This is a genomic window from Candidatus Nitrosopumilus sp., assembly GCF_965263415.1.
Lineage (GTDB): Archaea > Thermoproteota > Nitrososphaeria > Nitrososphaerales > Nitrosopumilaceae > Nitrosopumilus.
In genome coordinates, this window is sequence record NZ_OZ253671.1 from 339,663 (window position 1) to 397,333 (window position 57,671).

The window sequence follows — 57,671 nt, forward strand, 5'->3', positions numbered from 1 at the left end:
AAAATCCTAATTATATAGGCAGTATTAGTGAAATAGAATTTTTTTATGAATTATGGAAAGAAAAAGATTTTAAAAAATTTAATCAAACAATACCAAAAAAAAAATATGAATATGTTCATCCACTTGTAGGAGATTATGAAAAAAAAATAAAATTTCTTTATGATTTTGGAAAATTTGAATATTTGTACGCGATTTATAGAACTAAATATTTGAAAAAATCAATGGTTAAGAGAAATTTTCTTACTTGGGAATTACCAATAATTCTTAAGATGTTAAAATATGGAGATTTGAATGTTGAAGAGGAGATATTGATGTACAAATACATGGGAGGTAAAACAAATACAAACTTCTACAAGAAATTATTCAGTACAACTAAAAATTATTGGAAATTCGGAATTTTAAACAGTCTTTTTCCTTTTGTTCCAGTTACATTAAATATATTAACAGTTGTCGGTCCTAAGATTTTTTTTAAACATTTATTGAAGCGTTATGTCAAGGATAACTATAGGGCACAAAGATTAGTAATTCTTGAAATTTTTTCAAGAGATAATTAATTCAAAGAGGTAAGAAATATTATGATTAGATTAATTTTTAAAACAAAAATTGCAAAGAAATTTTATTAATTTACTAGGGAAATACTATGAAATATAATTATTCTAATCAAGATTTGCTTAAAAATCCAGAAAAATATAGTTTTTCAAAATTTGGAGGGTACGAATTTTTAGAATCATATTTCTTATCTAGAAAAGAATGGATTCAAAAAATTGAATATTTACTCAAAGATAATTTGTCATTAAGTGATATAATACATTATTTTTGTGATATAGAAATTGATAAAAATGAAGAAGAAATCATACTAGAAAATTTTTTGGCAAAACTCCTATGTAAAAAAATTAATGAAAATAAAATAAATTTGAAAATTGATAATTTTATAAAAAAATTTGAGATTAAAAAGAAATTGTTTACAACATATGATTTGAGTTTAATAGAAAAAAGTAAAGATCATAAAAATTTAAGAAATTATTTGTTACTTACTTTTTTGTGTTTGAACAAATATGATGAAACTAATAATCTAAAATATCTTAACACATCACTTAAGATAAATGATCTTTCAATTTCTCAAATTAAAAATATTAATGAACAAATGGATCTCTTTTTATTAAAAACCAATTTGGAAAATGAATTAAAATTTATTCAAGAAATCTGTCATCAAAAAGGACTTGAGGTATAATGAAATTAGGGATTATTCTTACAGAAGATAATCGTTCAAAAGCATATTTACAAAAAATTCTAGCAAAAAATATTCATCTAGACGAAATAATTTTTATGAATGAATCAAAAAACGAAGAAATTTTAGATGAAATTATATCTCAAGGAAAAAAATACGGATTTGACATATCAGAAAAAATTATTGAGACACTACAAAAAAATAATTTACAATTTAAAGAATTTCCATTTGTCGATATAAATAATCAAGAATTAGTAAATTACCTAAAAAAACTAGATTTAGATTATATGATTTTTACAGGTGGGGGAATTCTAAAAGAAGAAATTTTAAATTGTAAATTGAAATTTATCCATCTTCATCCAGGAATTGTTCCAGATTACAAGGGCAGCACTTGTTTCTATTATAGTATCTTAGATAGGAACGTATGTGGAGTATCTGGAATAATTCTGAATAAAGGGTTAGACACAGGAGATATAATATATCAACGAAAATTTGAAAAACCATCACATAGTTTTGTTGATGAAATTTACGATCCACATATTAGATCTGAGACATTAATAGACATCCTTAAAAAAAATGACTTGAAAAATCATAAATATAAAAAACAAATACCGACAGAAGGAACAACTTACTATATTATTCATCCAGTCTTAAAACACATTGCAATTTTAAGTTGTCAAAAAAATATTTAATAATTGATCCATTCAAATAATTTTTGTTTTAATATTTCTTCAATTTTTAAGTTAGTTCCGTAGATGTTGTTTTTTTCATTAGGATCTTTATCTAAATTAAATAATTCAAAAGTATTTGGTGTTTTATAAAAAATTAATTTGTATTGCTTATTCTTTATACAAAACACATTTGATTCTTCAGGAGATGGGTATGGTCCATGAAGTGCACCTGTTTCAGAAAATGTAAATTCTCTATCATCAACTTTTTTTTCATTACCAATTAAAAATTTGAAAAAGCTTTTACCTTTAAGATTTTTAGGAATATCAATATTACAAATTTCTAAAATTGTTGGCATGATGTCAATTGTTGACAACAAAGAGTTTGATACTGAACTTTTTCTAATTTTTTGTCCTACAAAAGTGTAAAATGTTCTGATTGTCTCTTCAAAAGTAAAAGAGCCATAATTTCTTTCACCAAAACGTTCACCTACTCCAGTTCCATGATCAGTAAAAAAAACTATTATTGTATTATTTAAAATTCCCAATTCTTTAATTGTGTGAAAAATGTTTTTTGCATAATGACCTGTTTCTTTAAAAATTTCATCATATTGTTTTAAGTTTTTTTGTTGATTTTCATAAAAAAGTTTATCATCCCATTCAAATTTTTTAAGAACTTCAGTTACAGTAATTGTATGAATCTTTGTGTACTGTAAAAATGTAAAAAATGGTTTTCCATTTGCATTCTTAAAAGTCTCTTTAATGAATTTGGTATGTTCGTTATTAAGATCAATTTTATATTCGTTAAAATCTTCTCGAATATCAAATCCTCTAGGGGACAAAATATCATCATTAATCAAACTTCTTGATGTAAAGTAACCATTATCATGTAATATTTCAGGTAAAAAAGGAATTTCAGGCTTGAGATTGGCGACTTTATAATATCCATTTACACCATTTGTTTTTCCATACTCTCCTGAAAAAATTACATTTATTGAACCAAATGTATAGGGTATCGCTGTACTTACATTATTCAGTAAAGTTCCTTCTTTCAATAATTCAACAAATTCGGGAGATTCATTAATTCGATCATATCTAGAACCATCCAATAATACAAAAATAATATTTGGTTTCATCTTTAACGATCTAAATTAATTAATTGGTTAAGAGTATTTTCAGAAATCATTTTTTGATAAAGATTATAGTCATCAAATGAATCAAATTCCAACCATCCTCCATTGATAATCAATGCTTTCAATTCAATATGGGATTTTATCAGACCTTGAAGCAAATCTGTCATGTATGATTTTTCAAATGGGATGTTTGGATTTAGTACGTTTCTGCCAAGTTTACTTTTATTCTTACATTTATTGTAAAAATCTTTTAAAATTTTTACACCTACAGAATTAAATTTCATCAATCCAATATACTGTCCTTGAATATTGGCAATATTACTTACCTTTTGACCAATATCAGTAATGTTTCCTCTTGAATTAATTTTTAGACTTTCAGAATCAATTAGTGGATCATCAAAGCGTTTTTCCCAATATGATTGCCATTTTTTATCTATGACTACCGTAATTTGTTCTTCAGAATTAGATAGTTGTTGTAATACCGTTTGTTCATAAATAATATCAGCATAAGAAATTATTAGATCACCTTCTAGTTTTTTTTCAGCACAAAATAAGCTTTCTAACATATTTGTAGAATTAAATTTTTTATTTTGTACATAATCTATACCCGGAATATTTATTTTATCAGATTTGTAACCTGTAACAACTATAATATCATCTACCTTACAATTCCTCATTGTATTAATTTGTCTTTCAAGTAATGTTAATCCACAAAAATCTACCATAGCTTTTGGAACATCATTTGTTAATGGTCGTAATCTTTTGCCTTCACCTGCAGCTAAAATTATTCCTTTCAATTTTTTTTCCAAGGTATTTTATTACAAATAATATCAATTATGTGTAATTGGTGTTTTGATTCCCTATCTCTTTCAGGATGCCACATTACACCAATTATAGGAAATTTTTTATGAAAATATCCTTCAATGGTAGAATCATTTTCAGATAATGCAAAAATTTCTAAATCCTTAGCAATATCAGTTTTTTTAATTAAATTATTATGAAATGAATTAACTTGTAATTTGTTGTGTTTAAGAATATTCTCAAAATTTGAATTAGTAATTAAAATTTCATGATTTTTTCCAACATGACTTGAATTATTATTTTTGCTTATTTTTCCATTAAAGTAAGTATTGATTAATTGCATTCCTCTACACACACCCAAAACTGGAATGGAGTTTTTCATAGAATATTCTAAAATTTTATTTTCAGTTTCATCTCGTTCTGGAAATTCACCAATATTATCTCCGCCAGATAAAACAACAGCATCTAAATCTAATTGAGACAGATAACTTTCTACATTTTGTAAAGTATTAGGAATTAGAATAGGTAAAAAATCTAAACTCTGTAGAAAATATATCCAATCATGACTAATAGAATCTCTTTTTTCATTGAATTTTTCAATATTTTGAATTCTGAGAGATAATCCAATTCTCTTTGACATTAGTTTTCTTATTGGATTATGCTTTATTATATTCTATTTGATATATCCTAGAGATTTTAGTATCTTTTTTTCTTCAAAAAATTCATCATTTTTTTTCTGCTCTAAACTAATAACTTGTTCATTTTTACAATCAAGTAATATTTTTGAGGATTGAGATACAGCATTATACAAAACTTCGCCACAGCCAATTGCTGCAGGCATATTCATTTCAGAACATCGTATTGACATATGTGAAGCAACACCACCATATTTTGTAATCAGCCCAGCAGGATTTCTAGTGAATATCCAATCAAACCCAGGATCAGCATGTTCTAAAAGTACTATCTTATTTTCTAACATTTGATCTTTTTTTGAGTTATCAAGATTAATAATTTTAGATTTAACAGTTTTTTCAGTTATAAAATTAGGTTTTGCAGAATAATATTCAATATATTCAAAATCATTTGTTGAAAAAATTATAGGTGGAAGAATCAAATAATCATTGATTTCAGCCTTTCTTTTATTTTGGTTAATTTTCTTGTTCCAAAATGATTTGAGTTGTGATTTGTTATATTTTTCAGTAGAAGAGAAAATAGTTTTAAGATCAAGAAATGATAATTCTTGTCGAGTAAAACCTAACTCAATTCCTATTTCCGCAATTATTTCTAGAAAATCACTCAGATTTTTGGTGAATTCAAATTTTATTTCTTCACGCATTTTTAATGAATTTCTAATGAATGAAAAAAGTTCATTAGGTGAGATTCCGATATCTTTTAGAATTGAAACATCTTGTAGTGATATGTTAAAAGATTTTTCAAAATTGTAATTTATGGAATTGAATTTAATATCATTCAAAAAAGGATTTTCTTTATCATATCTATCGATCGTAATATCATATGTCCCTGGTCTTAAATGACCATATTTTTTTAGAAAATTACTTTTACTCATCTTCTTGGCATAAAATCGATTGAGATCATTTTGAAAATTGGATAGTGGTGATTCTATAGTATTCATAAATTTGTCATATGTAGATTGAGTGAAAAATTCTTCATGTACTAAACTTTTTAAAAAAGAATTACCAACAAACGAAATTCTAGCCATAGTTGAAAAAGGTAATGTTCCAAAAGATTTACAATCAGATAACAAGGTTTTTGCAATTTTCAATTTTTTAGAATAGTTTTGTGTTCTCTCCAAATTTTCTAAACATTTTATTCTATTTGTTTTGAGTTGAATAACAGATTCATTACAGGATTGAAGTGTTTTCGGGAAATCGTTTATTGTTGATTGTGTAAATGATAATAAAATTTCATAAATTGCATGAATTTCTTCATTTGAAAAATTATGGTTTTTTAATTCATTTAATCGTTTTTTTAGTCTTAGATCATATGATGGAAATAAAATTTCAAATTCAATTTTATCATGTAAATGTGGATTATCAGATAATTTTTTTAAATAAAAATTCATTAGTTTTTTTCTTAATTTTTGCGGAATGTTTTTTGGTATTAATGAATTGAAGCTAGCTAAAATGTTAACATATGGTTTATTTCCAAATTTGTACATAAGTGAATGAGAATTAAATTTTTGATATCCAATTTTGACTCGCCCTCTATACCAAACCTCACTCATAATCAAAAAATCATATAGCGAATAGTCTAATGGTTTTGGATTATTTCCAATTATTTCTGCAGGATTCCAATCAGCCATATCAGAAAAAACTAGTGAATTTCCAGATAACAAATTAGATGATTGTAATTTTGAAAATAGTTGTTTGTTTTTATCTATTTGATTTTTTATTTTGACATCTAGGGTGTTGCTTCGTTTTTTAGATATTGAAGTAATAGGACGAACTTGAAATATTATAATTTGATTTTTTTTAGTAATTCCAAATTCTATATCTAAAGAATCAGATGAAATTATTGATTCAAGTTCTTTAATTGATTTTAATAATAATTTCCATTGTTTATTTAATTTGGAAGATTTAATATTTTTAAAAAGTTTTATTGTTTTGTTGATTGAACCATGGGTTACACCAGTAGTTGAAGAGCCTTCTTCATAATTTATTATATAATATGGAGAATTCAATATTGGAGTTCTAGTAAAAATCACACCACTCATAACAATATTTTGTGTTTGATGTTGCACTAAAATCTGATTTTGATTATTAACATTTTGATTGTTTGTATATGAAGATATAATTTTGTTAACTGTTGAAATTAATTGAGATTTAGAATTTGAATCTATATTTAGAAAACTTTCATATTTTCCAGCTTCTGAAGTTTCTATTGAATCCTCACCTAAAGCAGAACTTCGTATGATTATTTTTTTCTTTTTAAATTGTTTTTTTATTTCTGTTAAAATTTTTTCTTGATCATGTTTCCAGTCATTAATTGTAAAATCAAGGAGCGGCTCAATTTTAGAAAATTTTAGTTGTTTGTTTAGAAATTTCAGAACATTTGATTTTGACGTGAAAATAGATTGAATTTTAGAATTATTTTTAGATTTTTTCATTGTATTTACCATATTTTATTAAACATCGATGTAAAAAATTTAATTATTATATATAGCCTAATTTTTTTAATACATCTTTTGCTTTTTTAATTTCAGAGTCATCAATTTTTTCCGGTTTTTTATCAATTTTATCTTCTTTTGAAGATATTTTAAAATTTCTAAGATAAGACTCCATTTTTTCAATTACTTTAGGATTAGATTTTGCAATATTATTTTGTTCAAATGGATCATTTTGTAGATCAAAAAGATTTACATTTTGATTTTCATTTTTAAAATTTCTAAAATATTTGAAATTTGGGGTTCTAATACCGACAACAGGATCAGAAGATTCTAATTTTATATTTGCTTTTAATTGTTCTAAAATTGGTAAGCTTGTTAAATAAATAGGGGCGGGGTCAGATTTTTGGTTTTTTAACAAAGATGCAAAGCTGTTTCCATGAAAATTATTTTTATTGGAAGAAAATTCTAATAATTCAAAAATTGTTGGAAAAATATCAACATTACAAACCTGTTGATTGATGGGAAGATGAGGGTTGATTTTAAAACCATAAAAAAGTAATGGCACATGAGTAATATCATCAAATAATGTTTTACTAAGCATTCTCCGATTATACAAGACAGTTCTTTTTTCATGGGTTGAGTCAGTTTTTATTGATTCAAATTTACTTTGTAAAATTTTCTTTTTTTTGTGTATTTTTTCACGTGTTTGTAAAGGAAGTATGTTTTTAAATTTATTTTTAACAAATGTACGAGTTGATGGAGTTTCTTTTTGAGCTTCTTCAATTGGGGAAATATATTCACCATGATCTGAAGTTATAATTACTAGTGTCTCATCAATATTAATTTCTTGTAGGATTTTTTTAATAAGTAAATCAATTTGATTGATATTTTGATCATATCTGTCTTTTAGATTCAAGTGGGAAAGATTTTCAGGAACTACACATGGAGTATGTAAATCTTGAAGATGTATATAATAAAACCAAGGTTTTTTAATTTTTGATATTTTTTTTAGAATTCTTTCCTCTAATCCAGTATAGATATTTTCTTCATCATTAAAACTAATATCATCATCAGAGAATTTTTCTCTCAACCCTTGCAAAAAAACATCTTTTTTATTAAGAGTGTAATTATGATATCCAAGTTTTTCTAGTTGAAATAAAAAACTATGTTCAAAAGAATAATTTTTTGTAAATTCATCATTTAATAGAAAACGACCAGAAAAAATACTTTGCATTACTTGTGAAGTGTATTGATTTGTTGTGTGTGCATTTGAAAAATAAATTCCATTTTTTATCATTGAATCAATTGTAGGGGTTTTTGTAGTTTTATTTTTTCCAAATAATTTATCAGCACGTAACGAATCTAAAACAATTAATAATATGTTGGGTTGCATTTGTAAAATCTTTACAAGTTTTCAATATATTTTCTATGTTTTTATGAATGATGTTTAAATAAACTGTTCCAATTTATCTTGAAACTCAATTGTAGAGTAATTGATATAGTTGATTAAATTCATTGAAGTATGACTAGAGATTCTGTTGCACGAGCTAATAATCCAAATAAAGAATTTCGTTTATGGGTATATTTTAGAATAGGATGGGCATCATATTTTGCATTAATCTTTGCAATGGTTAACACATTAGTAATCACATATTTTCTTGCAATAGATCACATTCCAATGCTACAGGAGATTTTTCCATCTTTTGCATATTACGTATTAGGGGCAGTAATTGTTGGGATTCCAGTACTTCTAGGAGCAGGATATATTCATTTTAAAAGAAGTCATGCATTTAAGGCTGAATCAGACATAAGAGTAGAAACAAATAAGCATCAATTTAGAATTTTAAATAATACAGAAGTCATTTTGGTAGTGATTTTTAGATTAAATTCTTTATTAATTAAGAAAATGAATGGTGAAAAAATTACAAATTTAGAATTAAATGAAATAAATGAGTTAAAAAATAAAATTTTAGAACATAAGAAAAATAGAACTATTAATGAAGAAACTTTAATTGAGATCGATAAAATAATTGGATGAAATGAGATGAGTGCAAAAAAAAGTTCAAAAAGCTTTAGATCTTGGTTCTATTTTAGAACTGGTTGGAGTGTTTATTTTGCATTTATCTTTGCTGCGATTAATACATTAGTTGTAACATATTATCTTGCAATCGAAAATATTCCAATATTACAACAAATTTTTCCATCTTTTACCCATTATGTGATAGTTACAGTAATTGTAGGTATTCCAGTACTTGTCGGAGCAGGATATATTCATTTTAAAAGAAGTGCTGGATTTAAATCAGAAGCTGACGTAGCAATTGAAACAAATCCACATGCAAGAAGAAATCTTCTCAACACAGAAGTTATCGTTGCAGCATACTTGTTTTCTAATGAGATGGTAATGAAGATGTTAAAAGATGAAAAATTAACAGATGAAGAAATTAAAAAATTTAATCAATTACAAGAGAAAATTAAAGAGCACTTTAAACATAAAACAATATCAGGTACAAATTTTGATATAAATTAAAGATTTACTTCACATATTCTTTAAAAAGTTCCACAAGAGAATTTGCTGCAACATCATTTGTTAAATTTTTCATTGTGTAATCATACCCATTTTGTGCAATTTCAGCCCATTTTGGGTTGTTTTGATCATAGATAAATTCAGAAAGTAATTTTTTGTAATTTTTTTCATTTATGAAAATAGCAGTTTCTTTATTTTTAAAGCCTAAAATATTTGCATAATTTTTTTCAGTTACTTCCATAAAAGTTAGACATCCTGCAGCAGTACTTTCCCAATATTTGATAACAGGATACAAAGAATGGGCCGAAATAGAACTACAATATTTCATTAACAATAAAGGATATTTGTCATTGATGTATTCGTGTTGCAATGTAGATGTATAGTCAACATATGGGAGGTCAATGCATTTTGTCCTTAATTTGTAATGTTTCCACATACTTTGTTCACCCCTAAGAACATCCTTTAATCTAAAAGATAATTTGTTACTTGCAGCAGCACCAGAGCATAAAATTTTTGATTTTATTCTTTTTGAAAAGGGAGTCAAATTTTTGTAAAGACTTGGTTCAACACCATAAAAGATTTCTTTGTAAGGAAAAGTTTTTGGATAATATTTATAAAAAAATGGTTTAGGCATATACCCAAAATAATGGTCTATCTTGTATTTTTCATGATATTGAATTTTCCCTTTAATTTTTGCATCATGAGCATCATTAATTCTACAAATTACTGGGATGTTAATTTTTTTAATTCCTTCTAACACATCAGGACTTCCCCAAGGATGATTTTCCCAAAGCAAAATTATATCAAATTTATTTTTTAATTTGGTTGCATCAAAGGTTTTTTCAGCTGGAAAATAACTCATATCAAGAGAAGGATGACGTTTTAGAGCATTCATAAAGAAATGATAATAAGTTGTTGCCCAGGCTGTTTTGGACATATAGGGATTTGATTCTTTATAGATAAATGCTGTTTTTATTTTTTCCATATCACAGTTCAACAATCAATACAAATTAATCTAATTTATCATCACTGCTAATTTCTTTAGTAATAAACAACCTATACCAAATTTCAAATGCCAATAGTCCTAGAAATTTATTTACGTATTTTACGTCCAAATCAGGTTTATCAATATATTTTTGTATCCAATCATTATTGATCCATCCTTCTTGTACTATTCTAGGATTTTCAAGAAATTCTTTACAGAGTTTGTGACCATGGGATTTCCACAGATTGATAGTATTAACATTAAATCCAAGTTTTTCTTTTGAAATTAAAGAGTTAGCGTTATTTTTTTCAAGCAGTTTTCTTAAAGGTAACTTTCCTACATTATTTGTTGTATCATATTTGAATTTAGTAAGAATTTGTAGACCATAGGAAATAATATTTTCATTTAACAAAGGTGCAAGAACTTCAATATTGAAATGTTTTACAATTCTAGAGTTAATTGGATTAAAGTTGTACATTAATTTTCCATTATAATCGGCAACAAAAACTTGTTCTAATCTAGACAAGGGATTATCAAAATAGGGTAAAAGAGATTTGTAAACACTATCCCAAGAAAAAGTAGCTCTTTCACCAAAAAGAAATTTTTGATCAGGTACACGATCTCTTTCATGACATGACAGATATGCTTTTACTTTATCAAGAGGTGTTGAATCAGAATTTGTTATTGATAAGAATTTTTTATATCTAAATGTATATCCAGAAAATATTTCATCTCCACCATCACCAGAAGCAAGAATGTTTGAAAGGCTTTTGGCTTTTTTTGCCACATAATACCAGTGTAAATCCCAAAAAGGTAATTTGATTAAACTTATTGCTTTTGGTAATTCAGAAAGATAATTTTCAAGGGAAATAATGTGATGATTAGCCTCAAAAGTTTCAGCAATTTTTGAAGCACTGGTAGTTTCATCAACACTATTAGCAAATCTTATGGATATTGCATCTATCTCAATATCAGGATTGTATTTTCGAATAAGAGATAAAACAAGTGTAGAATCTACACCTCCGCTTAAAGCAATACAAAGTTTTTTTGTATTAACTGAATTTAATTTTTTTAAAATATTTTCCTGAAGTAAATTTTCAATATAATCAATATCAGGTACTATATCTAAAGATTGAAAGTCTTTCCAAGTTTTTTTAGATAATTGGGTTGGAAGCGAAGGATCGTAACGTAAAGTGAGAATATTTACTATAGAATTAGGGTTTAATGTAGAATTACTCTCCACGTCCTAATCCTCTAAAAATTAATTTTTCATTTTTTGCAGATTGTGGATCAACAATTCCTCGAGTATCAATCAATATAGAATGTCTCATTCGAGAAAAGGAACTAATTGGAATTTTTTTAAAATCATCATGAGCAGTGACGATAATAACAGCATCCAATGACGGAATAATATTTTCAAAATTATCTTCAACTTTTATGCCAAATATTGTACTTGCAGGAAAGAATGGATCATAAATGTGAACATTAGCATGTAGATTTTGAAATTTTTCAATAATATTTTTTGCAGGGGATAATTGAATATCTTTTACATTCGGTTTGTAAGAAACGCCTAGAATTAGGATATTAGCATTTTCAAAATTTATGTTAGATTCATCAAAAGCATTTTTAGTGAGTTCTATCACATGATCAGGCATTTTTTCATTTATTTGTCTTCCAGATTCAATTATGTTTAGTTTAACACCTGTTCGTCTAGCAGTATTAAGAAGTTGGTAGGAATTTATCGGCAAACATGGGCCTCCAACTCCAGCTCCAGGATAGTGAATTTGAAAATTGTATTTCTTTTTGGCAGCTTCTAGTACTTGAAAAGTATCTATTCCTAATTTTTCAAACATTAGTGATAATTCGCTAATAAATGCAATGTTGATATCTCGAAAAACATTTGTTGTTAGTTTTACAGCATTTGCAGTTTTACAATTAGGCATTTCAATTAAATCAACTGAGAAAACAAAATTGTAAATCATTTTAATAATTTTGCTGACGGTATCATTAATTCCACCTACAAGTCTTGGTAAGTTAGTAAAGTCGTGTAAAATCTCACCAGGATTTGCATTCTCAGGACAAACACCAATAAAGAAATTGTTTTCAATCTTCAATCTCTGAGTTTTTGAGATTATTGAAATTAATTCATTTTCTATAAAACCAGGTTCAATTGTGCTTTCAACGATCACCAAAGAATTTGGAGATAAAATTTCTGAAAGTTTAGTTCCAACACTTGTTAAAGCTGAGTAATCAGGAACATTATTTTCGTCCATAGGGGTCGGCAGAGATAATAATATTAGATCAGAGTTTGGAACAGCATCTTCAATTTTTGTGGTAGCTGAAAATGTTTTTTCAGATAACACTTGATTAAAGATTTCTTCATATCCAGGTTCATCTTTTAGTGGAAATATTCCAGAGTTTATTTTTTCAATCAAATCTTCATTAATATCAACTCCAATTGTTTGTAATCCAGATTTAGCAAAAGATAGAGCAGTAGGCAAACCAATTCGTCCAATTCCAATAACACATACACGAAGAGAACGAGAAGATAATGAATTACTAACTTGGCTAGGATCACTCATATTTATTTTGAAATCAGACATTATTTTTTGATGAAAATGTACCTATTTTAATTATAATAATTAACTATACAAAGTGTTAAAAACATAAAGAAAAACTACAAAACAGATTTTCATGACGAAAATTGTAATAACTGCAGCAGGAAAAGGAACAAGACTTTTGCCATTTACAAAGGAAATGCCTAAGGAAATGATGCCAATATTTTCACAAATGTTTTCAAGTAAAAAAGTAGTCATTCCACTTTTACAGTATGTATATGAACAATTGTATTCAATGAATTTTAGAGATTATTGTTTTGTTGTTGGTAGAGAGAAAAGATCAATCGAAGATCATTTTACTCCTCATGAATCATACTTGAGAGATTTAGATGGAGAATACAAAACCATTATGAAAAAATTTTATCAGAAATTAGAAAAATCTCATCTAGTTTGGATTAATCAAAATAAGCCACTGGGTTTTGGAGATGCAGTAAGAAGATCTGAAAAGTATGTGGGTTCGGAAGATTTTATTGTACATGCAGGAGATGTTACAATTTTAAGTAACTTGAAACATCCCATTATGCGTTTAATTGACATTGCTAAGAAAAATCCAGATGCTAAAGCTATTTTATTATGTAAAAAAGTAAAGGATTCAAAAAGATACGGGGTTCCTACTGTAGAAAAAATTTCAAATGGCTTGTTCTCAGTCAAAGAAGTTATTGAAAAGCCTGAAAAACCAAAATCAGAATTTGGAATATTGCCATTATATTATTTCAGAGCAGAAATTTTTTCAAATTTAAAAAAAATTAAACCAGGAAAAGGCAAAGAATTTCAACTTACAGATGCAATTCAAAAAATGATCCAACAAAAACAAAAAGTTCTTGCAATAATATTAAATAAAAATGAAGAAGAAGTTGATGTAGGTACAGTCAAATCCTATAGAGACGCACAAGACATTACATTTAGAAAAGCATAATTTTAGATGAGAATGAGTAAAAAATGAAAATAGGTATTGTAGGTTTAGGTTTTGTGGGATTATCACTTACTAGTGTTTTAGCATCAAAAGGGTATGATGTTGTTGGAATAGATACAGATAAAGAAAAATGTAAAAAAATCAATGATTTCAAAATACCATTTTTTGAACCTGATTTAGAAAAAACTCTAAAGAATGGTTTTAGAAAAAAATTAACCATAACTGATAATTTTATTTCGTTAAAAGATTGTGACATAATTTTCATAACTGTTGGAACCCCTCAAAAATCAAACGGAGAAATACAACTTTCAATGATAAAAAATGCAACTCAAGAGATAGGTAAAATAATTAAAAATAGTAAAAAAACCCCAATCATATTTCTAAAAAGTACTGTAATACCAGGGGTTGCACAAAATACTGTGTCCAGAATTTTAGAAAAATTTTCAGGTAAAAAAGCTGGAAGAGAATTCGGATTAGTATCAAATCCAGAGTTTCTACAAGAAACAACTGCAATAAGAGATACAAAATTTCCACATGTTGTCATTCTAGGAGGAAATAGAACAAAATTTATGGATAAAGCAAAAAAATTTTTGTCAAAATTACATCCAGGTGTTCCAATTATTGTTACAAATCACCAAACAGCAGAGATTATCAAATATGCTAATAATTCATTTTTAGCTACAAAAATTAGTTTCATTAATCAATTATCAAATATTTGCCAAAATATACCAGGAGCAAATGTAGATGATGTTGCTAGTGCGATTGGATTGGATCCTAGAATAGGGAAATTATTCTTAAATGCTGGGCCAGGTTATGGTGGTTCTTGTTTGCCAAAAGATGTTAAAGCAATAATGAATTTTTCATCAAAAGCAGGAGTTTCACCAACTTTCTTGTCAGCTGTAGAAAAAATCAATCAACAGCAAATTGAAAATATTTTAAAAATAATCAAAAATACTTGTGGTAGTATTAAAAATAAAAAAATTACGGTTTTAGGATTAGCCTTTAAACCACATACAGATGATATAAGAGATTCAATTTCGCTAAAAATCATTAAAGAACTATTAAAAAATCAAGCAAAAATTACAGTTCATGATCCAATGGCAATAGAAAATACTAGAACAAAATTTAAAGATAAAATAACATATGAGAATTCAATTTCTTTAGCATTAAAAGATAGTAATTGTTGTATAATCATGACTGCGTGGCCTGAATATTCAAAAATTCAAAATAAAATTTTAAAAAATATGAAAAATAAAATAGTTATTGATTCTAGAAGAATTCTCAAAAATTCAAAATTAGATTGTACATACATTGCACTTGGAATTGGAAAATAATTATTTTGTAGCAATCTATTTTAAAAGAGTAAATTTTTAACAAATATGAAAAAATTTCTAATTACTGGAGGGGCAGGATTTATTGGGAGTCATTTAGCTAAGGCTTTAGTAGAAAAAAATTATTCTGTAACAATTCTTGATGATCTTAATACAGGTAAAATTAGTAATGTTGAACATATTAAAGATAGAATTAATTTTGTCAAAGGTGACATAAGAGATTTAGACACACTAAGAGAAATTTGTGTAGACAAAGATGGAATTTTTCATTTAGCAGCTAGAGCATCAGTACAAGAATCATTTGAAAAACCAGAGGAATATTATGATGTAAACGTAAAGGGTACTGAAAATATTTTCAAAGTTGCACAAGAAAATGGAATAAAAGTAGTATATTCCAGCTCATCCAGCATTTATGGAAATCCAGTTAATTTACCAATTAAAGAAAACGATCCGAAGAATCCAATAAATCCGTATGCTGAAACAAAACTTGAAAAAGAAAAACTGGCAATTAAATTTGCGTCACAAGGTCTCAAAGTTATAGGCTTAAGATATCTCAATGTATTTGGAGAAGGTCAATCAAAAGAATATGCAGGAGTAATTACATTGTTCTTGGATAGAATAAAGGAAAAACTGGCTCCAAAAATCAATGGGGACGGATTACAATCAAGAGATTTTGTTTATGTCGAAGATGTTGTTTCAGCAAACATATTATCAATGGAGAGTAAGGTTGATCACACATTCTTTAATGTGGGCACAGGAACAACCATATCTATTTTAGACATTGCAAAATTAATAATTAAATTTTCAGGTTTGAAATTAGAACCAATTTTCTGTCCTCCATTAAAAGGAGATGTGAGAATAACTATTTCAGATATTTCACATATCAAAAAAGAATTGAATTGGAAACCTACTGTATTCTTAGAAGAATGGCTAAAGAAAAAAATTTCAACCTTTAATATTAAATAAAAATTCAAATTTTAATGAGAATAGAAGATAATGAAATTACTAATTGGAGGATCAAGTTCAAAAATATTTCATCTTAAAGAATTTGCGTTAGCATTAGAGGAAGTAGGGATCAAAACCAAAGTAGTGCTTGATGTTGATTATTCTGATGGTTACCCTAGTAGGAAAATTTCAAATTGGATACAAAAAGATAAAAAAATTTTAAAATTAGTTGAAGATTTTAAACCAGATGTAATTTTTGTTGACAGACAACGACATTTTGGATTATCTGCAATTAAATCAAAAATTCCATTGATTGTTCATTTAAGAGGAGATTTTTGGAAAGAGATGAAAATGGCTGAGGAAACTCTTTACAAATCATTTCCAAAAAAAAGGGCACTAAAAAAATGGGATGAAATAGCAAAAGAATGTTTTGAGAAATCAACAATGATTTTACCCATTTGTGAACACCTCAAAAAAAGAACATTAGAACAGTTTCCTAGAAAAAAAGTACATGTTCTGTATCAGGGAATAAATCCAGACAATTGGCATGAACAAAAAGGAATGAATCTAAATCATCCATGCATAGGATTAGTACAAAGCGCAAATATTTTAGAAAAAACAAAGGAAATGCTTATGCTAACTAAAGTAATGAAAAAATTTCCGCAAGTTACATTTTATTGGGTTGGAGATGGTCCTTACAAAGACGAAGTATTACCAGAGCTGAACAAATCAAAAAATTTTAAATGGATTGGAGCATTAGAATATCCTAACAAAATTAGAGAATTTCTGTCAGAAATTGACGGGTATGCATTAATCAGTGGAATTGATATGTCTCCATTAACATTGTTGGAAGCTCAGTTAATGGAAAAACCAGTAATTGCAACAAATGTTGGAGGAATTCCAGAATTAATTATTGACGGAAAAACAGGTTTTTTAATTAAAAAGAATGATTCTGTGGATCTAGAAGAAAAAATTTCAATTCTTTTAAAAGAAATATCTTCAACTAAAATGGGAAAAGCAGGAAGAGAATTTGTTATAGAAAATTTTGATTGGAAGGTAATTGCAAAAAGATTCAAGGAGATCTTAGATACACATCTAAAAAATTAGGAATTTAGTAAATTTTCATAAAATTTTACATATTTTGGGAGAATTTTTTTCCAAGTGAAATTTTCAAGTACGTAATCATATCCATTAGAAGATAATTTCTCTTGTAACGAAATATCAGATAGTAAACTATTGATATTTTTCAATAGTATTTGGGAATTTTCGGATTCTGTCAAAATTCCTGTTTCATTGTCTTTAATCAACTCTGGAATTCCTCCAACATCAGTAGCTATAACAGGTATTTTTAGGAAAAATGCTTCTTTAATCACAGTTGGTAGACTTTCCATTCTAGAAGGTACTACCAACATAGTAGATGATTTGAGAATTTGCATTGTTTCTTTCCAAGATTTATCTACACAATAAACAACATCTCCATTAATTTCATATTCAATGTTTTTGAGAACATCAATACCTTTTTCAAAACTATCCCTTCCAATGTATGCAATTTGATTTATTGATTTTTCCACATTAGGAATTTGATCAAACATTTCAGTGTCAATTGGAGAAGGTAAATATTCAAAATTATGGGACAGTTTTTTTTCATATTGAATTTGAGAAGTTTTAGAATCAGTAGTTAGTTTATCAGGCCATTTTAGAACTTTGGACTCAACATTTGTTGCAATTGAACTAGTTGTAGATGAATGAATTGCTTTTACTTGATCACTAAAAACTCCATGAACTGAAAGAACTTTTTTCTTTCCTTTTGCATAATGCATCGCAAATGCAGATGGAATGTTAAATGCATGCACAATATCATAATTTTCTCTGCTAACAATTCCTTTTAACGCTCCTAAAATTGCAAAACTGGGATTCTTGAGATTTTTTATTGGAATATGAGGAGTGGGCATTTTCGTTACATCGTGTCCTAAATTTTGTAATTGATTAGCAAGCATTGCAGCATGTCCTCCAATTCCACCAGAAAATCTAGGAGAAATAAAAAGAAATTTCACAAAACAAAATGTGTTTGGAGACTTTTTAAGGTATTATATTAAAAATGGTTCTACATGGTAGCCTGTGCTGCTTGGTGGAACATTTCACTTTTTGCACATCCTGCTGCAAGTTCATCACCAGCGCCACGTCTCATAAGACCTCTGTAAAGACCGTCTTCGAGTTTAACACCTTCTCTCTCTTCCCATTCTTCTACAGTGATAGAGTATTTCTTTTGGATTCTATCTCTATACCATTCAGGAATTACATTAAATGCACAGAATGGAACGATTCTAAGATCAGGAGTAACATAATGAATATCACATCTTTGTAGTCTTTCTAGGTCTTCATTGTATTTGTCTTGGAAGTGCATCATACCAAGGAACAATCCTTTGACATGCCAAGAACCAACTGAATCAAACGATCTCTTCATTAAGATATTACCAAACATCTTTGCCAAGTCTAATCCTGCTGGTTGTTTCTTTGAATCAACAAATCCTTTGAGTTTTCTTACAACTTCAAGCATTGTAAAGTATTTGTTTTTACCAGAACGAATTTCTTCGGCTTTATCTTCAAATAATTCTAACATTCCTTGAATATCACAGAATTTTGTTAATGGGACAAATTTCTTTGTTTCTTCATCTTCAAAGATGTATGTTCCTGCACCACAAGCAAAGTGAATTGATAATTCATATTTTGGTTTGCTTGAGAAGGCTTCAATTACATTTGTTAATGGCATGCAACTTGGTACTGGGAACCAATCATCAACAGTTACCTCACCATTTGTTTGCTCTTCAATTCTTTGAATACAATCAGGAACTGTAATTCTATATTTTTCACGTTCACTTTTACCCATTCTACCAGTTAGTGATACTGGTTGGAAGTTAACAGCGTGAACTACATCCATATTCTTCTGAGCATATCTAATAATTCCACCTAATTCATGATCATTAATTGATTTGATTACGGTTGGAACAAATACAACAGTTGTTCCTGTCTTTCTGCAACTATCAAGTGCATATGGAATTTCCCAGTGATTCTTTGGATTTGTTCTTGCAGTTACACCATCAAATGAAAGATACAAGTTGTTACATCCAGCAAGTCTTACTTCTCGTGCTGCTTCTGGATCCATTGCATGTCTAATACCATTAGTGTTCATCTGAATATGATCAACACCTTCTTCTTTCATAATTTTGATAACATCAGCAATATCTTCTCTAAGCATTGGTTCACCACCAGTGATTTGCATAGAGTTTCCTGGAATTGGTCTTTCTGCTCTTAGAGTCTTCATCATACCTCTAATTTGAGTATGATCTGGTTCATACATGTAAGCACCTTCAAGACCTTTCTTTACATAGAAGAAACAATACCAACATGTCAAATCACATCTGTTAGTTACAATCATGTTTGCAAGTCCACTGTGAGACAAGTGATTTGAACATAATCCACAGTTATTTGGACAAGAACATTTGTCAATCATTACGTTTGGAGAATGAGCACCTTTCCCATCCATCCAGTAGGTACTGAATTTTTTGTATAATTCGTAAGAACCAAAGTATAATTCCTCACATTCACCGTGAGTTGGACAAACTTTAGACATGAAGACTTTGTTATCTCTCTCAAATACTTCTGCATCTAAAATCATGTTACAATCAGGACAGATACTTTGAGTAAATCTAATAGTGGATTTTTTACCTAAATTCTTTGTAGTTTGATTAGATATTTGAATTAGAGCCATGCCTACATGGGCATTTTTCAGAAATGGTATATAATGCATTTCATACTTGGCCTCGGGTGGAATTTAGGAAGTAGGCATATGTGATTTAAATATCAAAACTGATCGACTAGATCGCATGAGCATATCAGATAAGACTAGAAAAGCATTAGAAAAAATAGGTCTAACAAGTTATGAGATTAGAACATTTTCAGCATTACTAAAATCAGGAGAATTAACAGCATCAGAGCTCAGTCAAAAATCAGGAGTCCCATATTCAAAAATTTACGAAGTTCTAGGAACTCTAGAAGAGAAAGGATGGATTGGAACAGATGATTCAAGACCAACTAAATATTTTGCAAAGTCACCATCAACAGGATTAGAAACTACAAAGCAAAAAATGGAAAATGATTTTTCAGAGAATCAAAGTGTTATTCTAAATGAACTAGTTCCTTTGTATGAAAAAAGTGGAACAAGTGAAAAACCAGACATTTGGGTATTATCAGGCGCCATAAACATTGCAGCAAAAATTCTTGAAATGGTGGAGACGTGTAGAAATGAAGTTATGATTGCACTACCGGAAGCGGGAGAAGAGTTAGTTAAACAAGCATTACCAAAATTAAGATCACTACATGATAAAGGAGTAGAAATTACAATTCTTACATCAGATAAAATGGATAAAGAGTCCATCAAAGCAATCAAAAGAGTTGCAACTGTAAAAATCAAGAAAGGTTTGTTTGGTGGAGGAATAATTTCAGATAAGAAATATGTTGTAATACTATTGGGACCAGCAGTTGCTGCAGAAAATTCTTCAGATGTGGTTGCAATTTGGGCAGATCATGCAGGATTAGCAGGATTTGCACGTCAATATTTCGAATATTTATTAAAAGATTCAAAGAAGGTATGAGTATGGACGTGTTAAATGATGAAGAGACTCTATTTGTAGGAACAGCAGAAGCTGAACATGTAGAGATGTATCTCAAAGCAATTTGGCATATCAAAGAAAGAGGAGAAGAAGTCAAAATTAGCACCATAGCAAAAATGCTCAACGTCAGACAACCAAGTGTTGTCCAAATGTTAAAGAAATTGAATGGTAAGAATTTGGTCACTTACAATAAAGCAGGAGTAAAACTTACAGATGAAGGTCAAGCAATTGGTTCTAGTATGATGAGAAACAGTAGACTTTTGGAAGTTCTGATGGATAGTGCACTCAAAGTAGATATTGATGAAGAAATGGTATGTGGAATTGAACATCATATGAATAAACAATTCACAGATGCATTATGTACAATGCTAAAGCATCCAAGAAAATGTCCCCATGATCATGACATTCCAGTTGGAGAATGTTGTAAATCAACTTCATAATAATATCCCAAAAGATATATCATCTTAGAAATTAGATTAATCATGGCATGTTTTTGTGGATGTGAAACATATGAAAAAAATGATAATGGGTTCAAAATTGCATGTGTAAAGTGTGGACATGGACCTCAGAATCATGATGATGAGTTTAGAGCTGCTGCAAGAAAGAATGAATCACAAAGTCAAAAACGTGATGCAGACTTTGGATAGAAAATTATTCGCCAATTATTTTTACTAGAACTCTTTTTGGTCGCTTGCCGTCAAATTCTCCATAGAAAATTTGCTCCCATGGACCAAAATCTAACTCACCATTTGTAATTGCAACAATTACTTCTCTTCCCATTACTTGTCTTTTTAGATGAGCATCTGCATTATCTTCTCCAGTATCATTGTGTTTGTATTGATCAACAGGAGCATGAGGTGCTAATTCTTCTAACCATTTTTCATAGTCATGAAGTAAACCACTCTCATTATCATTGATAAAAACACTGGCAGTAATATGCATCGCATTTACAAGACAAAAACCTTCTTTGACTTTGCTTTTAGTTACTAATTTTCTAATATCAGGAGTGATGTTAACAAATCCTCTACGGGCTTCAACATTAAATGTGAGATATTCAGTTAACGAATTCATAATTTTTCTAAAGTAATCATCAATTAAAATCATGGGCAGGCTCAGAACTCAAGATCCTCATCATCATTTCAAAGGGATAGGTTCATCACCACCTGCAAGCCATATTTGAGGCAGATTCCTATTGAGTCTTTCAAGAAGCTTGATAAATGGCCAATAGTTCATCCATTCAAAATGGTTGCAATTGACACTCCAGCATCAGTAGAAAGTTTTAGAAGATTTATCATCTCTAGTACCTGTAAATCTTACGCCCCAAGAAGTTATTTGGATGATTCAGAAGTATTTGCTGAAAGAGAAGATAGTTTGGGTGCAATTTATGTAGAGGCAGCTGACAAAGTAACTTTGAAAAAAATTAGGGACATCACATTTGTTAATGCAAGAGATATTCTAGGAATTATCTATAATTCAAAAAGTGGCAACACATCTCTCAAATGGCGCCAATTAAAAAGAAACCACGGCAAAGTAACCGGTGAAGCATCTGCAAATTCTTTAACAAATTTGGCTGAATCAGGGGTTCTTACTTTAGATTGGGTTGAAAGTTATCTTAAGAAAAAATCTGAAGAAAAAACGAACGAAGTAACTAACTAAACTCTTTTCTCTTTGTAGAATAGAACAACAACATGATTACAAAAAATATTGATGAGAATTTAATTTCAGTCATTCCAGAGGATTCAGATGATCTCCTAAATTTACGTAGAATTATTAAAGAAAATGATAAAGTAATTGGCGATACAACTAGAGTACTAAAACAAGACAAAGATTATTCAAGACCAGATAAAGGGGAAAGGATCAAAATTAGAATTGCATTAACTGTAGAAAAGATTTCTCTTGATGATGTACTAGATAGATTAAGAATTGGAGGTACAATTTCAGAATCAAGTAATGAATCAGTACCACACGGGACTCACCATTCATTTATTTTAAAAATCAATGATGGTATTACAATTTCAAAGAAAAAATGGTTACCATTTGAAAAAAATCTTTTAGAATCAAGTAATAAACAAGTTGGTTTTGTACTAGTAGCAATTGACACAGGAGACAGTGGAATTGCAAGATTAAGAGGAACACATTTGGAATTTATGCCAAATATCTATTCAGGTTCTGGAGGGAAAAGATATAAAACTAATTTTAATATTGAAAAATTTTTTGAACAAGTGCAACAAGCAATATCAACTATTCTCAAAGAAGGAGATTCAATAGTAATTTTTGGTCCAGGAGAAACAAAGAAACGATTTTCAAATTTTATTCAAAAATCTCAGAATTTGCAAAAATTCAAAATTCAAGTTGTTGAAGGAATAGATTCTGGAGGCGAAGATGGAATTTACACATTTACAAAATCAAATACAATGAAAGAGATAATGGCAGATAGTAAGTTGGCAAAAGCATCATTAATTATTGATGAAGTTATGCTTCTTGCAAACAAAAAAAGTAAAAAATTCACTATGGGTTTTGATGAGACCTTTAATGCAAATCAAATGGGAGCAGTAGAATCTTTGGTTTTTTCAGATAAAGTCATTCAAGAGGATGAACAAAAAATGATAGATTTTCTAAATGATATTGAAAAAAAGGGAGTGAAGATGTACAGTGTTGACTCATCTACAGATATAGGTTTGAGAGTAACTGGTTTAGGTGGAATTGTTTCCTTGTTACGATATTCAATAGAATCTTAGTTTGTTGATTCTATCAACCAATCAAGATATGATTTGTTAATTGAAGTCAGATTTATTTCAGCAATTTCCGGAACATCATATGGATGAGTTTCTTTAATTTTTTCTTTAAGTAATTTCTTATTTTTTGGTGTTGTTTTAAAAATAGCAATATATTCAGATGTGTTTTCTATTTTTTTATTCCAAGAATAGATTGAAGAAATTTTGGAAATATTCACACATGCTGCTGTTTTATTTTTTACAAGCATTTTTGCAATTTTTGTAATTGATTTTTTATCAGGATATGTTGAGATAATTATCACAGGTTTCATAGTAACCGATAAATGTCCGTAGCATAAAAAAATTACAATTAATTTGGAACTTGATTTTATTACTCAAAATTCGATTATCTACGTGTTAATGGCATGGGTAGTTATTGTGATTGTTGCCAAGGGGTTAAAATTAGAAAAACATGGTTTTGAAATAAAGGCATACAGTTTAACTTACAAAAATAAACAAGTCAATTCAGTATTGTTAAAACTTCTTAGTCGGACAAGAAGAGGAATTAGAGTTTTTGCAGATGTAAGTGTTATTTCAGGTTTCATTATGATGGGTTTTGCATTCTGGTTTTTGCTAAATAATGTTGCAAACTATTTTGTTATCCCAGATGATTTTGCAGAACTAACAGTGCTAATTCCAGGAGTCACACTAACTTCAGCTGCATCAATTACATATTTTCTACTATCAATTCCAGTTGTACTAGTGATTCATGAAGGAGCACATGGCATTGTTGCAGCATTAGAAAAAATTAAGATCAAAACAGGAGGTTTTGCAATATTTATTGCAATGTTTGCAGGCTTTGTAGAACCTGACGAAGAAGAATTTAACAAAGCAAAAAAAATTTCAAAACTTAGAGTTATTGGTGCAGGAGCTACATCAAATGTAATTTTTGCATTTGTTTTAGGAGCAATTTTGCTTACAAATCCATTCTTTGCAATGGTATTACCTGAACCACTGTTGAGTACATTTTATGAATTGCCTGAAGGAGTTCTAATTCTTTCAATTATTGAAAATTCAGGAGCAGAGCAAGCAGGATTACTTGCAAATGACATCATAACGTCAATCAATGACAAACAGATTCTGAGTCCGGCGGATTTCCCCAGTTTGAATCCAGGAGACATGGCAAGTGTTTCTGTACTTAGAGACGGACAACCATTAAACTTTAGTCTTGAAGTAATGCCAGCACCAGATGACCCAGAAAGAGGATTAATTGGAATTATGAGAGATAATTCATTTGCATACAAACCTGTAATGAATTTCATTGAATGGAATGATCCAAATGTTTCAATGTTCCTTCTATGGCTTTGGATGATTTCATTTTTCATTGGAATAATCAATATGCTTCCATTACCAATTTTAGATGGTGGGAAATTCATTCATACCATTATTGATCAAAGAATTTCAGAAAAAGCAGTTAACGGCATAATGTGGGGAATCTATGCATTCACTTTTGCTTTATTTGGTCTAAACATTGCCCTATCATATGTAAAATCTGGTTGGTTCACAATATAGAAAATACCTAAAGAATCATTAATGAAAAAAAATATTCAAAGTCATGAAATGTGACGGATGTGAAAATTCAGCAGTGTATACTAGAAAATATTCTGGACAAAAGCTATGTTCAGAATGTTTCTCAAATTCTATTGTAAGAAAGACTGCAAAAACCATATCCAAACATAAAATGATCAAAAATAATGAATTAGTTGCAGTTGCAGTATCGGGAGGCAAAGACTCATTAGCACTGTTAAAAATTATTCATGAAATGTCATCAACCCATAATTTTAGAATCAAAGCAATTACTATTGATGAGGGAATTCCAGGATATAGAAATGAAGCATTAGAAATTGTTGAGAAGTTTTGTGGAGAGTTAGGGGTAGAACACAAAGTTTACTCTTACAAGGATCTCTTTGAATTAACACTTGATGAAGCATTAGACTTGAGAGAAAATGAAAAAACATCATCATGTTCAATTTGTGGAACTCTAAGAAGAAGAGCAATTGATCACGCTGCAAAAGACATAGGAGCAGATGTTATTGCAACAGGACATAATCTAGATGATACATTACAAACATTTGTCATAAACATGTTATCAGGAGATACAAACAAGATTGGTTGGATGGATCCTGATACGTCTTCGAATTTGCTAAGAAAAATAAAACCATTTTGTGATATATATGAATCTGAAATAGTATTCTATGCATTTACAAATGACATTCCATTCCAATCAGAACCTTGTCCTCACATGAATGAAGGAATAAGAACAGAAATACGTGAATTTCTAAATTCATTAGAAAAACAACACAGTGGAATTAAAAATAATTTGTATCAATCAATTCTCAGAGTATCAAATATTATCAAAGAAACAAACTACAAAGAAAAAACAGTTTGTAAGAAATGTGGTAGTGATTGTACAGGAAATGTATGCTCAGTTTGTAACATGGTGTTGAAACTAAAAGAGAATCAAACCTAATGCAAATATAACATACTTTGTTTTAGAAAAATTGGTAGTAGGTAGGATCGGGGTGCCAGCCGTACCCTGTTCTGAAACCGGCTATATGCAGAGATCAGTAACTGTTGGGTAAATCTCTAGATGGGTAATTCCCGCTTGGTGTGCGGAAATGAAATCACGCCGAGGCGGGTGGTTGCAGGACTAGAATTATCCGAAGGGATGACTTCTAAGACCGAACCATCGAAAGGGATGAGGTCCGGGAGGGAGCAATCCTAAGGTGGAGCATCCACGCTTCCTCGTCAACGTGGCGGATCTTGTACGCCTTGAAATGGGGCTATTCGTCTAGACTGGAACCAACAGATCTGCTACCATTTATTATTAAATTCAAATTTACAAGTTCATGGAAGGAATAATTTCATTTGGAAACAAAAGAAGTTATGAAGACTTTAAGAAGCAGATTCCAATAGATGTGTTACCACTTTTTGATTCAATTAGAGAATTTTGTTTTGATTTAGGAGAAAACGTGGTGGAAGACATTAGAATGCACAGAGTTGTATTTTGTAAATCCATGACGTTTAGAGGGTTCGCAGATGTAGAACCTCAAAAAGAAGGAGTGGTTATAAAACTACAAAAGAGCAGAAAAAAGCCTATAGAAATTATTCAAATCAATAAAAGCCAGCAAATTTCTGAATTTGGAGATTTAATTAAAGAAGTATATAAAAAAATTCACTAATACAAAACATCAAACTTTGAAAATTCACCAGTAAAGTTCTCATTACGAATTTCTACATCTTCAACTATTGCATTTGCTGGACCACCATGAGCCCATTCAACTAATCGACTAACATTTTCTTCATTACCTTCTAAAATTGCCTCAACACGACCATCTTTGAGATTTTTTACCCATCCAAAAACATCATTTTGTATTGCTCTTGTTTTTAACGTCTGGCGAAAAAAAACACCCTGAACTCTGCCGGTTACAAAAAGTCTAATTCGTTGGTTTGACATTCATCAAAGATTTCATAGAGTTATTAATCAATTTTAGGTTAAAGAAAAAACTACTTTCTTTCTTTAATTCTGGCTCTACCAGTCTTTCTTGCAGCAATACTTCCAACTTTTGCTCCTGGAGGAGCATCTCTAGAAACAGTAGAACTTTGTCCAACATGTTGATGACGACCACCACCGTGTGGGTGAACATAAGCTGCTTGAGCAACACCTCGAACTATTGGGTATTTCTTTCCTTTAGCTTTAAAGTTTCTCCATTTTCCACCTGCACTCATAAATGGTCTTTCACTAGCGCCACCTCCAGCTAGAGTTCCAATCATGGCTCTATTTTTTGGATTTAGAGTAGTGAATTTTCCAGAAGGAAGTTTAACAGTAACACCCTCATCACCATGAGAGAAAACAGTTGCGTCAGTTCCTGCAGATTTCACAATTGCGCCGCCATCACCAAAGTGCTTTTCAATATTACATACAATAGTTCCATCAGGAATGTTTTGAATGCTAATTACATTTCCTTTTTCAATTTTTGATTTTAATCCAAATTGTAAAGTTTCACCAACTTTTGCTCCAAGAACTGCTGGAACAAATGATACTGAACCATCTTCAAATCTAACTTTAGCTAAAGGTGCTTCTCTACCACGTTCATGAACAAGGTCAATGATCTCACCTTCATGTTGTTCAGATAGTGGGAAACGAGGATAATTTGCTTTGGTGCCTACTTTACCAGTAGAAGTAGATCTAAATTGATTGCCTCCACGGCCACGTCTTCTTACTAATGGTCTCTTACCCAAAGTTGATCGTTTCCTACCTAAAGAGGATTTTAAGCTTGTGATTTTTACCTAGTCTTTGGATAAATTACCACAAAGATATAAAAATTAGACAGAGGGCATTTGATTATGAGCCAAAATGCACTTTCTCTCAAAGTTTTGGAGGCATACACAAGAGATGTCGGAAGAGGAGTAGCAAGAATTGATTATGATTCAATGGATACACTAAATGCATCCACAGGTGATGTTATTGAAATTAAAGGTAAAAGAAGAACAGTTGCAAAATGTCTTCCATTATACCCATCTGATGAAGGAAAAGGAATAATCAGAATTGATGGACTTGGAAGGAATAATTCAGGAATTGCAATTGGAGATACAATTTCAGTTAGGAAAATCAAAGCAGTAGCTGCAGAAAAGGTCGTAGTTGCTCCATTAGAAGCAATTCCACCAATCGATGAGAGATATCTTGCAGATGCTTTAGAAAGTGTTCCTTTGATTAAAGGAGACAATGTAATGGTACCATACTTTGGTGGACGTTTAACTTTTCAAGTAATTGGAGTCACACCAGCTGCTGATGCAGTTTTGATTACTCAAAAAACAGTTTTCCATATTGCAGAAAAAGGTGAAACGCTACGCGGTGTTCCACAAGTCACTTATGAAGACATTGGAGGTTTGACTGATGAGATAAAGAAAGTAAGAGAAATGATTGAACTGCCATTAAGACATCCTGAAATTTTTGAAAAACTAGGAATTGAAGCTCCAAAGGGGGTTTTGTTGTATGGTCCACCTGGAACAGGTAAAACACTACTTGCAAAAGCTGTTGCAAATGAAAGTAATGCACACTTTATCAGCATTTCAGGTCCAGAAATAATGAGTAAGTTTTATGGTGAAAGTGAAGCTAGACTAAGAGAGATTTTCAAAGAAGCAAGAGAAAAAGCTCCTTCAATAATCTTTGTTGATGAAATAGATTCTATTGCACCAAAAAGAGAAGAAGTTACTGGAGAAGTTGAAAGAAGAGTAGTATCTCAGATGTTATCATTAATGGATGGATTAGAAGCAAGAGGTAAAGTAATTGTAATTTCTGCAACAAACAGACCAAATGCAATTGATCCGGCACTCAGAAGACCAGGAAGATTTGATAGAGAAATCGAAATCAAAGTTCCAGATAAGAAAGGAAGAAAAGACATTCTTGCAATTCACAGCAGAAACATGCCATTATCTGACGATGTAAACGTGGATAAAATTTCAGCAATTAGCCACGGATATGTTGGTGCAGACTTGGAGTATCTCTGTAAAGAGGCTGCAATGAAATGTTTGAGAAGATTATTACCAATTCTAAATCTTGAAGAAGAAAAAATTCCACCTGAGACATTAGACAAATTAATTGTAAATCATGAAGATTTCCAAAAAGCCTTGATTGAGGTAACTCCATCTGGAATGAGAGAAGTTTTCATTGAAAATCCAGATGTAAAATGGGATGAAGTTGGCGGTTTAGAAGATGTTAAACGTGAATTACAAGAAGCAGTTGAATGGCCAATGAAATATCCAGCATTATACGACAAACTTGGTCACAGCATGCCAAGAGGAATATTGCTTCACGGTCCAAGTGGTACTGGTAAAACATTACTTGCAAAAGCTGTTGCAACTCAAAGTGAAGCAAACTTTGTTTCTGTTAGAGGTCCAGAGTTATTATCTAAATGGGTAGGTGAATCAGAAAGAGGAATTAGAGAAATTTTCAAAAGAGCAAGACAATCTGCACCATGTGTAGTTTTCTTTGATGAAATAGATTCTATTGCACCAATAAGAGGAGCAGGTGGTGAAACTGCAGTTACTGAAAGAGTTGTCAGCCAATTACTTACAGAATTAGATGGTATGGAAAATATGCACGGAGTTGTTGTTCTAGCTGCAACAAACAGAGCAGATATGATTGACCCAGCCTTGTTAAGACCAGGTAGATTTGATAAAATTATTCAAGTACCAAATCCAGATAAAGATAGTAGAAAACGTATTCTTGAAATTAATGCTGAAAAAATTCCTATGGGTGACGATGTAGATATGGAAAAGATTGCAGAAATCACAGATGGAATGAGTGGAGCAGATACTTCATCTATTGCAAATACAGCAGTTTCATTAGTAATTCACGAATTCTTGGACAAACATCCAGATGTTAAAGATGTTGAAAAGAACAGTATTGAAGCCAAAGTAACTATGAAACACTTTGAAGAAGCAGTAAAGAAAGTAAGAGAGCAAAAAGACCTCAAGATGGGCGAAAAACTAGTTGCTTCCTATTACAGGTAGTTTTAATTAAATAGCAAATCTAATTCTCGTAAATGTCAGAATATAGAGGATATGAAGGGAATTCATTAGAATTTCTAAAGAACAATCAAGTAGTAATTGGAGATTCTGTAAAAATTCTCTTAGATATTACATATTCAGGCATAATTATGCCCAGATATGAGCATGGTGACGATAAACACATTGTTTTGAAATTAAAGAGTGGATACAATGTTGGATTAGAAATTGCTAAAATTAAGAATGTTGAGAAAATTCAGTCTTCAGAAAAAATTATTGAGGAACCTGAAAAAGTAAACAAAATAGATGGATTACCAAAAGTACTACTAATTTCAACTGGAGGAACGATTGCAAGTAAAGTAGATTATAGAACAGGAGCAGTTACTCCAGTATTAACTGCTGAAGAATTAAACTCATCAGTTCCCGAACTTTCTAAAATTGCAAATATTGATGCAGAAGTCTTGTTATCAGAATATTCTGAAAATATAATGCCAGAAAACTGGTTAGAAATTGCAAAAAAAATTAGTAGTTATTCAAATTCAGATTATTCAGGAATTATTATTGCCCATGGAACCGATACAATGCATTATACATCATCATTTCTTTCATTTGCATTAGCAGGATTTCCAATTCCAATTGTTTTAGTTGGTTCTCAAAGATCTTCAGATAGAGCATCATCTGATGCAGCACTAAATTTGATAGGAGCAACCAAATTTATTACAGAAAGTAAAACAAAAGGAGTATACATTGCCATGCATAATGATGAAAATGATAACACAGTTGCATGTCATATTGGAACAAGAGTTAGAAAGAATCATACAAGTAAACGAGGAGCATTTCAAACAATAGGAGATAATCCAGCATTTATAATTGCAGAAGAAAAAATTCAAAAAAATATTTCTAAAGAAGTTTACAAAACTTTAGAATTCCAACCAAAAATTAATCTAGATACAAAAATCGCTTTGGTAAAATACCATCCAGGATATGATCCTAAACTAATTGAGCAAATTATAGATAGTGGATACAAAGGAATAATCTTTGAAGGTACAGGATTAGGACATGTTGGAAGAGTCATGTATGATTCTATAAAAAAAGCCAACGAAAAAGGGATGTTTCTAGGCATGACATCACAATGTATTGATGGAAGAGTAAGAATGACAGTGTATGAAAGTGGCAGAGATCTTCTAAATTTAGGAATAATTCCTTTAGAAGATATGCTTCCAGAGGTGGCTCTGGTAAAAGCAATGTGGGCACTTGGGAATACTCAGAATATAGATGGGGTAAAAGAAATTATGCGTGATAATATTGCATCAGAAATGTCAATCTAGGAGAAGAAATGTCAGAATTTGCAACAATTGAATTAGGAGTTAAAGTAGGACTAGAGATTCATCAACAACTAGATACAAATAAAAAATTATTTTGTAATTGTACACCTATTGACACAGACGAATATTCTGTAAAATTTCAAAGAAAATTACGTGCTGCTAAAAGTGAATTAGGAGAATATGACCCTGCAGCATTATTTGAAAAATCAAAATCAAAAACTATAATGTATTTTGCAAATCCAGAGAGTAGTTGTCTTGTTGAACAAGATGAAGAACCTCCACATGAGTTAGATGAAGATGCAAAGAAAATTTCTTTGATAATTGCATCAGCACTACAATCAGATGTATTTAGAGAAATATATCCAATGAGAAAAACAGTTGTAGACGGTTCAAATACTACAGGATTTCAACGAACAATGTTAATTTCACAAGGTGGTTCTTTCAATGTAGAGGAAAAAAAAATTGGAATTCAATCTATTTGTTTAGAAGAAGATGCAGCAAAGATTTTGGGAGAAGATGGTTCAATTAAGAAATATGGTTTAGAACGTTTAGGTGTTCCTTTAGTTGAAATTGCTACTGAACCATTTGAAGTAAAATCATATGAAATTAAAAAAATTGCATTGGCATTAGGGAGAATTTTAAGGAGTACTAAAAAAGTGAAACGCGGATTAGGTTCAATTCGACAAGACGTTAATGTTTCAATAAAAGGCGGAAATGTCGTAATTGAAGTCAAAGGAGTTCAACAGCTTGATCAATTAGAAAAAGTAGTAGAATATGAGGCTAAAAGACAACACGGATTATTAAAAATCTCAGAAAAATTACAGCATATTGATTGGACTCATGAAAATCAAGATCGTAAAGATGTAACCGAGTTATTCAAAAAATGTAAATCAAAAATTATTCAAAATGCTATAAAGAAAAATCAAAAAATATTTGGAATTTCGTTTAGAAATATGGCAGGCATGTTTAGATATTCCCCATATGAAGGAATTAGATTAGGAAAAGAAGTAGCAGAACTAGTACGATTTTTTGGAATAGGTGGAGTTTTTCATTCTGATGAGTTACCAAATTACGGTGTTGAAAATGAAGACATTAATGATTTGAAAAGAACTTTAGAGATTAATGGTAATGATGGATTTTTAATTTTGGCAGCCCCAGAAGAGAAAATAGAAATAATCATAGATCAAATAGTTTTGAGAATTGAGTATATTAGAAATGAAGGAATTCCAATCGATACACGATTAGCAACTCAAAGTGGAGAGACTAAATTTCTAAGACCAAGACCAGGTGCAGCAAGAATGTATCCTGAAACAGACATTCCTCCAATAATAATTTCAAAAACAGAATTAAGTAATGCAATAAAGAATATTCCCAAATCATGGGATGATTCAATTAAAGAGTTACAAACAAAATATCAATTAAATCTTCAATTATCAGAACAACTTTTTGATTCAAATTATTTTGAATTATTTGAAAATGTAATTGGAAAAACCAAAGTAAACCCAACATTTGTAGCATCAGTATTATGTTCAACTATAACAAATTTAGAAAGAAACGGATTAGATTCAAAATTATTAAAAAATGAAGAAATAGCAAAAACATTTCAATTTTTAGAAGAAGGAAAAATTACTAAAGAATCAGTTGAAATTATTTTTGAAAACATTATGAATGCAAAGTCTCAAACAATAGAAGAGGCAATGAAAAATGCTTCAATTGAGGCTGTAGATGAATCAGAATTAGAGAAAATTTGCCATCAAGTTGTTGAAAATAACCAAGAAATTATAAAAAATCAAAAAGAAAGAGCGATTGGACCTCTAATGGGAATCGCGATGAAGGAATTAAGAGGTAAAGCATCTGGAGAAACGATCAACAAACTTCTTTTAAAAAATATCAAAAACAAATTAGAAAATAACTAATTATGCGGGAAGTGGGATTTGAACCCACGAACTCCTAGAAGATAAGGATCTGAACCTTACGCCGTTGACCAGGCTGGGCGACTCCCGCATTGTAAATTTTTGAAATCTAGAATAAGTTTCTTTATTATACTGAAAGTATAACATCTATCAACTCAAAATGGAAATGGAATTCAAAGAAGTTTATTGTATGAATTGTAAAAAAGTCCTAGGACGTTACAATGTAAAATTTTATGATGATGATAAAATTTCAGAATTATTAAAAACAACTCATTCTACACATGTAAGAAAAGGACATCAAGTAAATATTAAGAAATTTACAAAAAATTAATTTAATTTCTGAATTGCTTCTGAGAGATTTGAAATTCGATGAATTTTATTTTCAGTAATATGTTGATTCCACGGTTGAGAATATAGAATGACTTTTTTCTTGTTTTCTAGAAATTTTGACGCATTTAATGGTGAATCATCAATAAAGACATCATAATCCAAATCAGCTTTCATAGGACCATGAATTACTGAAACATAATTATCAAATGAAATATTGTGATATTTTAGCCAGTTTTTTACAAAAGAGTCAGTTGAACGCTCTCTTGCAGTTACAATATCTACTTGACCAATATCAGACAGATTTTTTGTGATAGAGGCTAGATTTTCTTCAGTAGGAGGAATCGAAGTCCAATTTTTCCAACACGAACTTAACTCAGCATAAAAGTCATAACGATCAATTTCAAATTTTTTCCAAAAATCCCAATCAGTAATCTCATGTTTTTGAATTTCTTGCCTAATTGAATTACTATAATTTAGCCACGATTGGATAACATCAGCAAGTACACCGTCAACATCTAATGCGATCTTCATAATCAGTTAATCACTAGTTTGTTTAAATTCATCAAGTAGGTTTTTTTGATGTTTGTTGAGTTTTTTAGGAATATTTACTACAATTCTAACATACTGATCCCCCTTGCCTCTAGAATTGATATGTGGCACACCCTTTCCTTTTAATTTGATAATTGTGTTTGGTTGACTTCCAGAATCAACTTTAATTTTTTCAGTTCCTTCCAAAGTTGGGACAACAATATCACATCCTAATGCTGCATCAATCATTGAAACATCTTGATCATAGAAGATATCTTTTCCGTCTCTATTGAATTTTGAATGAGGTTGTACTCTAACTCTAACAATTAGATCACCGTTAGAGCCATCAGGTACTTCATTTCCTTCATTTGGTACAGTATAATCACCTGAATCAATTCCAGGAGGAATGTCAAAAGTAACTTTTTTTGATCCTTTTTTCTTTCCTTGACCTTTACAATCACTACAAGGAGTTTCAATGATTGAACCTTGACCTCTACATGAAGAACAAGGTGCAGCAGTAACAAATGACGCAAATCCCATGTTACGTGTTTGCCTTACTTGACCTTGCCCATTACATGAAGAACATATTTTTTTATTGGTACCAGGTTTACAACCAGAACCACTGCACGTATTACAGTGAATTTGTTTTTGTAATTCTATTTCCATTTGTTTGCCATGTAAAACATCTTCTAATGTAACTGATGTTTGATAAAGAATATCAGAACCTCGTTCTTGACCAAATCCAAATCCTCCACCTCCACGACCAAATATTGATTCAAAAATAGAATCAAATCCTCCACCTCCACGACCAAAGATATCGCTAAAGTCACCACGTGCACCCTGAAAGATATCTTCACTAGAATATCTTCCATCTACACCTGCATGTCCATGTTGATCATACAGTTGTCTCTTTTCAGGGTCAGAAAGAACCGCATATGCTTCAGAAATTTCTTTAAAATGTTCTCCGGCCTCAGCAGATTGATTTCGATCTGGATGAAACTTTAATGCTAATTTTCTATACTGTTTTTTAATTTCATCATTAGCAGATGATTTAGACACTCCTAAAACTTCATAATAATCTCGCTTTGCAGACATGAATCATTCCTTTATTATAATTACTGTATAAATGGTTGAATTTTGAAAATCAGTTAGTTTTTGTTTCGTCATTTGAAGCGGATTCTGTTGTTTGTCCATCAGCACCTTGTTGTCCATCAGCACCTTGTTGTCCATCAGCACCTTGTTGTCCATCAGCACCTGGAGGAGGGGCTGCATTCTTGTAGAGTTCAGTAGTTACTTCGTTTACTAAAGATTGTAATGCTTCAAGTTTTGGTTTTAATTCTTCAGGTTCTTTATCTAAAACCTCTTTTACTTCTTTTACAGCATCAGTAATTTTAATTCCTTGCTCTTGAGAGATTTTATCTTTTAGATCATGATTAACTAATTTTTCAGTAGTGTAGATGTAACTTTCTGCTTCATTTTTAAGATCAATTTTCTCTTTCTTCTTTTTATCTTCCTCAGAGAACTTTTCAGCATCTTCTTTTAATTTTTCAATTTCTTCTTCAGATAATTTAGTTTTTGTTTCAATAGTAATTTTTGCTTCCTTTTGAGTTCCAAGATCTTTTGCAGTTACATTAATGATTCCATTTGCATCAATATCAAATTTGACTTCAATTTGAGGAACTCCTCTTGGGGCAGGAGGTAAATCAGTAAGATTAAAGCTGCCTAAAGAAACATTATCTGTGGCCATAGGTCTTTCACCTTGAACAACATGTATAGTTACAGCTGTCTGATTATCAGCTGCAGTTGTGAACACTTTTCCTTTTGAGGTTGGAATAGTAGTGTTTCTTTCAATAAGAGGTTCTCGAACTCCTCCAAGTGTTTCAATTCCCAGAGTTAATGGAGTTACATCAAGTAGAACAATGTCACTAGTAACATCACCAGCAATAATTCCCGCTTGAATTGCAGCTCCCATGGCTACTGCTTCCATAGGATCAACACCAGATTCAACTTCCTTTCCTATAACATCACTAACAAATTTTTTGACTAGTGGAATTCTTGTTGGACCACCAATCATTACTATTTTGTTAATATCAGAATTGGAAAGTTTTGCATCTTCAAGTGCTTTTTGTATAGAAGGTTTACAACGATCTACAATAGGTTCAATTAATTCGTCAAGTTTAGATCTAGTTAGTCTTAATTCAAGATTCTTTGCACCGGAGGATGGATCATGTGCAATAAATGGTAGATTAACATCGGTTTCCATCACAGTAGATAATTCAATTTTTGCTTTTTCGGCAGCTTCTCTAATTCTTGTCATTGCAGTTGTGTCTTGAGAAAGATCAACTCCTTCTTTTTTCTTAAATTCGTCAACAACATAATCAATCAAAACTTTATCCATATCAGTTCCACCTAGTTGAGTATCTCCAGATGTACTCATTACTTCAAAAACACCACCTCCCATTTCCATGATAGTAACATCTAATGTACCACCACCAAAATCAAAGACAAGTATCTTCATGTCTTCTTTTGCTTTATCTAATCCAAATGCTAAGGACGCTGCAGTTGGTTCATTAATTATTCTAACAACATCAAGACCTGCAATTGTTCCTGCATCTTTTGTTGCTTGACGTTGATTGTCATCAAAGTATGCTGGAACTGTAATAACTGCTTTTTCTACAGATTCACCAATAAATGCCTCAGCATCTTTTTTTATTTTTTGTAGAATGAATGAAGAAATTTGTTGAGGTTTGTATTCTTTATCTAGAATTTTAAAGGTATAATCAGAACCCATTTTTCGTTTTGCTGCAACAATAGTATTGTCAGGGTTTGTGACTGCTTGTCTACGAGCAGGTTCACCAACTAAAAGTTCACCTTCTTTAGAAAAAGCGACTACGGATGGGAATGCCTTTCCAGCTGCAGTTTGACCTTCAGCTGCAGGAATAATTGTTGGTTTTCCACCCATCATTACTGCAGCAGCAGAGTTACTTGTTCCTAAATCGATACCTATTACTTTAGCCATTTTTAATTATCATCCTTTTTTGAAATTTCTACTAATGTCGGTCTTATAATCCTCTTTTGAGAAATATATCCCTTCCTGATCTCCTTGGTAATTGTATTGTCATCTAAATTAGGATCAGAGATGACAGATATTGCTTCATGAAGATTTGGATCAAAAATTTCTCCTAACGCATCAATTGGAGCCACATTGTATTTTTTCAACAGAGAATCCATATTTTTTAAAATTGAATCAAGACCTTCGGCATTGATTTTATTTTCAGAAAAGACATCTCTTGCACGAATAAAATCATCATAGATTTTTAGAAAATCCAATAGAAATTCATCTACTTTAGCATTAACACCATTTTCAATATCAGATTGTGTCTTTCTACTAAGATTTTGAAAATCTGCTAAAATATGTTTTAATTTTTCTTCACATTCTGAAGTTTTTTGTTTTTCTGCATCTAATAACTCTGATGAGTTTTCTTTCATATATTCAGAAGATTTTGATTCCTCAACAGATTCATTCTCAGAAACAACATTTACAGGAATTTCATCAGATTCATTTTCACTAGACAATTCAAACAGAATACTAATTTAGCTAATTTATACCATTATTGGATTGTTTCGCATAAAGGATTAGCTTTCACAATAATCAAATCAGAATCTTGTTTAGTTTTTTCAATAGTTGTGAAATCAGATTTTGAACATGCTACAACAATTGTTGTTTTATCACTATGAAATAGATCAAAATTTGGATCTTCATATGCTTCAACATCACCAATGTAATCACGTAATCTCGAAGTCAAATTTTGAAGCATCTCAATTTTATCCCCACGCATTGAATGTTGATCAAGTGTCCAAGATAATGCAATTTTTGTTCTGCTAGCTTTAAGATCATTTTTCTTTAAAGTTGCACGTATTTCATCTATCAATCGTTTGATGTAACCATCAATACCTTTTACACTTCCATTAATGAGATACATGAGTGTGTTTGCACCTTCAAAAGATGAGCCTAAAGATTTTAGATCTAGTAAGCCACCTACCATATCATCAAGGAATATTTCTTGAAAATCATCTGATGATAAATCATTTTTAGTAATTTCATCTTGAGCATATTTACAAACTTCTAACACACTACACAGACTTGAAAATCTTGAGAGAACATCAATTGCATGAAAATGTTCAGAGGATGAAATTGCAACAAAGTTTTTCTCTTTTTTTCCAGTAGTTAACAAACCAGACAATACAGAATCTTTTTTGCCATTAAAAGAACCAACAATTTTTGGTTGTTGATCAGTACTTTCTAAAGGATAATAAAAATATGAAATATCTTTTCCAACTTCAAGTCCTGTAACATGTTCAAGTAAAGAAATATTTTCATTATTTCCACCAAATCCTGTTGGGAGAGTAAAAACAACAGAACTTTTTTTCTTTAAAGATGCAGTAGCATCTTTGAATTTTGAATGGATTTCAGTTTTGATGTCCTGTCCAGTTTTTCTGATTCTAGGAGTAAAGAATAGATATTGAGCTTTGGATATTGCCACATCAATTGGTTCCATAGATAGTAATGGTTCATCTTCTTTTAGAGATGAAACGTTTGGATATGTTTTAGCAATTTCTGCTTTTAGTGAAATTGCAGAAGGGGTAGATTCATCAATTATGTAAACGTCGGCTCCTTTAATGGCCATTTGTGATGCAATAGCATATCCTTCGGTACTAAGGCCATAAACAACAACTTTTGTTCCCCCCATTACACTAAAGCTTAGGATTAGACTAAGAAAAACTTATTGAACTAACTTCAGTTATGAAAATTACTTGAAAATATGGATAGATGTTCTAACTCCAAAACAATTACTGTTTTCTGAACCAATAATAGAAAAATTAGGCAAAAAAAACAGTATTTTATGCACTTCTAGAGAGTATGAAGAAGTTTCAAAATTAGCTAAAATTCGTAATTTTGACCTTATTTTAGTAGGTAAACATGGCGGAGGAAGAAAAAATTCCAAACTAAAAGCAGGAAATGATAGAATTGGAAAGCTTATCAGAAAAATTGAGGCATTTTCACCAGATCTGGTAATTAGTTTTTGTTCACCTGAAGCTGCAAGAGTTTCATTTGGTTTAGGAATTAAACATATTGCATTTTGTGATTCACCACATGCAGAAGCAGTGATGAAATTAACATTACCATTAATTCAAAAGCTGTTAATCCCCAATACAATTCCAAAAAAAGAATTTTCAAAATATGGAATAAATGAAAAAAATATCATCCCATACAAAGCAATTGATGCAGCAGTAACAATCAAAAGAAAAACAAATGAAGATATGAAACTTCCATTCAAAAATAATGGCAGGAAAAATATTTTGATAAGAATAGAAGAAGAAGAAGCATCATATACAGAAAAATCAAATAAAATTATTCCAATTACCAAGGATGTAATATCTAAATTTAATGAAGAGAATATTGTTGTTTTAGGTAGGTATACAAAACAAATTCAAAAACTACAAAAGAAAATAGGTAAAAAAGCTAAAATTGTAAAGATGTCATTTGATGGAAAACATTTGTTAAACAACACAGATGTTTTTATTGGTTCAGGTGGTACAATGACTGCAGAATCAGCATTAATGGGAATTCCCACAATATCATATAATGCAGTTCCAAACATAATAGAGAACTTTTTGGTGAAAAAACGATTGGTCATAAGAGAAACAAATCCTAAAAAGGTTTCAAAACATATAACAAAGTTTTTTGCATCTACAAAGCAATTAAATGAACTAAAAGCAAAAAAAATTCTAAACCAAATGGAAGATCCAATTGAGAAATTAATTAGGGTTATCGAAGATTAGTTTAGTGTTAGGCATATCAGAATAAAAAGTTCATTAAGGGAGTTAGCGTGCTCGATTTAGCAGCCCGATAGTGTAGAGGTCAAGCATATGGGCCTTTGGAGCCCGTGACGGCAGTTCGAATCTGCCTCGGGCTACTTTTCTAAAAACAATAAACTGTAACACGAATATAGCATAGAGTGTTTTTCTGAAAATAGGTACAATGTCAGACATAGTATTAGGCATGGGAGAAGTGGGTGAAACTCTATTTGGGTTACTAGATGAAAGAAATTTTAATTGTGTTGGTATTGACATAGAATCTTCAAAATGTAAAAATTATTCAGAAAATAGTTCAATTAAAAATCCAGAATATCTTCATGTTTGTTTGCCAGGAGAATTATCAGGATTTGTGGATACTACTTTAAGTTGGATTCCAAAATTAAATGAACTAAAAGCAATAATCGTCCATTCTACGGTAAGACCAGGTACTACAAAAAAAATTCAAGAAAAATCAAGTGTTCCAGTTTTATTTTCACCAGTTCGTGGTGTTCATAGAAGATTCTTAGATGATATCAAAAGATATACAAAATTTATTGCTTCAGATGACAATGAGATCAATCCTGAAATCAAATTAGATTTAGAAAAAAGATTTCAAAAAGTTGATTGGATGTCAACAACAAAAACAGGCGAACTTGCAAAAATTTTAGTTGATACATCGTATTATGGATGGCTTATCAATTATGCACAAATAACAAAAATGATTTGTGAAAAAGAAGGTATAGATTTTGATGAAATGTGGAAATTTGCAGATGAAATACATGAAAATTTAGGGAATAGACCAAAAATGTACCCAGGAATTATCGGAGGTCATTGTGTGATACCAAATTTGAATTTAATTGAATATGAAAATCTAGATGTAATTAAAAAAATTAATGAGATGTACGAGAAATTTAAAAAATGATTTTATTTTCTAGAAATCTAATTTAGTTAGAAGTTTTGACGCAATAACAAATAGTACCGAAGCAATTCCAACAAGTACTAACATTTCAACAATCACAAAATCTGTAATAGTTCCAAAAATTCCTGCTCTAATTACATCAACCAGATAAGTCAATGGATTTAGATAAAATGCGGTGCGTAATGGTTCAGGAACATTTTCTGCAGGATAAAATGCAGAACTAACAAATGCAAAAAATAGAAAAACGGTGTTGATTATTACATTAAATCCTTCGCTAGAACGTAATCTTGTTGAAATTATGGACGCTAATGAACCAAACAAAACAGAGCCAGTGATGGCACCAAAAACGATCACAGGGATGGTGACGATTGAAAACTCTACAGATTCAAAAAATACTGGATAACCTACCAAGGCAATCAGAGAAGCACTAACTAAACCAATTATGCCAATAGTGCAGATATTGCTAAGAATGTAATGGCTTCTTGTGAATGGACCAGACATTATTTGTTCAAACATCCCATGCCTCCTATCATTCCAGATTATGATTCCTGAGACAAGTGTACTGTTCATTATGTTAAATCCAATCATACCAGATGCAAGAAATGCAGGATAATCAAGTTCCTTTGCACCAAAAGGAACATGTTGAATTAATGGAGCATATGCAAAACCTGCTACAAAAATATAGATCAGAGGAAAAATTACCTGCCAAATTAAGAATCCAGGATTCAAAGAAATTGTAAGGTTTCTGTTTACAAGTCTAATTATCGGATGCATTTTCTCTCACCATTTTTAAAAATATTTCCTCAAGATTTGTAGGGACTGCAGATAAATCTTCTATCTCAATATCATTATCATTTAATATTTTCAAAACTTTTAACAGAACTAATTCAGATTGTTCAGAGTGAATGACAATATTTGTTCCAGATTCAAAATTTATTTTACAATCATCAATCCCATTTAGTAGATCAAAAATTTTAGAAATTTTTTCTAGTAAATGAATTTTAATAGTTTTTTCTTTTCCAAATTTACTTTTTAGTGCTTCAGGGGAGTCAACAGTAATAATTTTTCCCTTATCAAGAATTGCAATTTCATCACAAAGATATTCTGCTTCGGTTAGAATATGAGTAGTGTAAAAAATTGTTAAGCCTGTTTTGACTTTATTTTTTAAATAATCTAATAGTTTTCGTCTAGCACTTGGATCTAATCCCACTGTAGGTTCATCTAAAAATAACAAATCCATATCATGCATGAATTCTCGTGCAACCTGTACTCGTCTTCGTTGACCAATAGATAGATCTTCATTTCTTTTCTTTCTAATTTCAACCAAATCAAAATCTTTCAAAAGTTGTTCCATTCTTTTTTTGCGTTCAGTTTTTGAAACATTCCACATCATCCCATACTTGTCAAGTGATTTTTCAACTGACAAAGTAGGTTCATAGCTTGGTTGTTGTAAAACCACTCCAATTTTGTGACGGATTTCTAATGGATTTTTAATTGCATCAATTCCCAATATTGTAAGAGAACCATTTGAAGGGGGGATTAAGGTGGTAAGTAATTTGATGGTGGTTGATTTTCCTGCACCATTTGGGCCTAAAAATCCAAAAACCTGTCCAGGTTTGACAGATAAAACAACATCATCTACTGCTTTGATTGAACCATAAGATTTTGATAAATGGCGAACATCAATACATGACATGTTAAAACTGCGATCATCCTACTAATTTAGTTAATCAGTTGTTTCATCATAGATTTTGTTGTAGTTCAGCAAATCAAGAGACAATATATTCAAAACAAGAAAAATTTAGAAATAATAATTTTAAATTAACAATAAAGCGATCTGATAGTATAGAAACATAATATAACAATATAATGAAATTTTTATTAATAGAATAAAGATAGCAATTATGAGTTGACTGAATTTGATAACCTTATTGAAAAATTAATTGAACAAAAGCCAGAACTAACTAGAGAAATTATTGAGGATCAAATAAAACTAAAAAAAGAAAAAATCGGAGCCGGATATTTAACTGATCAAGGAGCTTTATTTTTAATTGCATCAGATTATGGTGTTACATTATCAGGACCACTAAAAGTGGAAATGAGTTTAAAAGATCTCTATGCAGGGGCAAAAGAAATTTCATTAGAAACTAGAGTTTTGAATTTATCACCTGCAAAACAATTTTCAAGAAAAGATGGTTCTCCATTTTATCTTAGAACTATGACCGTATACGATGATGCAAATTCTACTGCAAGTGTGAAATTATGGGATGAAAAGGCAAATCTTCCAGGAATTGAAAATCTAAAACCAGGAGATTTGATTAAAATCATTAAGGCTTATGTCAAATCAGATCTTGATGGTTCACCAACAATCAATATTGGTTCAGGTTCAAATGTAGAAGCTACTGATTCAACAAGTGAAATTCCAACTATTGATACAATTACAAAAGATGTAAGTGAACTACAAGAAGGTCAAAAAGATCTGGTGGTTTTAGGAGAAATTGATGGAGTTATCAGTGGTATGGAGTTTACAAACTCAAGAGGCATGCCTGGAAAGGCATTAAGAATGAGGTTAAAAGGTAAAGATGGAAGTGGAATGAGAGTAGTTCTATGGGGAAAAGATGAATCATCAATTCCAAATATGATTTCACAATCAGCTAAAGTAAGATTACTTGGTGTTAGGGTAAAATCAGGAAACCAAGGATTGGAAATTCATGGAAATGATGCAACAATTATTGAGATTGAAGGAGGAAAAGAAGCAGAGCCAGTAATTGCAAGAGTTCTATCAATGTCACCAACAGAAAATGGAAGAAACATGATTTTAGCAGTAGATAACAAAAAAAATCTATACAACATTAGTGATTCATCAAATTCAACTAGCATTTGTGTAGAAGGAGATGTCATAGAGTGTATGCCATCTAAAGCATATGGAAATTCAATAACACTTGATGATAATTCTTTTGTAAGAAAATTAGATAATGATGAAAGTATTCCTTCATTATCTCAAATTAGAACAAAAATTAATGATGTTAAAGTTGATGGTAGTTATTGCATAGAAGCAATAATCTTGAAAGTTCCAGAAAGACGTGAAGTTCAAACAAAAACGGGAGAATCAATTGCACTTTCAGAAATGTTTGTAGAAGATGATACTGGACAAATTTGGGTAAAGGGATGGAGAAATCAAGCTAGACTAATTGACAAATGTGAATTAGGAGAAATTGTTTCTATAACTGGTCTTAATGCAAAAGCTGGATTAGAAGGAAGAATAGAGATGTTCCTAACAGCATTTTCTAAAATTACAAAAAAGAATTAAGAATCCCAGAAACCTCTAGTAACTACATACTGTCTTTCTGCCTCATAGATCTGTTTGAATAAGTGTTCTTCATCAACCATATTGCGAAGAATTCGTGCAGCAGTATCTGCACCTACACCATAACCAGACATGACAACAATGGCAGTTTTACCAAAATTCTCAACTAGAGAAGACACTTTCCAGGCACGATCTGCCTTGTGTTTTTCCTCACTAGTCAATTTTTTCCCCTCATGTTTTTTTCTAATAATTTTAGGAAGATCGTAATCAGAGTAAAAAGTTGCAGTAATTTGTCGTCCTTTACAGTAAGGACAAATCAAAATATTCTTTACTTCATTTGTTTCAACAACACGTTCCCATTTTCCACATCTAGCACAAATTAAACGATGTTTTGTTTTATCCAATCTAGCTTTTACAAGATCTAAAATTCCTTTATCAATATTAGCGGGAGAAGAATAATATTTTGATGTATGATCTAAGATAGGTTCTGCTAATTTTGAGAATTGATCAACTTCTAACCATTTTACATGAATTTGATCTTCACGAATTTCTTTTAAGATTTTATCAGTGTTTTTGAGATCATATTTATCATGAAATAATTCACGTAATGCTTCTTGAACAAGTGCAGTTTTAGAATATCTTTCATACAAAAATCGTGCAGATTTTCTTTCATAAACTGCACCACGTCCTACAATACCAAATTTTTTTGCAACACACCATGTTCTCCAATTTACATTATGAGTACCAGTAAGTGATGCAGTAACCATAGAAAACAAATCATAATCATCTTTTAAGACTTCAAGAAATAATTTTTCTGAGATTCTAGATCTAGAAGATAATACTATTCGATAACCATCAGAACGAGAATCTACAACAGAACCCAACATAGAAGATAACATAGAAGAAAGTAATGTAGAAAGTGTAGAGTTAATTTTTGTACCAAAACAAGAATGCAGTACAATTGATCCTTGAGATCTACTAGATTCAATTACTATATTATTCTCATCAGAAATTTCATTAAAATTTAATTTTTCAATTGTTTTATTTGTTAACTGAAGTGAGCCTGAACGTACTTTGCTTCTAAAATTACCCACCTTTCTGGCAGTTTTATAATCAATAGGAATATTATCACCTTCCCAGTATGGAACGGTAATTCCTCCATCTCTAAATGGCTCAACGTTTACTGTAAATGATTTCTCATCAACATTTAGAATTCTCCATTGTGAGCCTTTTAGAACAAAAATATTTCCAGAGTCACCATAATCACCTACAAATCTCTGATCTAAACTGCCAATGATTTTTTTTCCTACACTATCAAATACTTTGAATTTGAGAATATCAGGAATGGTAGAAAGATTTTCAAAATAATATTTGAAAGAACGGCCTTTCTTCCAAAAAGTCATCTTTGTTCTATCAAAAAAGATCAAATAATTTGAATCAAGTAAATCTAGAACATCTACAAGTTCTTCTAGTTTTAAATTTCTAAATGGATAAGCTCTTGTAATCAAATCAAATGCTTTGTCAATTGAAATTTCTCCAATTTGCATTGTAAGACCAACAAGGTGATGAGCAAGAACATCAAGTGAGCCATCATGGATTTTTTGTTCCTCAATAGAACCCTCTTGAATTCTTTGAAGAATGGCTTGTGCTTCATATTCGTCATCAGAGTTATTTGTGATGATTAATCCTTTAGCAGAAGCATTGCGATTATGTCTACTTCTTCCTACTCTTTGAACTAATTTTGATACTTGTCTAGGTGAACCGTAATGAATTACTAATTCAACAGAACCAATATCCAATCCTAATTCAAGGGAAGATGTACAAACAACAATTCCTCGTTTCCCTTCACGCAAATTTTGTTCAGTCTCTTCTCTAACTTCTTTTGAAAGAGATCCATGATGTAATTCAATTGGAATAGTAGATTTTTCTTTGAGTATTGAGGCTAAAAACTCAGATTCACCCCTAGTGTTTGTAAATAAGAGAATAGGAGAATTCAAATCTAATTCAGACACATGTTCAACAATTTTTTCTGCTACATCAGAAATTGTTCCGTCAACATATCGTATGTCTACATCATATTTTCTTACAGAAGTATCTCTAATTATCTCGCATTTTCTTTTTGTACCTACAACAAATTTTCCTGCTTCTTCAAAATTACCTACTGTAGCAGATAATCCTATTTTTGTAAGTGGGAATTTGGAATTGAATTCTAATCGCTCAATACTTAGAGAGAGTTGAGTACCTCTTTCACTAGATAGTAATTCGTGTACTTCATCAACTATAATCCATTCTAAATCAGATAATGCGTCAAGATATTTAGTTTGAGTTAAAAGAATTACCAAAGTTTCAGGAGTTGTAATTAGAACATCAGGAGGGTTTTCAGAGATTTTTTTTCGATCTTTTTGTGTTGTATCACCATGTCTAATTTCAATAGTTAATTCACTTTGATGAGCATATTTTGTAATTCTTCTAAAAACATCTCTGTTTAATGCACGTAAAGGAGTAATGTATAGAGTTTTTATTTTTCCTGTTTTCCTAGAATTTTTCAATAAAGAGAAAATTGGTATTACAGAACATTCTGTTTTTCCAGAACCAGTAGGAGCAATAACTAAACAATCTTTTTTTTGTAGAATTATCGGAGAAGCCTTTTTTTGAATTTCAGTTAGATTGGAAAACCCAAAATTCTCAAATAGGGATTCAGGAATCAGATTCATCTGGTGTTTTAGATCGTGATCTTTCATAAACAATTACACCAACTAGTCCAAGTGCAAATAATACTACAGTAATAATAGGGATAGAATCAAAAATTCCTGCCATTAGTAAACTTCCTCATTGACCGTTAAATATCTTCAGAAGAAAGTCCTGATTTGCCAATTATGTAAGAAAACGAATTTTCTATAAATGGTGAGTAAACTTTTCCATTAAATTTTGATAAATTTTTTGTTAAATGTATTTTGATATGAGTAAATGGATCAATTGCACCTTTCATATTTTCAATTTCTTTTCCTTCTAAATTCCTTATCATATTAGTAATAACGATAGGAATTTTGTTAGATATTGTAAAATTAGCTAAATCATGCATGTATTTCATAAACAAAGAATTTTTTTCGAAAACAGATTCATTTTTTTGATATTCATAAGAAAACAAATCAGTTACATTATCAATTACAATTAATGAAAAATTTTTGTTAATATTTTTGATTGAGTTAATTTGTTCGGAAGTGTTAGTTAATCTTGAAACAGTAATTTGGTTAAGAAAATCTAATTGGGATTCAGAGGTTTTTTGAATATCAAGTATTCTTTCAGGTCTAAAACCTCCTGTCGTATCAAAATACAAAACATGACCTCCATTTTTGATAGAATTTATTGTCAATTGTAACAATAGTTGGGTTTTTCCTGTTCCATTTTTTCCAAAAATATCTACAATTACGCCATCTGGAATTCCTCCAAATAGAGATTTATCTAATTTTTCTAAACCAGTTGAGATCATATGTATTATTACAAAAAGAAGAAAAAATTTAAGGAATTTCTATTTCCTTAAAGGAGGTAAGGCTTTTATTCTAGAGAACAAAGTTGCAAAACAAGTGAACAATTAGTGTCTCAATCAAATAGCGCAAAAAGACCTCTAACAACTCTTCAAAAAAGCACAAAGAAGAAAGTTACTGTAAGACTGAAAAATGAAGTCGAATACAAAGGTAAAATGGATAATGTTGATTCATACATGAATTTGATAATGACAGATGCTGAAGAACTACACGAAGGTAAAACTATCGCAAATTATGGTAGAGTTATCGTAAGAGGTAACAACGTATTATTCATCAAACTAGAAAATGAACTCTAGTAGGTAGTGAGTTTTATGACAAATAATTTTCTATTTACGTCTGAATCAGTAACAGAAGGACATCCTGACAAAGTTTGTGATAATATTTCAGACGCATTTTTAGATGAATTTCTTAGACAAGATCCTGATTCAAGAGTTGCAGTTGAAACAATGGTAACAACAGATTTTGTTGCTGTTTCAGGTGAAGTGACATCAAAAGCAAATTTGGATAAAAAAGCACAAGAAGAATTAATTAGAAAAACAATTAGAGAAATTGGATATGACAATAAAGATTTGATGTTTGATGCAGATACTTGTCAAGTCAATTTAAGATTACATTCTCAAAGTCCAGATATTAGTCAAGGTGTAACTGCAACTGAAGATAAAGAACAAGGTGCAGGGGATCAAGGATTAATGTTTGGATATGCAACAAATGAAACTGAAGAATTAATGCCTATGCCTATTTTGTTAGCACATAAACTAATTCAGAAATTATCCCAAGTAAGAAGAGACAAAACATTGCCATGGGTAAGACCAGATGGAAAATCTCAAGTTTCTGTAAGATATGAAGATAACAAACCCACTAAAATTGAAACAGTTGTTGTGTCTACTCAACATGCACCAGAAATATCACAAGACGAGATTGAAAGAGAAATCATTGACAAGGTTATCAAACCAGTTTTAGGAAATCTATGGGATGATGATATTAAAATTCACATTAATCCAACTGGAAAATTTGTAATTGGAGGCCCACACGGAGATGCAGGCCTTACTGGAAGAAAAATTATAGTAGATACTTATGGTGGTTTTGGAAGACATGGTGGGGGAGCTTTCTCTGGTAAAGACCCATCAAAAGTAGATAGATCAGCTTGTTACATGTGTAGATATATTGCAAAAAATTTGGTTGCAGCAGGTCTTGCAGATAGATGTGAGGTTCAACTTGCATACGCAATTGGAGTTGCAGAACCAGTATCATTATACGTAAACACATTTGGAACAAACAAAATTCCAGAAAATCAAATAGAAGATTTAGTTAGAAAGAATTTTGATATGAAACCATCAGGAATCATTTCTCAACTAGATTTGAAAAGACCAATTTACAAAAAGACAGCATCATATGGTCATTTTGGAAGAAATGTGCCAGAATTTGGCTGGGAAAAAACAAACAAGGTTGATGCACTAAAACAAGGCGCCGGTCTTTAACAGTTCTTTAACGGATTGAAAATTTGTTTTAGATAGATTTTTGAGTTTTTTGTGATCTCCGATAAAATTCCCTACTAGGATATTAAGATCATCCACACCATAATCAAATTTCGGGTTACTTATTGCAAGATGATATGCTTTTTCGATATCAATGTAACATAGTTTGGTTTTTCTCTTTTGTAGAAACAATTGAACATATTTTTCAAATGAAATTTTTTCAGAGCCAACAAGATCTGTTATTTTGTTATTGAATTTCTTATTAACAATAGATTGGAAAATTAATTTTGTAACATCATCTATTGAAATTGGTTGTATGGAATATTTTCCAGATCCAGGAATAATGATTTTATTTTTTTTAATAGATTTTTTCAAATATTTTGTAAAAAGATCATCTTTACCCACAATATACGAAGGTCGAAAAATTGTATAGTTAATTTGTGAATCAATAACAGATGTTTCAGCCTTAAATTTTGATATAAAATACCCAATAGAAGTATTAGAAGATACTCCTAATCCACTTGTATAAACAAGTTTTTTGATTTTTGCATTTTTAGATAAATTAACAATTTTTTGTGTTAATTGAAAATTGATTGATTCATAATCAGTTTTTGTAGATTGTTTCCCAATTCCTATAAGATGAATTAAAGCATCAGAGTTTTTTATCTTAGGAAGAAGTGATTTTTCGTCATAATTTTTTGAGATAACTTTAGTTTCATTTTTGAATGATTTGAAATTTTTTCTAGATATTGAAATTAGATGAACATTTTTTTCAGATAAATATTTCCTGAGATTTTTTGCCACAAATCCACTAGCACCAGTAATCACTATTTGAATAGGTTTATCCATAATAACTTCACATAGTTTTTATTTTAAATCTATTTGGAAAATAAAAATCCTAAACAAGAGTTAATACAGTAAAATGAATACACCAGTTGTGGCAGAAGAAAAAAAGCTAAGGACAGGATATACGACAGGAAGTTCTGCTACTGCAGCATCAAAAGCAGCATTACTATCAATTATTAAACAACAAAAGATTGAAGAAATTGAAATTACTTTACCTAAAAAATCTACAATTAAGATTCCTGTAAATTCATGTCAGTTTGAAAAAAACAAAGCAAAGTGTTCTGTAATAAAGGATGGAGGGGATGATCCAGATGTCACACATGGTGCTGAAATCATAGTTGAATTAACATTCAATGATAACAAAAATCAGATTGAAATTGATGGAGGGGAAGGGGTAGGCATAGTAACCAAACCTGGTTTAGGTTTGGAAATCAACAAACCTGCTATTAACCCAGTTCCAAAAAAAATGATTACAGAGAATCTTCAGGAAATAGGAGAAAACATGCTAAAAGAAAAAGGAATCAGAGTGGTAATATCAGTTCCAAAAGGTAAAGAATTAGGGCCAAAAACAGACAATCCAAGAATAGGCATCAAAGAGGGAATTTCAATTTTAGGTACAAGTGGCATAGTAATACCATTTTCAACTGCATCATATGCTGCATCAATTAGACAAAATTTGGATGTATCAATTGCTATGGGAAATGATACAGTCGTGTTAACAACTGGAGGAAGAAGTGAAGATTTTGCAAAAAAGATCGTAGATCTCCCAGAACATTGTTTTGTACAAATGGGGGATTTTTCAGGATACACCATTCAACAATGTGGTAAGAAAAATATCAAAAAAGCATATGTAGTTGGGTTTATTGGAAAACTTGCAAAAATGGCAGCAGGGGTAAAACAAACTCATGTCAAAGGTTCAAAAGTTGATATGAATTTTCTAGCAGAATTAGCAAAAAAAGTTAATGCAAATGGAAAAATTATTGAGGACATTAAAAAAGCAAACACAGCAAGGCATGTATCAGAGATCATTCAAGAAAATAATGTAGATGGATTTTTTGAGTTAATTTGTAGTGAGGTGTATAAACACATGAGAAAACACAGTGAAGAAAAAGTTCCAATTGATGTCATATTATTTGATTTTGAGGGAAATATCTTGGCAAGAGAACCAAAAGGGTAAGGTATTTTATTAAATCAGCAAAGTTTGGAATATGGATAAAATTTCAGTTCTTGCCATTACTAAAAATGGCATCAATATTGGTCAAAACCTTAAAGAAATTTTTCCAGAATGGACCATTTTTGCACCCTCTAAATTATCTAACCAAAATGACTCAATTACATGGTATTCAGCGCCTACATCAGAAAAAATTGTTGAACTTTTCAAAAATAATGATGCATTAATCTGTCTATTTTCTTTAGGTGCAGTGATTCGATTAATTGCACCACATCTTAAAGATAAGAAGACAGATCCGGCAGTAATTGTAATTGATGATAAAATAAATTTTGTAATTAGTGTATTATCTGGACATATTGGAGGAGCAAATGAGCTTACTGAAAAAATTGCAGATAAATTAAAAGCACAACCAGTAATCACTACAGCAGCGGATGTAAACAAAACTATTGCAGTTGATTTAGTAGGCAGAGATTTTGGTTGGAAGATTGAAGACGACTCAAATGTTACTAGAATTAGTACGCATATGGTTAATGAAGAATCAATAGGAATTTTTCAAGATGTAGGAGAAAGAAATTGGTACAAACAATTACCAAAAAATGTTTCAAAATACAACACTATAGAAGAATTAAAGAATTCAAAATCTAAAGCAAATTTAATAATTTCAGATAAAATTATTGAAGATGATTTAACATCTGAATCAGTTATTTACAGACCACCAAGTTTAGTGATTGGAATAGGTTTGCATTGGGATACATCAAAAGAAACTATCAAAGAAGGTATCAATGACTGTTTAGAGAAATTCAAACTTAGTTCAGAATCAATAGCAAAACTAGTTTCTATAAAAAAACCTGAAGATGTGCAGGGACTGATAGATGTTGGAAAAGAGATGGAAATTCCAGTTGAATATGTTGAAAGAGAAGATTTAGCTAAAGTTACAGCTCCTAACCCTTCTGATACTGTAAAAACCTTTGAAGGGACAGCTAGTGTTTCAGAGGCAGCAGCAATTCTAGTGTCAAACGGCAAATTAATTGTAGAAAAGCAGAAATTCCCACCAAATTTGACTATAGCCATAGCGAGGATTGAAAATTGAAGCGGGGATTATTGATAATTGATAGAGGAAGTAGAGAAAGAGAAGCATCTGAAGAATTAGAGACTATTTGTGCAGGAATCAAGACAAAAGGCGACTATGTTTTTGCAAATTATTGCTTTTTAGAGGTTGAACCACCATACATTGAAGATGGTATCTCAAAATGTCTCAAAGAAAATATTGATTCACTAACAATAGTGCCATATTTTCTATATCCAGGAAAAAAAGTAAAGATTGCTGTTACTGATGTAATGAAATTACAAAAAGATACACAAGTGAAATTTCTAATAACTAAACCAATGAGCATGCATAAAACTTTGGTAGACATTGTTGAGAATAGAATTGCAACTACTCTAAAAGAAAATAATGTAACATTATCTAACAAAGATATTGATGTAATGATTATTGGTCACGGTAGCAAGGATCCTAACGCACAAATGTCATTAAACTATATTGTAGATGAACTAAAAAATTCTTACAGAAATGTTAGTCGTTGTTGGTTAGAAATTGAACAACCAGATATTTTTGAAGGAATTAAAAAATGTGAAAAAAATCAGCCAAAGGTATTAGTAATTGTATTTTATTTCTTACATGAAGGAGCACATGTTAAAACGGATATTAACAATGATTTGATTCCAGCTTTAAAAAATTCAAATCTTAAAGATACTTTTATTACGAAACATATTGGAACTGATGAAAAAATTATTAATTTAATTATTGAGAGAGCAAAAGAGGTAGAAGATGCAAACTAAGAAAGGCCAATCAATTGAAGATGCAAGTATGCAGATGATTGAAGAAGAAATTGGATTTCATGCATATAATGAAAAAGAATGGCCTATTGTAAGAAGAATTATTCATTCCACAGCAGATTTTGATTTTGCAGATAAAAATAAAATAATTTTTCATAAAGATGCAATTGAAAGTGGAATGAAAGCCTTGAAGAATGGTTGTAATATTGTAGTTGATGTGAATGGAGTAATTGGAGGTCTTAATAAACAAAATCCTAAAGATTTTGGAAACGAAATTGTGTGTAACATCTCAAAACCGGAAATTATGGAATTGGCAAAAAAAGAGGGAAAAACACGCTCTCAGGTATCAATGAGAATTGCAAAATCAGATATTGATGGAGGAATTGTAGCCATAGGCAATGCTCCCACAGCCCTTCAGGAAGTGATAAAAATGGTAAAAGAAGGAATTGTTAAGCCTGCTCTAATCATAGGCATACCAGTGGGTTTCATTTGTGCTGCAGAATCAAAGGAAGAATTATCTAAGTTAGATGAAGCCCCATTTATCACAAATTTGGGTAGAAAAGGAGGTAGTTCTTCGGCTTCTGCAATAATCAACGCAATTTTCAAGTTAATTCGAGCAGAATCAGCTTCTTGAGTATTTTATACAGTTTTTAACAAAATTTTCTGCATAATTAGAACTATCAAAATAAAGATGTCCATATGATGCAAGAGAATTGTATTGAATTAATCCATCTTTGTGATTCTTTATTCCATCGCCAATTTCTAATTCATAAGCAAACTTTGAATCAGAAGATATAGAATCTAATTTAGAATAATGAAATTCATGACCCTGAATATTATGTGATTTTTCAGAAATTATTGAACGGTTAATTTTCCCTTTGGTGTAATTTAGCTTCATTTTTTTTGTCATAGATGTTTCTGCATCAAAAAGTCCCACCATTTTGTATTTTTTATTTCCTGATGAAATAGATTTTGTAAGATACATCAATCCTCCACATTCTGCGTATATTGGAAGATTATCTTCAGCAAGATTTTTGATGAGTTTTTTCATAGTTTGATTTTTTGTCAACTTTGATCCTAGAATTTCTGGAAATCCCCCACCTATATACAACCCATCACATTTTGGAATTTTTTTGTCATTTACAGGACTAAAAAATTTTAATGATGCACCTTCTCTTCTAAGCGCTTCCAAATTATCTTGATAATAGAAATTAAATGATGTATCTAATGCAACTGCAATTGTTGTTTTTTGTTTTTTATGATTAGGTTTTGGGTTTTTTTGAAATTCAGAAGTATTTTTTGTAAGTTCAATTATTTTGTCAACATCCAAATTCTTTGAAATAATTTTTGAGATTTTTTGAATTTTTCTATATAATGTTTTGTTGTCTAAAGTAGAAAATAGTCCTAAATGTCTGGATTCTAGACTAAGAGAATCTTTTGGAATTACACCCACTATCGGAAGTTTTGTTTTTTGTAAAGCCTGACGACATAGATGTTCATGTTTTTTGCTGCCTATTTTATTAAGGATTATAGCAGAAATTCTAGAATTTTTATGAAATTTTTGAAATCCTAATGCGGTAGCAGCTATAGAGCGAGCAGTTTTGCTTGCATCAAGAATCAAAATTACAGGGGATTTTGTTATAGAAGCTACATGATGGGTACTGGCATAATTGGAATCACCACCAAATCCATCATAATACCCCATTACACCTTCAATTACCGATACGTTAGATTTTGAATTTGAAATAAAACTAGATAACAAATGATTTTTTCCCATTAACCATACATCCAAATTGAATGTTTCATTTTTGGAAATACTTGAAAGATAACTTGGGTCAATATAATCAGGACCTACTTTGAATGGTTGAACAGAATATCCTTGATTTTGAAGTGCATGAATTATTGAACAAGTAATAGATGTTTTTCCAACTCCACTACTAACACCAGCTAAAATAATTCTTGGGATTTTCAATTTGCATGAATAATATTATTTTTTTATTTAAATCGATGTATTTGTCAAATACTCAATGTTTTTAGTCAGATAATGAAATGAGATGTCATGAGTAAGGGTTTGGTAATTGTATACACTGGAAAAGGTAAGGGTAAAACAACTGCAGCGTTAGGATTAGCATTAAGGGCCACAGGTTATGATAAAAAAATCTGCATGATCCAGTTTATCAAAGGTTCTTGGCATTATGGGGAGATGGATTCAACAAAAAAACTTGAGCCAGGATTTGAGATGGTTGCCATTGGGAAAGGGTTTGTAGGTATTATTGATGACAAAAATCCAAAAGAAGATCATGAAAAAGTTGCAAAAGAAGCAATACGAATCAGTAATGAAAAAATTCAATCAGAAAAATACGATATTGTAATTTTAGATGAGATTAATTATGCAATAAATTTGAACTTGATTTCTGTAGATGACGTGTTAAAATTGATAAAATCAAAACCTGACAACACAGATTTAGTTCTAACTGGAAATTATGCCAAAGAAGAAGTGATAGAAATTGCAGATCTAGTCACAGAAATGAAGGAGGTTAAACATCCGTTTCAGAAAGGAATCAAAGCAAAGAAAGGGATTGATTTCTAGCCAGCAACATTAATTTACACAGTTAGGAGTTTTAGAAGAAATGTCTACAGAAGTTCAAGAAATGCCAGAACAAGGAGAAATTGTTCTTGCCACGGTTACTAAAGTCATGGATCATGGTGCATATGTAATACTAGATGAATATGATAATTTACAGGGATTTTTACATATTTCAGAAATTGCCCCAGGTTGGATTAGATCAGTTAATAGATTTGTAAAAGATGGGGAAAAGAAAGTTCTACTTGTTAAAAAAGTAAATCCACAACGCGGAGATATTGATTTATCATTAAAACAGGTTTCCAAAGATCAGAAAAAACAAAAACTAAAAGAAGTTAAAAAATTTGAAAAAGGAAAAACTCTATTACAAAATGTTCAAGAAAAAGCAAAATTATCTGATGAAGATATTGAAAAATTAGAAGATAATATTTATTTGAAATATGATTCAGTATATGACGCATTCATTGAAATTGGAAGAAATGGGATTGACTCAGTTAAGGAATTAAAAATTCCAAAGAAAACTGCAAGTATTATTGAAGAAATATGTTCAAAGATTAAACTTCCTTCTGTAGAGATTAGAGGAATAATGGAAATTACAAATTCAAAGTCTGATGGAATTGAAATTATTAAAAAAATTCTTTTAGATGAATTAAAGAAGGATTCTACAATAGGTATCACATATTTGGGCGCTCCAAAATATAGATTATCAATAACTTCAGAGGATTTTAAATCTGCAGAAAAATCATTGAAACCTATAATTACAAACATACAATCCAATATAGAAAAAAAGAAAGGAGCATTCAAGTTTACTAGAGAAGAATCAAAGAAAACTAGAGAGAATTAAAATGAGATTTCAATTAAGAAAATGTGGTAAATGTTTTCAATATACACTTAAAGAAACATGCCCTAAATGTAAAGAGCAAACAATTTCTGCACATCCAGCAAAATTTTCTCCAGATGACAAATACATGAGATACAGATTAGCTGAAAGGTATAACTAAAAACTAATTTTCTGGTACATAGTCTTTGTTAATTTCATAAACATACACTCCTACCATCTGTCCAGCATCAAGTCTATCAAAACTTGGTGAAGAATATACTAATTTTAATGGACCATTGCCATCTTTAGGAAGCTTGATATTTTTTTCATATATGGCCGTAAAACCTGGGATATATTCTAATGATTGTTGATTAGTTTGGAAATTCACGTATCCAAGCAATTCAAATGGAATCATTTTACCCATTAAAGTCTCATCCCAAAAATGATCTGTTCCACTTACTACATCACTATGTAAATATTTTGAAACAGGTTCTTGGGAAATTCTCATAAACCATTGTTTTTTTGATTCATCTCCACCACCTCTCAAAAGATAAATTGGTTGATCCTCATTTCCAGTTACAGTTAAACGTTCAGATGCAATAAAAATTACAAAATAATCTGCTTCCATTTCCTGTAGGGAACTCCAACCTTGTTCAGGAGTGCTTATGAAAATTTTAGCAATTTTCTTAATTACGTGATCAATTAAAGTAGAATTATCAGCAAGAGATGCCCTTTCAGCTTTAGTTTGAATCCAATATCCATAATCCCACCATGCAGCAATAACAGAATCTTTAGGAGTATTTTGTTTTATCCAGCTTAAAGAGTCATTCCAATCATTAAAATTGTTATTGAATATAGTTCCCCCATTAAGGATAGTAGGAGGGTTATCAGTCATCGCAAAAATCGAGGTATTTGGTGAAAAAGATAATGGAAGTATTAGTAAAATAATAGATCCTACTATAAAAGATGATTTAATAATATTTTGA

The 57,671-nt window shown here is 30.5% G+C and carries 59 protein-coding genes, 2 tRNA genes and 1 other RNA gene (2 of these 62 cut by a window edge); 35 read left to right on the plus strand and 27 right to left on the minus strand.

Annotation, left to right across the window (positions count from 1 at the left end; translation table 11 throughout):
* The 3 genes from ACQY22_RS02605 to ACQY22_RS02615 form a co-directional block, all read left to right on the plus strand.
* Positions 1-554: the 3' portion of a glycosyltransferase family 2 protein gene (locus ACQY22_RS02605; protein WP_428324996.1), read on the plus strand. The gene continues 364 nt to the left of window position 1, outside the view; only the last 554 of its 918 coding nucleotides appear in the window; its start codon lies beyond the left edge, outside the window; the stop codon is at positions 552-554.
* Positions 555-640: 86 nt separating this feature from the next.
* Positions 641-1,231 carry a hypothetical protein gene (locus ACQY22_RS02610; protein WP_428324997.1) on the plus strand — a complete coding sequence of 197 codons (591 nt, stop codon included), beginning with the start codon at positions 641-643 and terminating at the stop codon, positions 1,229-1,231.
* Positions 1,231-1,920 (plus strand): formyltransferase family protein, encoded by a 690-nt coding sequence (locus tag ACQY22_RS02615; RefSeq protein WP_428324998.1) that lies wholly within the window; start codon positions 1,231-1,233, stop codon positions 1,918-1,920. The genes ACQY22_RS02610 and ACQY22_RS02615 overlap by 1 nt, the downstream gene beginning before the upstream one ends.
* Here ACQY22_RS02615 and ACQY22_RS02620 read toward each other — a convergent pair.
* Genes ACQY22_RS02620 through ACQY22_RS02640 form a run of 5 tightly spaced genes read right to left on the minus strand, consistent with a single transcriptional unit; the run spans position 1,917 to position 8,350 of the window.
* Positions 1,917-3,032, minus strand: a complete 1,116-nt coding sequence (locus ACQY22_RS02620) for a sulfatase family protein (RefSeq protein ID WP_428324999.1) — start codon at positions 3,030-3,032, stop codon at positions 1,917-1,919. The genes ACQY22_RS02615 and ACQY22_RS02620 overlap by 4 nt on opposite strands.
* 2 nt (positions 3,033-3,034) lie before the next feature.
* Positions 3,035-3,838: an NTP transferase domain-containing protein gene (locus ACQY22_RS02625; protein ID WP_428325000.1), complete on the minus strand. Its 804-nt coding sequence runs from the start codon at positions 3,836-3,838 to the stop codon at positions 3,035-3,037.
* Complete coding sequence (locus ACQY22_RS02630; protein ID WP_428325001.1) at positions 3,823-4,470, minus strand: gamma-glutamyl-gamma-aminobutyrate hydrolase family protein; 648 nt, start codon at positions 4,468-4,470, stop codon at positions 3,823-3,825. Before ACQY22_RS02630 ends, ACQY22_RS02625 begins: the two co-directional genes overlap by 16 nt.
* A gap of 33 nt (positions 4,471-4,503) precedes the next feature.
* Positions 4,504-6,969 carry a PEP/pyruvate-binding domain-containing protein gene (locus tag ACQY22_RS02635; protein WP_428325002.1) on the minus strand — a complete coding sequence of 822 codons (2,466 nt, stop codon included), beginning with the start codon at positions 6,967-6,969 and terminating at the stop codon, positions 4,504-4,506.
* Positions 6,970-7,003: 34 nt separating this feature from the next.
* Positions 7,004-8,350 carry a sulfatase family protein gene (locus ACQY22_RS02640; RefSeq protein ID WP_428325004.1) on the minus strand — a complete coding sequence of 449 codons (1,347 nt, stop codon included), beginning with the start codon at positions 8,348-8,350 and terminating at the stop codon, positions 7,004-7,006.
* A 129-nt stretch (positions 8,351-8,479) separates the two neighbouring features.
* Here ACQY22_RS02640 and ACQY22_RS02645 point away from each other — a divergent pair, with 129 nt between their 5' ends.
* On the plus strand, positions 8,480-8,995 hold the full coding sequence (locus ACQY22_RS02645; RefSeq protein WP_428325005.1) for a hypothetical protein: 516 nt from the start codon (positions 8,480-8,482) through the stop codon (positions 8,993-8,995).
* 6 nt (positions 8,996-9,001) lie between these two features.
* Positions 9,002-9,484, plus strand: coding sequence for a hypothetical protein (locus ACQY22_RS02650; RefSeq protein WP_428325006.1), 483 nt, complete (start codon positions 9,002-9,004; stop codon positions 9,482-9,484).
* 4 nt (positions 9,485-9,488) lie between these two features.
* Here ACQY22_RS02650 and ACQY22_RS02655 read toward each other — a convergent pair whose 3' ends face one another.
* The 3 genes from ACQY22_RS02655 to ACQY22_RS02665 all read right to left on the minus strand — a co-directional run bounded on the left by ACQY22_RS02655 (position 9,489) and on the right by ACQY22_RS02665 (position 13,069).
* Complete coding sequence (locus ACQY22_RS02655) at positions 9,489-10,418, minus strand: hypothetical protein (protein ID WP_428325007.1); 930 nt, start codon at positions 10,416-10,418, stop codon at positions 9,489-9,491.
* Between the two features lie 73 nt (positions 10,419-10,491).
* The gene (locus ACQY22_RS02660) at positions 10,492-11,709 is read right to left on the minus strand and encodes an asparagine synthase-related protein (protein WP_428325008.1); all 1,218 of its coding nucleotides are present in this window, start codon (positions 11,707-11,709) and stop codon (positions 10,492-10,494) included.
* Positions 11,699-13,069 carry a nucleotide sugar dehydrogenase gene (locus ACQY22_RS02665; RefSeq protein ID WP_428325009.1) on the minus strand — a complete coding sequence of 457 codons (1,371 nt, stop codon included), beginning with the start codon at positions 13,067-13,069 and terminating at the stop codon, positions 11,699-11,701. The genes ACQY22_RS02660 and ACQY22_RS02665 overlap by 11 nt, the downstream gene beginning before the upstream one ends.
* Before the next feature lie 91 nt (positions 13,070-13,160).
* On the opposite strand from ACQY22_RS02665, the gene ACQY22_RS02670 reads away from it, so the two are divergent.
* The 4 genes from ACQY22_RS02670 to ACQY22_RS02685 are packed head-to-tail and all read left to right on the plus strand — an operon-like array spanning position 13,161 to position 17,380.
* On the plus strand, positions 13,161-14,000 hold the full coding sequence (locus ACQY22_RS02670; protein WP_428325010.1) for a sugar phosphate nucleotidyltransferase: 840 nt from the start codon (positions 13,161-13,163) through the stop codon (positions 13,998-14,000).
* Between the two features lie 23 nt (positions 14,001-14,023).
* Complete coding sequence (locus tag ACQY22_RS02675) at positions 14,024-15,331, plus strand: UDP-glucose dehydrogenase family protein (protein WP_428325011.1); 1,308 nt, start codon at positions 14,024-14,026, stop codon at positions 15,329-15,331.
* A gap of 45 nt (positions 15,332-15,376) precedes the next feature.
* Positions 15,377-16,294, plus strand: a complete 918-nt coding sequence (locus tag ACQY22_RS02680; protein WP_428325012.1) for an NAD-dependent epimerase/dehydratase family protein — start codon at positions 15,377-15,379, stop codon at positions 16,292-16,294.
* A 30-nt stretch (positions 16,295-16,324) separates the two neighbouring features.
* Positions 16,325-17,380, plus strand: a complete 1,056-nt coding sequence (locus ACQY22_RS02685) for a glycosyltransferase family 4 protein (RefSeq protein WP_428325013.1) — start codon at positions 16,325-16,327, stop codon at positions 17,378-17,380.
* Here the strand turns inward: ACQY22_RS02685 and ACQY22_RS02690 are convergent.
* Together ACQY22_RS02690 and tes are read right to left on the minus strand one after the other, a co-directional pair.
* Positions 17,377-18,327, minus strand: a complete 951-nt coding sequence (locus tag ACQY22_RS02690; protein WP_428325014.1) for a glycosyltransferase family 4 protein — start codon at positions 18,325-18,327, stop codon at positions 17,377-17,379. The two genes, ACQY22_RS02685 and ACQY22_RS02690, sit on opposite strands and share 4 nt — an antisense overlap.
* Before the next feature lie 50 nt (positions 18,328-18,377).
* Positions 18,378-20,042, minus strand: a complete 1,665-nt coding sequence (gene tes, locus ACQY22_RS02695) for a tetraether lipid synthase Tes (protein ID WP_428325015.1) — start codon at positions 20,040-20,042, stop codon at positions 18,378-18,380.
* A 115-nt stretch (positions 20,043-20,157) separates the two neighbouring features.
* Here tes and ACQY22_RS02700 point away from each other — a divergent pair, with 115 nt between their 5' ends.
* The 3 genes from ACQY22_RS02700 to ACQY22_RS02710 are packed head-to-tail and all read left to right on the plus strand — an operon-like array spanning position 20,158 to position 21,590.
* Positions 20,158-20,925 (plus strand): TrmB family transcriptional regulator, encoded by a 768-nt coding sequence (locus ACQY22_RS02700; RefSeq protein WP_428325016.1) that lies wholly within the window; start codon positions 20,158-20,160, stop codon positions 20,923-20,925.
* Between the two features lie 2 nt (positions 20,926-20,927).
* The gene (locus ACQY22_RS02705; protein WP_428325017.1) at positions 20,928-21,383 is read left to right on the plus strand and encodes a metal-dependent transcriptional regulator; all 456 of its coding nucleotides are present in this window, start codon (positions 20,928-20,930) and stop codon (positions 21,381-21,383) included.
* 42 nt (positions 21,384-21,425) lie between these two features.
* Complete coding sequence (locus ACQY22_RS02710; RefSeq protein ID WP_428325018.1) at positions 21,426-21,590, plus strand: hypothetical protein; 165 nt, start codon at positions 21,426-21,428, stop codon at positions 21,588-21,590.
* A 4-nt stretch (positions 21,591-21,594) separates the two neighbouring features.
* On the opposite strand, the gene ACQY22_RS02715 is transcribed toward ACQY22_RS02710, so the two are convergent.
* Positions 21,595-22,047, minus strand: coding sequence for a secondary thiamine-phosphate synthase enzyme YjbQ (locus ACQY22_RS02715; protein WP_428325019.1), 453 nt, complete (start codon positions 22,045-22,047; stop codon positions 21,595-21,597).
* A 138-nt stretch (positions 22,048-22,185) separates the two neighbouring features.
* Between ACQY22_RS02715 and ACQY22_RS02720 the strand changes: the two genes are divergently transcribed.
* On the plus strand, positions 22,186-22,599 hold the full coding sequence (locus ACQY22_RS02720; protein ID WP_048071331.1) for a hypothetical protein: 414 nt from the start codon (positions 22,186-22,188) through the stop codon (positions 22,597-22,599).
* Positions 22,600-22,631: 32 nt separating this feature from the next.
* The gene (locus ACQY22_RS02725) at positions 22,632-23,681 is read left to right on the plus strand and encodes an mRNA surveillance protein pelota (RefSeq protein ID WP_428325020.1); all 1,050 of its coding nucleotides are present in this window, start codon (positions 22,632-22,634) and stop codon (positions 23,679-23,681) included.
* On the opposite strand, the gene cutA is transcribed toward ACQY22_RS02725, so the two are convergent.
* On the minus strand, positions 23,678-23,989 hold the full coding sequence (cutA, locus tag ACQY22_RS02730) for a divalent-cation tolerance protein CutA (protein ID WP_428325021.1): 312 nt from the start codon (positions 23,987-23,989) through the stop codon (positions 23,678-23,680). The two genes, ACQY22_RS02725 and cutA, sit on opposite strands and share 4 nt — an antisense overlap.
* Before the next feature lie 88 nt (positions 23,990-24,077).
* Between cutA and ACQY22_RS02735 the strand changes: the two genes are divergently transcribed.
* From ACQY22_RS02735 to ACQY22_RS02750, 4 genes are all read left to right on the plus strand, one after another.
* Complete coding sequence (locus tag ACQY22_RS02735; RefSeq protein ID WP_428325022.1) at positions 24,078-25,229, plus strand: site-2 protease family protein; 1,152 nt, start codon at positions 24,078-24,080, stop codon at positions 25,227-25,229.
* Positions 25,230-25,272: 43 nt separating this feature from the next.
* Positions 25,273-26,187: a TIGR00269 family protein gene (locus tag ACQY22_RS02740; RefSeq protein WP_428325023.1), complete on the plus strand. Its 915-nt coding sequence runs from the start codon at positions 25,273-25,275 to the stop codon at positions 26,185-26,187.
* A gap of 35 nt (positions 26,188-26,222) precedes the next feature.
* An RNA gene (gene ffs, locus ACQY22_RS02745) (signal recognition particle sRNA) lies at positions 26,223-26,534 on the plus strand.
* A 32-nt stretch (positions 26,535-26,566) separates the two neighbouring features.
* A complete protein-coding gene (locus ACQY22_RS02750) occupies positions 26,567-26,899 on the plus strand; it encodes a hypothetical protein (protein ID WP_428325024.1) in 333 nt (110 codons plus the stop codon).
* Here ACQY22_RS02750 and ACQY22_RS02755 read toward each other — a convergent pair.
* Together ACQY22_RS02755 and ACQY22_RS02760 are read right to left on the minus strand one after the other, a co-directional pair.
* On the minus strand, positions 26,896-27,174 hold the full coding sequence (locus ACQY22_RS02755; protein WP_428325025.1) for an acylphosphatase: 279 nt from the start codon (positions 27,172-27,174) through the stop codon (positions 26,896-26,898). The two genes, ACQY22_RS02750 and ACQY22_RS02755, sit on opposite strands and share 4 nt — an antisense overlap.
* A 50-nt stretch (positions 27,175-27,224) precedes the next feature.
* A complete protein-coding gene (locus ACQY22_RS02760) occupies positions 27,225-27,959 on the minus strand; it encodes a 50S ribosomal protein L2 (RefSeq protein ID WP_428325026.1) in 735 nt (244 codons plus the stop codon).
* A 105-nt stretch (positions 27,960-28,064) separates the two neighbouring features.
* Between ACQY22_RS02760 and ACQY22_RS02765 the strand changes: the two genes are divergently transcribed.
* From ACQY22_RS02765 to gatE, 3 genes are read left to right on the plus strand one after another with little or no spacing between them, the layout of a single operon-like run.
* Positions 28,065-30,233, plus strand: a complete 2,169-nt coding sequence (locus ACQY22_RS02765) for a CDC48 family AAA ATPase (protein WP_428325027.1) — start codon at positions 28,065-28,067, stop codon at positions 30,231-30,233.
* 32 nt (positions 30,234-30,265) lie between these two features.
* A complete protein-coding gene (gene gatD / locus ACQY22_RS02770) occupies positions 30,266-31,555 on the plus strand; it encodes a Glu-tRNA(Gln) amidotransferase subunit GatD (RefSeq protein ID WP_428325028.1) in 1,290 nt (429 codons plus the stop codon).
* Between the two features lie 8 nt (positions 31,556-31,563).
* A complete protein-coding gene (gene gatE, locus ACQY22_RS02775; RefSeq protein WP_428325029.1) occupies positions 31,564-33,468 on the plus strand; it encodes a Glu-tRNA(Gln) amidotransferase subunit GatE in 1,905 nt (634 codons plus the stop codon).
* Between the two features lie 3 nt (positions 33,469-33,471).
* On the opposite strand, the gene ACQY22_RS02780 is transcribed toward gatE, so the two are convergent.
* Positions 33,472-33,556, minus strand: a tRNA-Leu gene (locus ACQY22_RS02780).
* A 99-nt stretch (positions 33,557-33,655) separates the two neighbouring features.
* Here ACQY22_RS02780 and ACQY22_RS02785 point away from each other — a divergent pair.
* Positions 33,656-33,796 carry a hypothetical protein gene (locus ACQY22_RS02785; protein ID WP_428325561.1) on the plus strand — a complete coding sequence of 47 codons (141 nt, stop codon included), beginning with the start codon at positions 33,656-33,658 and terminating at the stop codon, positions 33,794-33,796.
* Here the strand turns inward: ACQY22_RS02785 and ACQY22_RS02790 are convergent.
* From ACQY22_RS02790 to ACQY22_RS02810, 5 genes are read right to left on the minus strand one after another with little or no spacing between them, the layout of a single operon-like run.
* Positions 33,793-34,326, minus strand: coding sequence for a 5' nucleotidase, NT5C type (locus tag ACQY22_RS02790; RefSeq protein ID WP_428325030.1), 534 nt, complete (start codon positions 34,324-34,326; stop codon positions 33,793-33,795). The genes ACQY22_RS02785 and ACQY22_RS02790 overlap by 4 nt on opposite strands.
* Before the next feature lie 6 nt (positions 34,327-34,332).
* On the minus strand, positions 34,333-35,418 hold the full coding sequence (gene dnaJ / locus ACQY22_RS02795; protein WP_428325031.1) for a molecular chaperone DnaJ: 1,086 nt from the start codon (positions 35,416-35,418) through the stop codon (positions 34,333-34,335).
* A gap of 49 nt (positions 35,419-35,467) precedes the next feature.
* Positions 35,468-37,342 carry a molecular chaperone DnaK gene (gene dnaK, locus ACQY22_RS02800; RefSeq protein WP_428325032.1) on the minus strand — a complete coding sequence of 625 codons (1,875 nt, stop codon included), beginning with the start codon at positions 37,340-37,342 and terminating at the stop codon, positions 35,468-35,470.
* Between the two features lie 2 nt (positions 37,343-37,344).
* Entirely contained in the window at positions 37,345-37,899 is a 555-nt protein-coding gene (locus ACQY22_RS02805) for a nucleotide exchange factor GrpE (protein WP_428325033.1), read from the minus strand.
* 35 nt (positions 37,900-37,934) lie between these two features.
* The gene (locus tag ACQY22_RS02810) at positions 37,935-39,074 is read right to left on the minus strand and encodes a hypothetical protein (protein WP_428325034.1); all 1,140 of its coding nucleotides are present in this window, start codon (positions 39,072-39,074) and stop codon (positions 37,935-37,937) included.
* A gap of 64 nt (positions 39,075-39,138) precedes the next feature.
* On the opposite strand from ACQY22_RS02810, the gene ACQY22_RS02815 reads away from it, so the two are divergent.
* From ACQY22_RS02815 to ACQY22_RS02825, 3 genes are all read left to right on the plus strand, one after another.
* Positions 39,139-40,167, plus strand: a complete 1,029-nt coding sequence (locus ACQY22_RS02815; RefSeq protein WP_428325035.1) for a DUF354 domain-containing protein — start codon at positions 39,139-39,141, stop codon at positions 40,165-40,167.
* Positions 40,168-40,228: 61 nt separating this feature from the next.
* Positions 40,229-40,301, plus strand: a tRNA-Gln gene (locus tag ACQY22_RS02820).
* Between the two features lie 65 nt (positions 40,302-40,366).
* A complete protein-coding gene (locus tag ACQY22_RS02825; protein ID WP_428325036.1) occupies positions 40,367-41,104 on the plus strand; it encodes a GDP-mannose dehydrogenase in 738 nt (245 codons plus the stop codon).
* Positions 41,105-41,113: 9 nt separating this feature from the next.
* On the opposite strand, the gene ACQY22_RS02830 is transcribed toward ACQY22_RS02825, so the two are convergent.
* Positions 41,114-41,875, minus strand: coding sequence for an ABC transporter permease (locus ACQY22_RS02830; RefSeq protein ID WP_428325037.1), 762 nt, complete (start codon positions 41,873-41,875; stop codon positions 41,114-41,116).
* Positions 41,859-42,797, minus strand: coding sequence for an ABC transporter ATP-binding protein (locus ACQY22_RS02835; RefSeq protein WP_428325038.1), 939 nt, complete (start codon positions 42,795-42,797; stop codon positions 41,859-41,861). The genes ACQY22_RS02830 and ACQY22_RS02835 overlap by 17 nt, the downstream gene beginning before the upstream one ends.
* A gap of 213 nt (positions 42,798-43,010) precedes the next feature.
* Between ACQY22_RS02835 and ACQY22_RS02840 the strand changes: the two genes are divergently transcribed.
* Positions 43,011-44,411: a single-stranded DNA-binding protein gene (locus ACQY22_RS02840; protein ID WP_428325040.1), complete on the plus strand. Its 1,401-nt coding sequence runs from the start codon at positions 43,011-43,013 to the stop codon at positions 44,409-44,411.
* Here ACQY22_RS02840 and ACQY22_RS02845 read toward each other — a convergent pair.
* Both ACQY22_RS02845 and ACQY22_RS02850 read right to left on the minus strand, forming a co-directional pair.
* Complete coding sequence (locus ACQY22_RS02845; protein ID WP_428325041.1) at positions 44,408-47,149, minus strand: DEAD/DEAH box helicase; 2,742 nt, start codon at positions 47,147-47,149, stop codon at positions 44,408-44,410. The genes ACQY22_RS02840 and ACQY22_RS02845 overlap by 4 nt on opposite strands.
* Positions 47,150-47,247: 98 nt before the next feature.
* Complete coding sequence (locus ACQY22_RS02850) at positions 47,248-47,898, minus strand: ATPase domain-containing protein (RefSeq protein WP_428325042.1); 651 nt, start codon at positions 47,896-47,898, stop codon at positions 47,248-47,250.
* 105 nt (positions 47,899-48,003) lie between these two features.
* Here ACQY22_RS02850 and ACQY22_RS02855 point away from each other — a divergent pair, with 105 nt between their 5' ends.
* Both ACQY22_RS02855 and metK read left to right on the plus strand, forming a co-directional pair.
* Complete coding sequence (locus tag ACQY22_RS02855) at positions 48,004-48,249, plus strand: U6 snRNA-associated Sm-like protein LSm6 (RefSeq protein WP_012214473.1); 246 nt, start codon at positions 48,004-48,006, stop codon at positions 48,247-48,249.
* Positions 48,250-48,264: 15 nt separating this feature from the next.
* Entirely contained in the window at positions 48,265-49,431 is a 1,167-nt protein-coding gene (gene metK, locus ACQY22_RS02860) for a methionine adenosyltransferase (RefSeq protein ID WP_428325043.1), read from the plus strand.
* On the opposite strand, the gene ACQY22_RS02865 is transcribed toward metK, so the two are convergent.
* Positions 49,408-50,277, minus strand: a complete 870-nt coding sequence (locus ACQY22_RS02865; RefSeq protein WP_428325044.1) for an NAD-dependent epimerase/dehydratase family protein — start codon at positions 50,275-50,277, stop codon at positions 49,408-49,410. The two genes, metK and ACQY22_RS02865, sit on opposite strands and share 24 nt — an antisense overlap.
* Before the next feature lie 73 nt (positions 50,278-50,350).
* On the opposite strand from ACQY22_RS02865, the gene ACQY22_RS02870 reads away from it, so the two are divergent.
* From ACQY22_RS02870 to ACQY22_RS02885, 4 genes are read left to right on the plus strand one after another with little or no spacing between them, the layout of a single operon-like run.
* Positions 50,351-51,451, plus strand: a complete 1,101-nt coding sequence (locus ACQY22_RS02870) for a cobalt-precorrin-5B (C(1))-methyltransferase (protein WP_428325045.1) — start codon at positions 50,351-50,353, stop codon at positions 51,449-51,451.
* 31 nt (positions 51,452-51,482) lie between these two features.
* Positions 51,483-52,535, plus strand: a complete 1,053-nt coding sequence (locus ACQY22_RS02875; protein WP_428325046.1) for a cobalt-precorrin 5A hydrolase — start codon at positions 51,483-51,485, stop codon at positions 52,533-52,535.
* Positions 52,532-53,284 (plus strand): sirohydrochlorin chelatase, encoded by a 753-nt coding sequence (locus tag ACQY22_RS02880; RefSeq protein WP_428325047.1) that lies wholly within the window; start codon positions 52,532-52,534, stop codon positions 53,282-53,284. Before ACQY22_RS02875 ends, ACQY22_RS02880 begins: the two co-directional genes overlap by 4 nt.
* Entirely contained in the window at positions 53,274-53,915 is a 642-nt protein-coding gene (locus ACQY22_RS02885; protein WP_428325048.1) for a precorrin-8X methylmutase, read from the plus strand. Before ACQY22_RS02880 ends, ACQY22_RS02885 begins: the two co-directional genes overlap by 11 nt.
* Here the strand turns inward: ACQY22_RS02885 and ACQY22_RS02890 are convergent.
* Positions 53,904-55,253, minus strand: coding sequence for a cobyrinate a,c-diamide synthase (locus ACQY22_RS02890; protein WP_428325049.1), 1,350 nt, complete (start codon positions 55,251-55,253; stop codon positions 53,904-53,906). The genes ACQY22_RS02885 and ACQY22_RS02890 overlap by 12 nt on opposite strands.
* A gap of 87 nt (positions 55,254-55,340) precedes the next feature.
* On the opposite strand from ACQY22_RS02890, the gene cobO reads away from it, so the two are divergent.
* The 3 genes from cobO to ACQY22_RS02905 are packed head-to-tail and all read left to right on the plus strand — an operon-like array spanning position 55,341 to position 56,866.
* Positions 55,341-55,871 carry a cob(I)yrinic acid a,c-diamide adenosyltransferase gene (cobO, locus tag ACQY22_RS02895; protein WP_428325050.1) on the plus strand — a complete coding sequence of 177 codons (531 nt, stop codon included), beginning with the start codon at positions 55,341-55,343 and terminating at the stop codon, positions 55,869-55,871.
* 40 nt (positions 55,872-55,911) lie between these two features.
* Positions 55,912-56,709: a translation initiation factor IF-2 subunit alpha gene (locus ACQY22_RS02900; RefSeq protein ID WP_428325051.1), complete on the plus strand. Its 798-nt coding sequence runs from the start codon at positions 55,912-55,914 to the stop codon at positions 56,707-56,709.
* Between the two features lies 1 nt (position 56,710).
* A complete protein-coding gene (locus ACQY22_RS02905) occupies positions 56,711-56,866 on the plus strand; it encodes an RNA-protein complex protein Nop10 (RefSeq protein ID WP_428325052.1) in 156 nt (51 codons plus the stop codon).
* A gap of 3 nt (positions 56,867-56,869) precedes the next feature.
* Here the strand turns inward: ACQY22_RS02905 and ACQY22_RS02910 are convergent, their stop codons facing one another.
* Positions 56,870-57,671, minus strand: the 3' portion of a protein-coding gene (locus ACQY22_RS02910; RefSeq protein WP_428325562.1) for a hypothetical protein. It continues 323 nt past the right edge of the window; 802 of the gene's 1,125 nt are visible here — the last part of the coding sequence; its start codon lies beyond the right edge, outside the window — the gene reads right to left on this strand; its stop codon occupies positions 56,870-56,872.

What these genes read in the sequence shown, in the direction of transcription:
- ACQY22_RS02610 (WP_428324997.1), top strand. Translation starts at nt 641, where the DNA reads ATGAAATATAATTATTCTAATCAAGATTTGCTTAAAAATCCAGAAAAA.
- ACQY22_RS02615 (WP_428324998.1), top strand. Translation starts at nt 1,231, where the DNA reads ATGAAATTAGGGATTATTCTTACAGAAGATAATCGTTCAAAAGCATAT.
- ACQY22_RS02620 (WP_428324999.1), bottom strand. Translation starts at nt 3,032, where the DNA reads ATGAAACCAAATATTATTTTTGTATTATTGGATGGTTCTAGATATGAT.
- ACQY22_RS02630 (WP_428325001.1), bottom strand. Translation starts at nt 4,470, where the DNA reads ATGTCAAAGAGAATTGGATTATCTCTCAGAATTCAAAATATTGAAAAA.
- ACQY22_RS02635 (WP_428325002.1), bottom strand. Translation starts at nt 6,969, where the DNA reads ATGGTAAATACAATGAAAAAATCTAAAAATAATTCTAAAATTCAATCT.
- ACQY22_RS02640 (WP_428325004.1), bottom strand. Translation starts at nt 8,350, where the DNA reads ATGCAACCCAACATATTATTAATTGTTTTAGATTCGTTACGTGCTGAT.
- ACQY22_RS02645 (WP_428325005.1), top strand. Translation starts at nt 8,480, where the DNA reads ATGACTAGAGATTCTGTTGCACGAGCTAATAATCCAAATAAAGAATTT.
- ACQY22_RS02650 (WP_428325006.1), top strand. Translation starts at nt 9,002, where the DNA reads ATGAGTGCAAAAAAAAGTTCAAAAAGCTTTAGATCTTGGTTCTATTTT.
- ACQY22_RS02655 (WP_428325007.1), bottom strand. Translation starts at nt 10,418, where the DNA reads ATGTCCAAAACAGCCTGGGCAACAACTTATTATCATTTCTTTATGAAT.
- ACQY22_RS02665 (WP_428325009.1), bottom strand. Translation starts at nt 13,069, where the DNA reads ATGTCTGATTTCAAAATAAATATGAGTGATCCTAGCCAAGTTAGTAAT.
- ACQY22_RS02670 (WP_428325010.1), top strand. Translation starts at nt 13,161, where the DNA reads ATGACGAAAATTGTAATAACTGCAGCAGGAAAAGGAACAAGACTTTTG.
- ACQY22_RS02675 (WP_428325011.1), top strand. Translation starts at nt 14,024, where the DNA reads ATGAAAATAGGTATTGTAGGTTTAGGTTTTGTGGGATTATCACTTACT.
- ACQY22_RS02680 (WP_428325012.1), top strand. Translation starts at nt 15,377, where the DNA reads ATGAAAAAATTTCTAATTACTGGAGGGGCAGGATTTATTGGGAGTCAT.
- ACQY22_RS02685 (WP_428325013.1), top strand. Translation starts at nt 16,325, where the DNA reads ATGAAATTACTAATTGGAGGATCAAGTTCAAAAATATTTCATCTTAAA.
- tes (WP_428325015.1), bottom strand. Translation starts at nt 20,042, where the DNA reads ATGGCTCTAATTCAAATATCTAATCAAACTACAAAGAATTTAGGTAAA.
- ACQY22_RS02700 (WP_428325016.1), top strand. Translation starts at nt 20,158, where the DNA reads ATGAGCATATCAGATAAGACTAGAAAAGCATTAGAAAAAATAGGTCTA.
- ACQY22_RS02705 (WP_428325017.1), top strand. Translation starts at nt 20,928, where the DNA reads ATGGACGTGTTAAATGATGAAGAGACTCTATTTGTAGGAACAGCAGAA.
- ACQY22_RS02710 (WP_428325018.1), top strand. Translation starts at nt 21,426, where the DNA reads ATGGCATGTTTTTGTGGATGTGAAACATATGAAAAAAATGATAATGGG.
- ACQY22_RS02715 (WP_428325019.1), bottom strand. Translation starts at nt 22,047, where the DNA reads ATGATTTTAATTGATGATTACTTTAGAAAAATTATGAATTCGTTAACT.
- ACQY22_RS02720 (WP_048071331.1), top strand. Translation starts at nt 22,186, where the DNA reads ATGGTTGCAATTGACACTCCAGCATCAGTAGAAAGTTTTAGAAGATTT.
- ACQY22_RS02725 (WP_428325020.1), top strand. Translation starts at nt 22,632, where the DNA reads ATGATTACAAAAAATATTGATGAGAATTTAATTTCAGTCATTCCAGAG.
- cutA (WP_428325021.1), bottom strand. Translation starts at nt 23,989, where the DNA reads ATGAAACCTGTGATAATTATCTCAACATATCCTGATAAAAAATCAATT.
- ACQY22_RS02735 (WP_428325022.1), top strand. Translation starts at nt 24,078, where the DNA reads ATGGCATGGGTAGTTATTGTGATTGTTGCCAAGGGGTTAAAATTAGAA.
- ACQY22_RS02740 (WP_428325023.1), top strand. Translation starts at nt 25,273, where the DNA reads ATGAAATGTGACGGATGTGAAAATTCAGCAGTGTATACTAGAAAATAT.
- ACQY22_RS02750 (WP_428325024.1), top strand. Translation starts at nt 26,567, where the DNA reads ATGGAAGGAATAATTTCATTTGGAAACAAAAGAAGTTATGAAGACTTT.
- ACQY22_RS02755 (WP_428325025.1), bottom strand. Translation starts at nt 27,174, where the DNA reads ATGTCAAACCAACGAATTAGACTTTTTGTAACCGGCAGAGTTCAGGGT.
- ACQY22_RS02765 (WP_428325027.1), top strand. Translation starts at nt 28,065, where the DNA reads ATGAGCCAAAATGCACTTTCTCTCAAAGTTTTGGAGGCATACACAAGA.
- gatD (WP_428325028.1), top strand. Translation starts at nt 30,266, where the DNA reads ATGTCAGAATATAGAGGATATGAAGGGAATTCATTAGAATTTCTAAAG.
- gatE (WP_428325029.1), top strand. Translation starts at nt 31,564, where the DNA reads ATGTCAGAATTTGCAACAATTGAATTAGGAGTTAAAGTAGGACTAGAG.
- ACQY22_RS02785 (WP_428325561.1), top strand. Translation starts at nt 33,656, where the DNA reads ATGAATTGTAAAAAAGTCCTAGGACGTTACAATGTAAAATTTTATGAT.
- ACQY22_RS02790 (WP_428325030.1), bottom strand. Translation starts at nt 34,326, where the DNA reads ATGAAGATCGCATTAGATGTTGACGGTGTACTTGCTGATGTTATCCAA.
- dnaJ (WP_428325031.1), bottom strand. Translation starts at nt 35,418, where the DNA reads ATGTCTGCAAAGCGAGATTATTATGAAGTTTTAGGAGTGTCTAAATCA.
- dnaK (WP_428325032.1), bottom strand. Translation starts at nt 37,342, where the DNA reads ATGGCTAAAGTAATAGGTATCGATTTAGGAACAAGTAACTCTGCTGCT.
- ACQY22_RS02810 (WP_428325034.1), bottom strand. Translation starts at nt 39,074, where the DNA reads ATGGGGGGAACAAAAGTTGTTGTTTATGGCCTTAGTACCGAAGGATAT.
- ACQY22_RS02825 (WP_428325036.1), top strand. Translation starts at nt 40,367, where the DNA reads ATGTCAGACATAGTATTAGGCATGGGAGAAGTGGGTGAAACTCTATTT.
- ACQY22_RS02830 (WP_428325037.1), bottom strand. Translation starts at nt 41,875, where the DNA reads ATGCATCCGATAATTAGACTTGTAAACAGAAACCTTACAATTTCTTTG.
- ACQY22_RS02835 (WP_428325038.1), bottom strand. Translation starts at nt 42,797, where the DNA reads ATGTCATGTATTGATGTTCGCCATTTATCAAAATCTTATGGTTCAATC.
- ACQY22_RS02845 (WP_428325041.1), bottom strand. Translation starts at nt 47,149, where the DNA reads ATGAAAGATCACGATCTAAAACACCAGATGAATCTGATTCCTGAATCC.
- ACQY22_RS02850 (WP_428325042.1), bottom strand. Translation starts at nt 47,898, where the DNA reads ATGATCTCAACTGGTTTAGAAAAATTAGATAAATCTCTATTTGGAGGA.
- metK (WP_428325043.1), top strand. Translation starts at nt 48,265, where the DNA reads ATGACAAATAATTTTCTATTTACGTCTGAATCAGTAACAGAAGGACAT.
- ACQY22_RS02865 (WP_428325044.1), bottom strand. Translation starts at nt 50,277, where the DNA reads ATGGATAAACCTATTCAAATAGTGATTACTGGTGCTAGTGGATTTGTG.
- ACQY22_RS02870 (WP_428325045.1), top strand. Translation starts at nt 50,351, where the DNA reads ATGAATACACCAGTTGTGGCAGAAGAAAAAAAGCTAAGGACAGGATAT.
- ACQY22_RS02875 (WP_428325046.1), top strand. Translation starts at nt 51,483, where the DNA reads ATGGATAAAATTTCAGTTCTTGCCATTACTAAAAATGGCATCAATATT.
- ACQY22_RS02885 (WP_428325048.1), top strand. Translation starts at nt 53,274, where the DNA reads ATGCAAACTAAGAAAGGCCAATCAATTGAAGATGCAAGTATGCAGATG.
- cobO (WP_428325050.1), top strand. Translation starts at nt 55,341, where the DNA reads ATGAGTAAGGGTTTGGTAATTGTATACACTGGAAAAGGTAAGGGTAAA.
- ACQY22_RS02900 (WP_428325051.1), top strand. Translation starts at nt 55,912, where the DNA reads ATGTCTACAGAAGTTCAAGAAATGCCAGAACAAGGAGAAATTGTTCTT.
- ACQY22_RS02905 (WP_428325052.1), top strand. Translation starts at nt 56,711, where the DNA reads ATGAGATTTCAATTAAGAAAATGTGGTAAATGTTTTCAATATACACTT.